The following is a 57671-nucleotide window of genomic DNA, read 5'->3' on the forward strand; positions in this document are numbered from 1 at the left end:
GTAGCCTGGGTAGCATTTACTCCTTGGTCTCTTAGAATCTCAGATAATTGACTTTGAGTTTTGACATCATTATTTTGAATAATATCTAATATTAATCTTTGTCTAGTGTATTTTTTCATAATATCCCCTAATAACTTCGTTTTGATAAATAATCTATAAGATAAGTTAAAAATTCGTTATGGCTAAAATTAGAAATAGCATCTCTTGCATCTTTGTTAATTGAATCAAGAAGATTAATGGCTTCTTCTTTAGTCATTATATTGAGTATATTTAGTTCATCATCATATGTATCTTCAAGTAAATCATCTTGTATTTGGAAAGCTAGGCCTAGGTTTTCAGCATATAATGAAAGAAGCTCTATTTGTCTATGGCTAGCCTTTGATGAAAGTGCAGCCCCAATGCATGCTGCCTTGAAAAGGTCTGAGGTTTTCTTGCTATAAACCTCCAATAAATAGGACTTATCTACCTTGATATCTTTCCTTAAATCCAAGATTTGGCCCTGAATCATTCCCCTTTTAGAGGCTCTTTCCATTATATACTTACTAGATTTAAGATATGTATTGTTAATAATAGCAACATCAAATAAAATAATAGCAGCTTCATTTAAAAGAGCATCTCCAGTTAATATAGCTAAGTCTTCACCATATTTTTTGTGAAGGCTCTCCATCCCCCTCCTATAGTCATCATTATCCATGGCAGGTAAGTCATCATGGACCAAAGAATAGGCATGAATTAATTCAATAGCCAAGGCCATTTTATAATCTTCCTCACTAAGGGAGCTTGAAAACATTTTCTTACTTTCTAGATACAAGCTGGCCCTTATTCTTTTGCCGCCATCTGCTGCATAGGTCATTGTTTCATTAATAAGACCTTTTTGGGGAAAGTAAGATCTTACTCTTTCATCTATGTCCTTCTTATTATTATTTAATATTTTAATAAATTCTTCTTTATTCATCACTATCAATTATTTCTACCTTAGCCCTATAGTCATCTAAACTTGCTTCTAACTTCTTATAGAGTTCTTTAGCTTCTTTATAAAGTTTTACACTCTTATCTAAGTTATCTTTGTTATTTTCTATTTCTTCTAATAGGCTTTCTATTTTCTTATAATTTTCTTCAAATGATTTATCCATCAATAATCCTTGCTATTACTTCTCCATCACTAAATACAAGTTTTACAAGATCATCAGCTTTAAGTGAATGCTTAGAAAAAACCAATATATTATCATGTTCAATTTGTATATGTTTTTTTGAATATTCAATAATTTTTTCTACTGCCTTTAAATTAAAGGAAAGGCTTTTAAGCTTATGATCATTGTAAACAAAATTATCCCTAATTGTTTTCTCAATTCTTACGCCTAAACTAGAAATCTCTTTGGATTTAGCGTCTAAGATTAGCTTAGGATTGCTAATATCGATTCGTTTTTTTAGAAATTTTAATTTTAATTCATAATTTTCTAATATATTTTCTATGTCTTTAGTTCTTTGTTTGAATAAATTTTCTAAATTTTTGTGGTAGTCTTCATAGAAGCTTATTAGGTAAGAACCTGCTTCTGTCGGTGTTTGAAGGCTTAAATCACTTGCTAAATCCGATAGAGTTCTATCAATATTATGGCCGATTGCTGAAATAATAGGTGTCTTCGCTTTATTTATGGCCTCTATAACTTCTTTATGATTGAAGCTTGAAAGGTCTTCATTTGACCCTCCACCTCTTGTTAAGACAATAACATCAAGATCTAGTAAATCTAATTTATTAATTCCTTGTGCTATTAAGCCCGGAGACATATCTCCTTGAACCTTTACAGGATTTAAAAATATTTTTATGTCATTAGGTCTTGAATTAATCATTGATATAAAATCTACAATTGCAGCCCCATCTTTTGATGTTATTAGGCCTATTTTTTTGACTAATTTATCTATTGGCTTTTTATTTTTTGGGTCGAAATAGCCTTTTTTTATAAATTCTTCTTTTATTTTTAAAAATTCAAGATAGGTCTTGGAAAGCCCTTCATCTTCAACTTCGCTAGCAATTATAATTAGTCTTGAAGAGAAATTATTATAGGATAAGCTACCTCTAACAAGAACGTTCTTTCCTGGTTCAAAGTCAAAGGTTATATCCTTATCCTCATAATAATATATTACACAGTCTATTAAATCTGAGTCTTCCTTTAGAGAGAAGTACAAGTGTTGGTTATTGATTCTAACATTTGAAAGCTCTCCACTTATAAAAATTCTTCTAAAAATAGGATCGTGTTTAATATTTGATTTTATATACTCATTAAATTGCTTAACTGTTAGAGGTTTTTTCATTTTTTATCTTTTCTAACGATGTCACCTAGTACTTTATTAATAATCTTATACTCATCATTTGATGTATATTTTTTCGCAAGATCAACAGCTTCATTAATTGAGACTGAGACTGGTATATCTAAAAAATATATTTCATTTATTGAAAGAAATATTATAGACTTTGCTACCTTGCTTATGTTAGAGTATCTAGCAGATAGGCTATCTTCAAGCTTTGCTACAATCTCATCATAATGTTTTTTATATGAATCTATAGATTTAATTATATAAGTTTCATTCTCACTTAGGTCATGATTTTGAAATAAATCATTATTCTCTTTTATATCGTTAATTGAATCTTGGAAGATAAGCTTAAAAACCCACTCCCTCTGTTGTCTTCTGTTCATCAAATTTCTAATCTATTAACGTTAATATTAACCCTACTAACTCCAATGCCTGTCATTGTTTCTATTACATCTTTGACATTTTTTTGGACTTTTTTTACGGTCTTTCTAACGTTTATATTTTTGTCTAGGGATAAATCTATGTCTATTACAAGATTACCAGCTATTTTTCTGATATTTGTCTTGGTAGCCTTGTTTTGTAGTGAATGCATAAATCCTTCTTCGGAGGTATCTTCATATACTCCATAGACTTCCTCAGCAGCTGTGGTTGCAATTTGATCTAGAATTTCATCAGCAATTTTAACTGAACCATCTTTAAAATTATTAGTCATCTAATACTCCTATACTCTAGATAGATACTCTCCACTTCTTGTATCTATTTTGATCACATCACCTTCGTTTACAAATATTGGCACGTTTATAACTGCGCCAGATTCAACTGTTGCAGGTTTTGTTACATTTGTAGCTGTATCACCTTTTACACCTGGTTCTGTTTCTACTACCTTAAGCTCTACAAAGTTTGGTGGATCAATTGAAAATGGTTTGCCTTCATAAAATTTAATAAGTACACTGTCATTTTCTTTTACATAAATTATTGCTTCTTTAACTGCTTCTTCTTCTATACCGATTTGTTCAAAGCTTTCTGGGTCCATAAAATAATATAGTTGACCATCATTGTATAAATATTGCATTTCTTTTGTAGAAATTACGGCATTTTCAAATTTTTCATTAGGATTAAATGTTACATCCTTTGCTCCACCATTCATTACTGATCTTATTTTGGTTCTAACAAATGCTGCACCCTTACCTGGTTTTACGTGTTGGAAATCTACAACTTGATATACATCTCCATCATATACAAATGTTACACCTTTTCTTAAATCGTTAGCTGATATCATAATTCCTCCTTGGCTATATTCTTACATTATTATACCATATATAAGAGCTAATTGAAAATTTTATTCATCTGCTTTTATCATTTTACATATAAGAATGATGTATTAAATCAAGCTTATAAGTATAATGAATAAAAAGAGGTGCATATGAAAAAACTTGCTATAATCTCAGAGTTTAATCCTTTCCACAATGGTCATAAATATTTGCTTGATAAAGCTAAAGAAAACTTGGCATGTGACTTAGCCATATCTTTTATGAGTGGTGATTTTGTTCAAAGAGGTGAAGCGGCTATCGTTGATAAATTTACACGAGCAAAAACTGCTGTTGAAAATGGTTTTGATCTAGTAATTGAAATGCCTAATTTCATTAGTTTACAAGCCGCAGAATTTTTCGCCTTAAAATCTTTAGAAATTCTAGATAAAATGGAAATTGATTACCTATGTTTTGGGATTGAAAGACTAGATGAAAGAGATTTTTTAGATAAAGCTAAAATCGTAATAAATAATGATAACTTTATTAATCAAGAGCTTAAAAAGTACCTTGCAAATGGTATATCCTATACAAAAGCCCTTAACAGTGCTATTTCTAAGCTTGTAGGCGATGATTTTATTTCAGCCAACAATATTTTAGCTCTCGAATATATGAAGGCAATTGATAAATTAAAGTCTAAAATTATCCCATACCCAATTTGTAGAGTTGGAAGCCTTAATAAGGATAAAACGATTAATGATAAATTTTATGCCTCATCTACTGCTATTAGAAATAATATTTCCGGCGATATAAGTAAGCTTATGCCTAGAACATCTTTTAAGAATTTTTCTGATTTTTTTAAAAATTATGATAGAATTAACGATGATTTTTTCTATAAAATTTTTACCTATAAGCTAATTGTTGAGAAAAAAGCTATGACAGATATTATCGGTTATGAAGAGGGGATTGAAAACCATCTAATAAAACTTGTAGATAGAAACAGGACTTTTGATGATTTTATTAATGAGGCCACAAGTCTTAGGTATACTAAATCAAGAGTAAGAAGGCTTATCCTTAATTATATTCTTGATAATAGCTTTAGACTTAATTATATAGATATTCATTTTATAAGAATATTGGCCTACAATAAAAAGGCAACCAAAATATTTAATAATTTCAACGATAAGGTTGATATAGTTATAAATAAGGCTGATTCAAAAATATTGGATCACAATAATTTTAAAATTTATGAAAAAATGATAAATTCTTCCAATCTCTATAATCTAGCTATTGGAAGAGAGATAAATTATGATTATATTCATAATAATAAACCTTTTAAGTAAAAAACGTCCAAGCAACATAATTATTATGTCTTGGACGTCTTTAATTACTTATTTTCTAATAAATTATTTCTAATTTTTTCTAATTGTTGAACAAGGCCGCTAAAGTTATCTATAGAACCTGAGAATAGTTTATCTACATACTCATATGATTGAGCCTTGATATGTTTAGCTTCAGCAGCTGCTTCTTGTAAGATTCTATCAGCTTCAGCCCTAGCTTGTTGAGTGATTTCATGTTCACTAACCATTCTTTGGAATTGGCTTTTTGCTTGTTCCTTGAAATTTTTAATTTCACCTTCAGCTTGATTTAATCTACTATCAGCTTCGTTGCTTGCTTCGGATAAAATTCTTTCTTTTTCGTCTGTTACCCACTGAGCTTGTTTGATTTCTTCTGGTAAAGAATCTTTCATCTCATTAAGTACATCATAAATTTCATCAGGATCTACTGCTACCTTTTTTGAAAATGGTACAGAGCTTGCTTCTTCCATTATGTCTTCCATCTCGTAGATAAGATCAGTTATTTTGTTTGCCATACTTCCTCCTAATAATTATATTTATCTTTAATTCTCTTTTCGACACTCGTACTTACAAAGGCTGATACATCGCCCTTAAAGGCAGCTATCTCACGCACACCACTAGATGATACAAAGGAATATTTAGGATTACTTAGTAGAAATATAGTTTCAAGCCCTTCATATAAGGTTGAATTTACTCTAGCTATATTCTTTTCATACTCATAATCTGTGACAGCCCTGAGTCCTCTAGCTATAAGTTTAACATCTTCTTTTTTAGCAAAATTAACTAGTAAGCCATCAAAGGATTTTATGCTTACATTTACTAATTTTTCTTCTTTTATAGCCTCTCTTATTATCTCTTCTCTTTCTTTTAGAGAAAATAGAGAGTTTTTGTTTTCATTTCTAATAACTGCAACTATGACATGGTCAAAGTGAATTGATAATCTCTTAATCATATCCATATGGCCATTTGTTAGTGGGTCAAAGCTGCCTGGATAAATTATTTTCATATTGTATATATTTTAATATATTTCCTTCCATAGGACTTATCTTTTAATATATGTAGGTCATATTTTTCTGAAAAATCTAAGTCCATGCTCGATTCAGTTATAATTATACCATCTTCACTGGATAAGTCATATTCTTTAATATAAAATAGAGCTTTATCTAAAAAATCACTTTCATAAGGTGGATCTAGAAATATATAGTCAAACTTAAGATTCTTTTGCCCTAAGTTTTTAAGAGTTTTAACAAAATCGTTTTTAATTAATACGGCTCTGTCTGATCCTATTTTTTCTATATTTTGTTTTAATATTGAAAAATTAGAATAATTCTTTTCATTAAAATATACTTCAGCCCCTCCCCTTGAGAGAAATTCTATTCCCATTTGTCCTGTACCTGCAAACAAATCTAGAGCGAGAAAATTATCTTTAAAAGGATATAGCATATCAAATACTGCTTCCTTTACCTTGTTATCTGTAGGTCTAGATGTTTTTGATTTTGGACTAGCTAGATTAAAGCCTTTGTATTTCCCTGCTACTACTTTCATTAGTTTAAAATAATATCCTTATCTTCATCAAAAAATTTCTTTATGAAATCTATATTAACACCCTTAAAATCAATCGATTTTAAGTAGTCAAAAATCTCAAAGCTTCTGTCAGTTTCTTCTTGGGTCATGTTTAGGTATTCTATCTCTGAGAGATTTTTACCGTGTTGGATAAGAGATAGAATCTTTCCTCCTCCTCTTAACTCATAATCTTTTTGTGCAATTTCAAAGCCGTCATTTGTTTTCTCTAAAATATTAAGTTTAAGATTAGCATCAGCATTCTTATTTACAAGATAACAATATGACTTATATTGACCTCTTCCTACCCTGCCTCTTAATTGATGCAGCTGAGATAGGCCAAAGTTATTTGCATTATAAATTACAATTACATTCGCATTAGCTACATCTATACCAACTTCTATTACAGTTGTTGATATTAAAATATTTATATTACCACTTGAAAAATCACTAAGTATACTTTCTTTAATTTCAGAATTAAGTTTGCCATGAAGGATTTCTACCCTATAGCTTTTGAATTGTTTTTTGTATCTCTTATAAAGATTTTCTACTGAATTATCATCATCAGAATCTATATTATTACTTACAACATAGATTTGTCTACCATCTTCTAAATTTTTAGAGATTTGTTCAAAAAGGATTTTTTCTCTATCCTGCACTATTATATGGGTATCAATTATTTCCCTACCCATAGGCAGTTCATTTATAACACTTAAATCAAGCATCTGATTTATCTTTAAAGATAGGGTTCTTGGGATAGGAGTGGCTGTCATTGTTAAATAGTTTACAGCTTGTCCTTTTTTAGCAAGAGCTTGTCTTTGTTTAACACCAAAACGATGTTGTTCGTCGTTTATAACCAGTCTTAAATCATTAAATAATACATCAGCTTGTATTAAGGCATGGGTTCCTATTACTATATCTATATCGCCATTTAATAACTTAGCTTTTATTTCATCTTTATCTTTGCTAGAACCTGTTAAAAGTGCAACATTTAGAGAAAAAGACTCAATTAAATCATTATATTTTTCATATTGTTGGATTGCCAAAACCTCTGTTGGAACCATCATAGCTGATTGATATGAGCTTAAGCCAAATACAATCATGGCTATAATACCAACTATTGTTTTACCAGAGCCTACATCCCCAACCAAGAGCCTATTCATAGCATATTTACCTGAACAATCAGTAAGTATTTCATTAAGTGATCTTAGCTGTGGTTTTGTTAAAGCAAAATCAAGCCTTCCTAAAATATTATCTAATTTATAGCTAAGGTTGATATCTTGCTTTATCTTTGCATTTTTGCCTATATGATACAAAAATATCAATTCTTTAAGAAGATCTAGTATTTTTATATCAGACTTTGCCCTCAATAAATTATTCACATTATCAGGAAAATGAACAATATTTAAGGCTTCTTGTCTAGATAAAAGATTACATTGATCCCTACTGGCTGGATTTAATAGCTCTTCGTCTTGATTATAGAAAGATAAAGCTTCCTTAATAAAAGACCTTATGTTTTTCTGGCTCAGACCACTTGTTAATGGATAGATAGAATAAATTCCACCTATCTCATTTCCCCCAAGTCCCTCAAAAATAGGGTTTATAGCTTCATAAAATCCTTTTTTTAAGGACACTTTGGTATAGAATTTATATTTTTTATTAAGTTCGATACTTCTAATGGAAAACCTATCGTTAAACCAAATAACCCTAATTTTATTCCCAAGTTCATCTTCAAAATACATATAAGATAAGGAGACATTTTTAAGTTTTTTAAAATATGGTTTTGACACAGATTTCCATACAAAGTAATAGGCTCTATCTTCTCTAGCTTGACTAGCTAGGATTTTTTTGCTCCTATCTTCATAAGCTCTGGGATAAAAATTATATAAGTCACTAACAGTGTATATATCAAGCTTGCTAAGAGTCTTGGCCTTTTTGGGGCCAATACCTCTTAGGTCTGTTAATTCCTTATTCAAGGGTTGCTTGGTAATAATATACTGGCTGTCCGCCGTAGATTAGTTCAACATCTATATCCTTATGGTTCTTAGAGAGCTTTTTAACAAGTTCTTTGGCTTTTTTCTTATCAGCTTCTTCACCATAATATAGGGTAATTAATGATATATCTTGATCTTCTTCAATAGCTTTTTCTAAGGCAAGTCTTAATGTTTCCTCGATATTATCAGTACTTACCACGATTTTTCCATCAAGAATTCCGATAAAATCATCTTTTTTGATTTCTACATTATTTACGCTTGTATCTCTAATGGATATAGAAACTTCTGCTGTATGCATATCACTAATTACATCAGCCATGTTTTCTATGTTTTCTTCTATTGATTCTGATTCATCAAATTCTAGCATAGCTGTGAAAGATTCTGGTATTGATCTTGTTTCAACAACCATTGCATTTTTATCTGTTAGATCACAAGCTTGCTTAGCAGACATAATTATATTTTTATTATTAGGGAAAATAATAATATTTTCTGCATTTATTTCTTCTATATTTTTATAGATATCCTCTGTAGAAGGATTCATTGTTTGGCCGCCTGAAATTATCTTATCAATATTCATTGACTTAAGAATATCGTCGTATCCATCACCCCTAGATACTGCTATAAAGCCATATTTTTTAAGCTTAACTTCTTTTTCTTCTTTAGCGATTTCCGGTTTAGTGTTTTCAATTTCAACCTTTAACAAAACTCCGTCTAGTAATAATATAGATATAACTTGATGAGGATGATCAGTCTGTAAGCTTGCCTCAATTACATTATTATTAAATTCTGAATCGAGGTGACTTGAAAGATTTGTAATGGAATCAATTATTTTTTCATAGTCAGATTCCTTACATGAAAGACTAAACGATAGCTTATAAGTCTTTTCTTCTTCGCTTTCATCTGATAAGTCTATATCCCTATCGATATCATTATTTAGTGCATTTAATGCTCCCCTTAGTAAGAATAGCAAGCCTTGACCACCTGAGTCAACTACACCTGCTTCTTTTAAAACCGGCAGTTGTTTTGGTGTATTATCTAAAGCCTTCTGTCCTTCACCAATAATATCTATAAGATAATCATCTAAATTTATATCTTCTGAGTAGGACTCTTCTGCTCTTTCAGCCATCTTTCTTGCTACTGTTAGAATTGTTCCTTCTGTTGGTTGCATAACTGCTCTATAAGCTGTTTTAGAAGCATTTACAAAGATTTCTTTTATATCACTTGCTTCTATCACTTCTTTATCTTTTAGAGCTTTTGACATACCTCTTACAAGTTGAGATAAGATTACTCCAGAGTTTCCTCTAGCTCCCATAAGAGTGCCTTGGCTTAGGGCCTTTGAAATTTCGTATACATTTGATAAAGCAGATGTATTAACCTTATCAACACCAGATTTCATTGTCATGGTCATGTTTGTTCCTGTATCTCCATCTGGAACCGGAAATACGTTTAGCTCATCAACTAATGATTTGTTTTCTTCTAAATATTTAAAGGCTCCAATGACCATTTGTTGGAGCTTATTTGCATCAATAACTTTCATATTTCTCCTATCTATTGATTCCTTGGACATAGATATTTACTTCAGAAACATTTACATTCAAAGAGTTTTCTATATTATATTTAACATTTTCGATTATATTTTGACATACTACCGGTATTCTAATACCATATTCTAAAAATAGAGATATAAATATTGCTACTGTACCATTGTCCCTTCTTATAACCTTAACTCCTCTTTGCATGTTATTTACCCCTAAGAGTTTATATATACCATCCTTTGCTGATCTACTTGCAAGGCCAACAACACCATAAGATTGCATAACGCTTGCTACTGCAATATTAGCAATAACGGAATCATCGATTGTTATTTTTCCTAAATTATTTACATATCTAATTGTCATAATACCTCCACATAAATATAAGTATTAACGATTGTACTTAAAAGATTGAATTGATATTTATAAAAATATCTATAAAACTAAACCTACTGTCAAAGATAAGGGTAAATTAATTTTATCAAAGCTTTGTAAGTATTCCTTTAATTCATTATACCATAAATTCCTACTACTGATAAGAATATACCTATAATTATATATATTATATATTTATAAATTATAGGAATTATGTATTTAGGCAAGAAAAAATCGCCTAAAAGGCGATTTTCTCTTGCTTATATTATTTTTTATTTGCCAGCTAATTTCTTGTAAGATTCATATCTTTCTTTAGCAGCTTTTTCTGCTTGTTGATATAGTTCATCAGCTGTTTCAGGGAATGATCTCTTAAGTGATGAGTATCTTACTTCACCTTGAATGAATTCTTGGAATGATTCTGTAGGTTCTTTAGAGTCTAATTGGAATGGATTTTTGCCCTCTTCAGCAAGTCTTGGGTCAAATCTCCATAGATGCCAATAACCAGCTGCTACAGCTTGTTTTTCTCTAAATTGTGATTTACCCATACCAATTCTAATACCATGGTTGATACATGGAGCGTAAGCGATGATTAGAGATGGTCCATCATAAGATTCTGCTTCTCTAATAGCTTTTAGAGTTTGGTTTTGGTTAGCACCCATAGCTACTTGAGCTACGTATACATATCCATAAGATGTCATCATTAGACCAAGGTCTTTCTTTCTAACCTTTTTACCTGCTGCAGCAAATTGTGCTACTGCTGATAGAGGTGTAGCTTTAGAAGATTGTCCACCTGTATTTGAATAAACTTCTGTATCGAATACGAAGATGTTGATATTTTCACCACTTGCAAGTACGTGATCTACACCACCAAATCCGATATCATAGCTCCAACCGTCTCCACCAAAAATCCATACAGATTTTTTGATTAGGTAGTCTTGAAGTTTTAGTATATTGTTTAGGTATTTCTTAGCATCTTCATTTGCTAAATCTTCATTTGCTAAATCTTCTTTTACATTTAGGATAGCTGCTGTTGCTTCTTTTGAAGCTTTAACATCATCTTTTCCTTCTAGCCAAGCTTTGAATGCTTCGTTGTATGCTGAATCAAGTCCTAGTTCTAAGAATTTGTTCATGTTATCTTCTAGGATATGTGTATTTGCTTCTGTAGCAAGTTTCATACCATAACCATATTCAGCAGCATCTTCGAATAGTGAGTTACCCCAAGCTGGACCTTTACCTGTTGCAAGGTTTTTAGTATATGACATTGCTGGTGCACTAGCTCCCCAAATTGAAGAACATCCTGTAGCGTTTGCTATATACATTCTGTCTCCGAATAATTGAGTAATTAGCTTAGCATATGGTGTTTCACCACAACCTGCACAAGCACCTGAGAATTCGAATAATGGTTGTTTGAATTGGCTGCCTTTAAGTGTCATAGGATCCATAACATCTTCTTTGTAGCCAATTACATTATGTGCATATTCCCAGTGTTCTTTTTCTTTTTCTACTTCTTCTTCGAAAGGTTTCATTAGTAGAGCTTTCTTTGGAGCTGGACATACGTCTGCACAGTTACCACAGCCTGTACAATCTAGTGGAGATACTTGGATTCTAAATTCATATCCTTCCATACCTTTACCGATTGCTTTTTTAGTATCAAAACCTTCTGGTAGATTTGCTTTTTCATCTTCTGTAACTAGGAATGGTCTTATTACTGCGTGTGGGCATACATAAGAACATTGGTTACATTGGATACAATTATCTATTTGCCATTCTGGTACGTTAAGAGCGATTCCTCTCTTTTCGTAAGCAGTTGTACCTGATTCGAATTCACCATTTTCGATTCCTACGAAAGCAGATACTGGTATATCGTCTTCTTTTTGTTCAAGCATTGGTTTAACGATGTTTTTAATGAATTCTGGAAGTTCTTTTTCTTCTTTAACTTCATCAACTGCATCTTTCCATTCAGCTGGAACTTCTACTTTGATTGGTGCTTCAAGTCCTTGATCTACAGCGTTGTAGTTCATGTTAACTATATCTTCACCCTTGTGACCGTATGATTTAACGATAGATTCTTTTAGGAATCTTACAGCATCTTCTACTGGTATAACTTTTGTGAGGTTGAAGAATGCTGATTGCATGATCATGTTTGTTCTTCCACCAAGACCGATATTTTGTGCTATATGGCTTGCGTCTAAGATATAGAAATCAATGTTCTTTTCAGCAAGAACTCTCTTCATCTTAGCTGGAAGATGATTTTCAAGATCTTCAACTGACCAAACAGTGTTTAGTAAGAAAGTACCACCTTCTTTAATACCTGCTAGTAGGTCATATTGGTTAACGTAAGCTTGTTTTGAACAAGAAATAAAGTCAGCTTCATCTAATAGATATGTTGAAAGAATAGGTTCTTTACCAAATCTTAAGTGAGATACTGTTAGACCACCTGATTTTTTAGAGTCATAGTCAAAGTATCCTTGAGCATACATGTCTGTATTGTCACCTATAATCTTGATAGCTTGTTTGTTAGCACCTACAGTACCATCTGAACCGAAGCCCCAGAATTTACATCTGCTTGTTCCTTCGTGTCTAACTTTGAAGTCATCTCTTGGAAGTGATTTATTTGTAACATCATCTGTAATTGATAGTGTAAAGTCATGTTTTGGTTCATCTTGAGCAAGGTTATCATAAACAGCTTTAACATCTGCAGGAATTGTATCTTTTGATGATAGGCCGTAGATACCACCGATTATAAGTGGTCTTTCGTCACAGTCATAATAGCTTGCTTTAACATCTAGGTATAGTGGTGAACCGATTGCACCTTTTTCTTTTGTTCTATCAAGAACAGCTATTTTCTTAACTGATTTTGGTATAACTTTTAGTAAGTGTTCTGCAGACCATGGTCTGTAAAGATGAACTTCTACAAGACCTACCTTTCTGCCTTCTTTTAGTAAAACGTCGATTGTTTCTCTAGCTGTTTGGCATACAGAACCCATAGCGATAATGATATCTTCTGCATCATCAGCACCATAGTAATTAAATAGACCATAGTTTGTACCAAGTTTTTCGTTGATTTGGTTCATGTAGTCTTCTACAATACCAACTATATCTACATAAGCATTGTTACTTGCTTCTGTTCTTTGGAAGAAGATATTTTTCTCAGCTGTACCCATGTGTTTTGGTCTTTCAGGGTTAAGTGAGTGGTTTTTGAATTCTTCTACTGCTTCATAGTCAAGCATTGGAGCAAGATCTTTGTAATCCCATACTTCAACTTTTTGAATTTCGTGGCTTGTTCTAAATCCATCAAAGAAGTTGATAAATGGTACTCTACCTTTAATAGCTGCTAAGTGAGCAACTGGTGAAATATCCATAACTTCTTGTACTGAGTTTGAAACTAGCATTGCACAACCTGTTTGTCTTGCTGCCATTACGTCTGAATGGTCACCATAAATAGATAGTGCGTGTGTTGCAAGGGTTCTTGCTGATACGTGGAATACACCTGGTAATCTTTCTCCAGCAATCTTATACATGTTAGGAATCATTAATAATAGACCCTGACTTGCTGTATATGTAGTAGTAAGTGCTCCTGCTGCAAGTGATCCATGCATAGCTCCTGCTGCACCAGCTTCTGATTGCATCTCTTTAACTTTTACCTCTTGACCAAATAGGTTTTTACGTCCGTTTGCTGCCCAAACGTCTACGCTTTCTGGCATTGGTGAAGAAGGTGTAATTGGATATATAGTAGCTACATCAGTAAACGCATATGATACGTGAGCTGCTGCAGTATTACCATCCATTGTCTTCATTGCTCTAGTAATTGTCATCTAGACCTCCTAAAATAATTATAAGCAATTATCGTTAACACTAATATAATTATAAATATTTTTTCATTAATTGTCAAGAGAAAAAGAAAAGATTTTCTTATACCTTTCAGTATTTTTCAATTGATAATGATTATCATAACATATTTTCTCTAATATAATCTATGTAAAATATTCATTTTAAGCCCTATTAAACCATATATTTATGAATAAATATGCTATTTGCCTAAAGTGAATAATACTATGCACATAAAACAAGAGGACAGACCTAAGTCTGCCCCTCTAATTTGCAATTATTTTCCCGCTAGTCTCTTATAGGTATTGTACCTAGCTTTTGCTGCGTTTTCTGCTTGTTCATATAATTCATCTGCACTTTCTGGGAATGATATTTTTAGTGATGAATATCTTACCTCTCCTTGGATAAATTCTTGGAATGATTCACTTGGCTCTTTTGAATCTAATTGGAATGGATTCTTACCTTCATCTTCTAGTCTTGGATCATATCTCCATAAGTGCCAGTAGCCTGCATCTACCGCTTGTTTTTCTCTTCTTTGACTCTTGCCCATGCCTATCCTTATACCGTGGTTTATACATGGTGCATAAGCTATGATAATTGATGGGCCATCATAGGATTCTGCTTCTCTTATTGCTTTTAGGCATTGATTTTGATTTGCTCCCATTGCCACTTGAGCTACGTAGACATAGCCATAATTTGTTAGCATTAATCCAAGGTCTTTCTTTCTTACCTTTTTACCTGAAGCAGCAAATTGTGCAACAGCTGCAAGTGGTGTTGCCTTTGAACTTTGGCCACCTGTATTTGAGTAAACTTCTGTATCAAATACTAAGATATTGATATTCTCTCCTGATGCTAGGACGTGGTCTACTCCACCATAACCAATATCATAAGCCCAACCATCACCACCAAAAATCCAAACTGATTTTTTGATTAGGTAATCTTTTAGGTCATAGATATCTTCGAGTATGGAATTTGCTCTTTCATCCTCTATCTTTTCTTCTCTTAAGTTTAGAATTTTTGCTGTTGCTTCTTTTGAGCCTCTTACATCATCTTTATTTTCTATCCATTCTTTAAAGGCTTCATTTAAGTCTGTATCGATATTTAAATCTAAAAATTCTTTCATATAGGTTTCTAGTAAATACTTATTAGAATCGGTAGCAAGTTTCATACCATATCCATATTCAGCATTATCTTCAAATAAAGAGTTTGCCCAAGACGGTCCCTTGCCTTCACTATTTTTAGCATAACAAACTGATGGTGCACTTGCTCCCCATACAGATGAACATCCTGAAGCATTGGCTATTAGCATCCTGTCTCCATATAATTGGGTTACAAGTCTTGCATAAGGAGTCTCACCACATCCTGCACATGCACCGGAGAATTCTAGGAGTGGTTGTCTAAATTGACTACCCTTTACTGTTGTAGGCTCCATCAATTCTTCCTTATAACCAATTTCTTCGTGAGCATAGGTCCAATTATCTTTTTCTTTTTCTACTTGTTCTTCAAAAGGCTTCATGATTAAGGCTTTATTTGGTGCTGGACAAACATCTGCACAGTTTCCACATCCTGTACAGTCAAGTGGTGATATTTGTATCCTAAATTCATATCCTTCAAGTCCTTTGCCTATGGCTTTTTTAGTTTCAAAACCTGCTGGAATATTTTCCTTTTCTTCTTCTGTAACCAGGAATGGCCTTATTACAGCATGTGGACAAACAAATGAGCATTGGTTACATTGGATACAATTGTCAATTTGCCATTCTGGAACATTTAAGGCTACACCACGTTTTTCATATTGAGTTGTTCCTGTATCCCAAGCACCATTATCTAGATCTTTAAATAATGAAACAGGAAGTTCGTCTTCTTTTTGTTCTTCCATTGGCTTTACAATGTTTTGTATAAAGTCAGGAAGTTTTACTTCTTCTTTTTCTTCATCTTTTGCATCTAGCCAAGATTCAGGTACTTCTATCTTTTCATAAGCACTTGCTCCCTTATCAACCGCTTCATAGTTCATAGCGACTATATCTTCACCCTTATGACCATAAGCTTTAACTATAGAATCTTTTAGATATTTAATGGCATCATCTACATCTATTACTTCTGTAAGATTAAAAAAGGCTGATTGCATAATCATATTTGTCCTTGAACCAAGACCAATGTTTTCTGCTATATGGCTTGCATCTATTATATAGAAATTGATTTTATGTTTTGCTAGGTAATTTTTCATTGAGGCTGGAAGATGGTCATCTAGTTCATCCTTTGACCAGATAGTATTTAATAAGAAAGTTCCTCCTTCTTTTAAACCTTCTAGCAAGTCATACTTATAAACATAAGCTTGTTTAGAGACAGAAATAAAATCAGCTTCATCTAATAGATAGGTTGAAAGTATAGGCTCTTTACCAAATCTTAAGTGAGAAACGGTAAGGCCTCCTGATTTTTTAGAATCATAGTCAAAGTAAGCTTGGACATACATATCGGTATTATCTCCGATAATTTTAATTGCTTCTTTATTAGCGCCAACAGTACCATCAGATCCAAAGCCCCAGAATTTACATCTTGATTCACCCTCATGTCTAATTCTAAGGTCTGTTCTAGGAAGTGACTTGTTTGTTAGATCATCTGTGATTGATAGGGTAAAATCTTTAACCATGTCCTTATTTAGGTTGTCAAAGGCCGCCTCAAAATCAGCTGGTATTGTATCTTTAGAACTTAATCCAAATCGACCACCTATAATTTCAGGTTTATCCTCGACATCAAAGAAGGCTGTTACTACATCTTTGTATAATGGTTCACCCTCTGCGCCTTTTTCTTTTGTCCTATCTAAAACACCAATCCTCTTAACAGACTTTGGTATTACTTTGAGAAGGTGGTCTTTAGAAAATGGTCTGTATAGATGTACTTCAACAAGACCTACTTTTTGTCCATTAGCATTTAGATAGTCAACAGTTTCTCTTATAGCCTGGCATCCAGAACCCATCGCAACTAAAGCTCTATCAGCTTCTGGATGTCCGTAATAATTAAATAATTTATAATCAGAACCAATTAAATCGTTTATTTTATTCATATAATCTTCAACTATGTAAGGAAGCCTATCATAGATTGGATTTGATGCTTCTGCTGCTTGGAAGAAAATATTCTTTTGAACAGTACCCATAGTTTTAGGTCTTTCTGGGTTTAATGAAGTGTTTTTAAATTCTTTTACAGATGCGTAGTCAACTAGTGGAGCTAGGTCCTTATAGTCCCAAATATCTATTTTTTGAATTTCATGGCTTGTCCTAAATCCATCAAAGAAGTGTAGGAAAGGTACCCTTGCCTCAATTGCTGATAAGTGAGCCACAGCTGCAAGATCCATTACCTCTTGTACAGAGTTTGATGCTAGCATTGCAACTCCAGTTTGTCTTACAGCCATAACATCTGAATGGTCTCCATAGATTGAAAGTGCATGGGTTGCAACTGTTCTTGCTGCTATATGGAAAACACCTGGCAAACGCTCTCCTGCAATCTTATATAAATTTGGAATCATTAATAGTAAGCCCTGGCTTGATGAATATGTAGTAGTAAGGGCTCCTGCTCCAAGAGAACCGTGCATAGCTCCTGCTGCACCACCTTCTGATTGCATTTCTTTTACTATAACTTCTTTACCAAATATGTTTTTTCTCCCGTTTGCTGCCCAAACGTCTATGTATTCTGGCATTGGTGAAGATGGAGTTATAGGAAAGATTGTAGCAACCTCTGTAAATGCGTATGAAACATGAGCTGCTGCTGTATTACCGTCCATAGTTTTTTTGACTCTAGTTATTGTCATAATAAATCCTTTCTCGTCATATTTTGAAATAAATTGACATAAATATTTTATATCTACTAATATTATATACAAAAATCGTTTTTATAACAATAGGAAATTTATATTTTTTCAAAAAAAGAACCCCTTTTGGGGTCCATAATTTGCATATTTTTAATTATTATATTTGGTCATCATGAATTCTTTCAGGATGGAAAATGTTATCAGTCATTACTTTTGCAGCATTATAACCATAATTCTTCTCTCTTTGGTTCATTGCTGCTACCTCAATTATTAGAGCAAGGTTTCTACCAGCCCTAACAGGAACAACTAAATGAGGAACACTTACATCAAGAAGCTCTATGTGGTGTTGGTCAATTCCAAGCCTATCGTATTCAAAATCATCCTTCCATTGCTCTAGTTCAACTACTAAATCAATATTTGTATCAAACTTAACCGAACCTGTACCATATAATCTTCTAACGTTGATTATTCCAAGGCCCCTAATTTCCATAAAGTGTCTAATATTTTCAGGAGCTCGTCCAATTAGTTTATTATCTATTGCTGATATGTCAACCATGTCATCAGCTACTAGCCTATGGCCCCTATTTACTAGTTCAAGGGCTGTTTCAGACTTACCAACAGATGACTTACCCATGATAAGTATTCCCACACCAAATACTTCCAAAAGCTCTCCGTGAACATTTGTTGATGGAGCAAGTTGGTATTCTAGTTGGTCGGAGATGTCTGATATTAACTTAGTAGTCTTAACTGGTGACCTAAGTAGAGTTACATCATAATATCTTGCAAGGTCAATTATGTCTTTATTTATTTCACGGTTAGATGAAAATATTACTGCAGGTATCTTGTAGGACAAAATCCCCCTAAATCTTTCATATTGCATCTTACTATCTAGACTTGTTAGGTAGGTGTATTCTACTTTGCCTATTACTTGGAGTCTCTTATAAGGAAATTCTTCCATATAGCCAGTAAGCTGTAAGCCAGGCCTGTTTACATCAGCATTTTCCAGATCAATTTCAAGATAGTCTGTCGATTGGCTTATTATTTCAAGGCCTAAATTCTCAACAACAGTATGAAGCTTGATGGTCTTCTTGGCTTCACCCTTGCTAACCTCTTCTTCAATGTGTTCACTTTTATCGTCAATATTTTGTACTTCAGTCATTTACTATCCTTTCAGCTTTAAATATTTATAGATTTCAAGGGCCGCTTGCTTGCCTACTAGAGGAACTTCCATTAGTTCTTCTACACTCGCCTTTTTCATGTTGGCAATAGTCTTAAAGTGAGCATATAAATTGGCTTTTGTTTTCTCACCTACACCCTTTATATTGTCAAGCTCAGATTTTTTCATAGTTTTTCTCATAAGTGACCTATGATAATTTATAGCAAATCTGTGAGCTTCTTCTTGGATTTCATAGATTAACTTATAAACTGGATCACGTCTTTTAATTGGAATCTCTTCATTATTATAAATAATAGCCCTTGTGGTATGCTTGTCATCTTTCACAAGACCAGCTACTTTTATATTCATATCAAGATTATTAAGGACTTTATTTGCAATAGATACCTGACCCTTGCCACCATCCATCAAGATAAGATCAGGAAGTCTGCCAAATCCGGTATGGGTATTGCCATTAGCTATATCCTTTTTAGCATTATTAACCCTTCTAGTTAAGACTTCTTCAAGTGAAGCATAGTCGTTTGGTCCTTCTACTGTTTTTATCTTAAATTTCCTATATTCCTTTGGAGCCTGAACACCATTTTCAAAAACGACCATAGAACCAACTGATTGGACCCCAGAAGTATTAGATATATCATAGGCTTCAATCCTATTAATCTTGTTAATATTTAGTATTTCTTTTAGTTGGCTAAGGCCGCTAGATTTATTACGTTCTTTTTGATCAAGGCGTTTCTCATATTTAACCCTCATATCATGGGCATTTCTAGCTGCCATATTTATTAGTTCAAATTTCCTGCCGAGTTTTGGCTGAGAAATAGCTACCTTTGAGCCTTTTTTCTGATTTAAGTATTCATTTATTGATTCCAATTCATTAGGTAGGCATCCGACTAAAATTTCCTTAGGTATATAAAGGATATCTAAGTAAAATTGCTTTAGGAATGAAGACATAATTTCTGCCTCACTATCAGCAAATTCATTTTTAATTACAAAATGTTCTCTATCAACAATCTGACCCTTTCTCATGAAAAATACCTGCATGATGATTGTTGAAATGCCCTTAGACATAGCAATTATATCTATATCTTCGCCTGTTGTCTCTGTTACAAACTGCTTTTCAGAAATTATAGAAAGAGCCCTATACCAATCCCTATATTTAGCTGCCATCTCAAAGTTTAGTTTTGAACTTTCCTCATTCATTAAGGAAAGCACCTTATCAGGTATCGTCCTATCCTTATGGTCTAAAAAACGCCTCACATCATCCATAGCTTGAAGGTATCTAGTCTCATCTTCCTTGTCTATACATGGCCCCTTGCATCTTTTTATAAAATAATTAAGGCATGGTCTATCTAGTCTTTGACCCTTGTCAAAGTTAAGATTGCAAGTCCTAAAAGGATAATATAGATTAAATAAATCTATAGCATCATTTACAGCATAGGCATCTGGATAGGGACCGAAATAATCTGCCCCATCCTTTTTAACCTGTCTTACCTTTTGAATTCTGGGAAATTTTTCTCTAGTAATCTTGATATATGGATACTGCTTGTCATCTCTTAGGACAATATTATATTTAGGTCTATTTTTCTTTATTAAGTTAGATTCAAGAACTAGGGCTTCGACTTCATTTTGAACAATGATATATTCGAAGTCCTGGATATGGCTAACCATAGCAAGAACCTTAGCGCCCTTGTTCTTGTTATTATCAAAGTATTGCCTAACCCTTCTTTTTAGAGAAATAGCCTTGCCGACATAAATTATATCACCATCTACATTTCTCATTATATATACACCGGGTTTGTCAGGTAATTCCTTGAGTTTTTCTCTTAATCTTTTGCTTGTCAAATTTCCTTACATCTCTCCTTCAAATATTCTAGGTCATCGCCATCAAGATATGGACTTAAAAGGTCATAACACTTTTTATTATAAGCATTTAACCAATCAATCTCTTCACTTGTTAGCATAGAAATCTTTACTGGTCTGGTATCAATTGGAACAATGGTTAGACTTTCAAATTCTAAAAATGATCCAAATTCATTTTCAAAAGCTTTTTTAACATAGGCTTCATTTTCAATCCTGATACCGTGAGAATCTTCTATATAAAGACCTGGCTCAATTGATGTGGTCATATTTTCTACAAATTCCACCCTATTTTTCTCTGAAATAGCTTGTGGCCCTTCGTGAACTGTAAGGACATAACCTACTCCATGACCTGTTCCATGGAAGAAGTCCTTGCCAGCTTTCCATAGAGGATATTTTGCTAAAGCGTCAAGCCTATCACCCTTGGTTTTATTTTTAAACTTGGCTAAAAATAAGGTCAAGAATGATTTTAAAACAAGTGTATAGTCGATTTTCTCATCTTCTTTTAAGTTTCCTAATGCTACTGTTCTTGTAATATCTGTAGTACCCTCTTTATAGTGGCCACCCGAATCAACTAAGATCATGCCAAGGCTTTCTATTGTCTTTGAACCTGTAACAGATGGAGCATAGTGAACTATCGCAGCATTTTCCTTATAGCCTGCAATGGTTTCAAAAGAATCTTCGATAAAGGATTCATTTTCAGCTCTTAGATCATGGAGTTTTTTGCTAGCCACAAGCTCGTTAAGACTGCCTGTCTTAGCACCAATTTCAAGCCAATTAAAGAATTTAACAAGACTTACCCCATCGTAGATATAGGCTTTTTTAATATTTTCTATTTCCTTATCTGTCTTTATGGCCTTCATATATGTTGTAAAGTTAGTTCCTTGGCCAATCTTTACATTTGCATTTATTGAATCATAAATGGAGACATTTGTTCTATTTGGATCTAAGTAAATCCTATTTTTTCCTTCAATATTTTTAAGAAGTTGGTAAATATATCCATATGAATAAATTGTGATTCCATTTTCTTCCAAGTAAGATTTAACATCACTATCTAGCTTATCTTCATCAATACATAGATAGGCCTTCTCTTCAGAAATTAGCATATAAGATAAAACTACTGGGTTGTAATCTACATCATTGCCCCTGATATTTAATAAGTAGCAAATATCTTCTGGACTGCCGATAAAGGTGTAATTATAACCTTGATTTTTTATTTTTTCTCTCAAGATGCTTAATTTTTCAGAAAGGCTTTGGCCTGAATATTTTTCCTCATGAATCCAAACCTTATCCTTTGGTAAAGTAGGCCTATCTTGCCAGATTTTTGATATATAGTCAAGGTCTGATACCAATATCCTAGCTCCCATATTTTCTGAAAGCTCCTTATAACCTGTTACAGAATAACACTGGCCATCAAAGCCTATTTTGCCAAATTCTGGAATATTATCATCCAAATATTCTAATAGACTTGGATATCCCTCTACCCCCATTTTCATTAGCTCAAATTCAGAGTTGGCTAGCTCTTTATTTGCTTGCAAGAAATATCTTGAATCTGTCCATAATTTCGCTTCTTTAAGGGTAACAACAGCAGTTCCAGCAGAGCCAGTAAAGCCTGAGATAAATTCTCTAGTCTTGTAATGATCAGCTAAATACTCTGATTGGTGAGGATCTGATGTTGGAATGATATAGGCATCAATTTTCCTATCTTGCATCATTTTTCTTAATTTTTCTATTCTACTATTTATATTCATAAAATCTCCTTATGATTAAATACATTTGCTTATAATAATACTTTATCCTTATTTATGATAATTGCTATTTGTATTGTAATAGAGATAACAGATAATAAGAGCTTAATACAATTGATTTTTTCTTTAAATCCATTATAATATTATCGTTATAGAAATAAGAGTAAAGAGAGTGTGAATAAGATGAAACTTGGAATAGTCGGCCTACCTAATGTTGGTAAATCAACATTATTTAATGCCATTACAAAAGCAGGTGCCCTAGTAGCAAATTATCCTTTCGCTACAATAGATCCAAATGTGGGACTTGTAAATGTACCTGATGAAAGATTAGAAGCCTTATCAAAAATTTCTAATTCAAAAAGAATCCTACCAGCTGTTGTAGAATTCTACGATATAGCTGGCCTTGTAAAAGGTGCAAGTAAGGGTGAAGGTTTGGGTAACAAATTTTTATCAAATATCAGGGAAACTGATGCAATAGTAGAAGTTTTAAGATGCTTTGATGACCCAAATGTAACCCACGTTGATGGGTCAGTAGATCCCTTACGTGATATAGAAACAATCAACCTCGAGCTAATATTAGCTGACCTTGAACTCGTAGATAAGGTTCTTGAAAAGAAAAGAAAAGTAGCTAGGGCTGATAAGTCAGCCAGAGCTGAGGTTGAAGTTTTAGAAAAAATCGTCGAAGTCCTTGAAGCAGGAAAGTCCGCAAGGATCCTAGAACTCAACGATGAGGAGAAAAAACTTCTAAGAAGCTACCAACTCCTATCAACCAAGCCAATAATTTATGTATGTAATGTCAATGAAGATGATGCAGCAAATGATGGAGAAGGAAATCCATATGTTGAAAAGGTTAGAGAATTTGCTAAGACAGAAAATGCTGAAGTATCAGTAGTATCTGCAAAAATTGAGCAAGAAATCTCAGAACTTGATACAGAAGAAGAAAGAGAAGAATTCCTTGCGATGATTGGTCTTGAAGAATCTGGTACAGATAAAGTTATAAAAGATTCCTACAAAACCCTAAATCTAATTTCCTTCCTTACAACAGGCGAAATGGAGACCCGTGCTTGGACAATTACAAAGGGTACAAAAGCTGTAGATGCAGCTGGTAAAATCCATACAGATATTTCAAGAGGCTTCATCATGGCAGATATAATTTCTTTCGAAGACCTAGTAGAAGCTGGCTCAGTCAACCACGCCAAGGAAATGGGCAAGCTCCGCATGGAAGGTAAGGAATATATCATGCAAGATGGCGATGTAGTAAACTTTAAATTTAACGTATAATGTATAGAAATATGAAAAAACAAGGAAAATTGATAGTTCATACAGGCTCAATGTTTTCAGGTAAAACTACCTCCCTTTGGAGGGAGCTTTATAGGATGAACATAGCAAATTACAAGGTTGTCGCTTTTAAACCATCAATAGATGATAGAGATGGAGACAAGCAAATAGTAACTCACGATAACTTAAGTCTTGATGCTATAAAAGTTGAAGATTTAAATGAAATCCTAAACTATGCCAGAGACCATGAGATAGATGCTATAGGTATTGACGAATTGCAATTTTTCCCAAATGATCCTAGCGAAGTAGTGGATATATTTAATAAGCTAATGGCTATGAATATCACAATTGTAGTATCAGGCCTTGATATGGACTATAAGACTAGACCATTTGAGATTATAAAAGAGATTATGCCCCTAGCTGATGAACTTATAAAACACCATGCCATTTGTGCATCATGTGGAGAAGATGCTTGGGCATCTTATAGGAAATCAAGCGATGATTCAAGAATCCAAATAGGAGCCCAAAACCTGTATGAACCCCTTTGCAGATCATGTTATAATGACAAAATGAAAGAAAGAGAAAAAACTAAAAATCAAATAAAACTTAATTTAGAAAAATAAAAAATCTACCCTCGCAGTGACCTGAACCCCAAAATCCGGAATACGGATGGAGGGGTTTTAGTATGCCAAAATACACAAAAGAATTTAAAATAAAACTAGTAACGGAATATTTATCAGGAGAATCTGGAGGCAGCCCGATGGTTGCTAAAAAATATGGTATACCCGAAAGTTCATTACAAAACTGGATAATCAAATATCAATCAGGTGGATTTGATAACTTATCAAAAAAGCAAAATCAGGATAAATTCACTAGTGAATTTAAGCTATCTGTAATACAATATAGGCAAATCAATAATACTTCGCTTAGAGAGACTGCAGAACATTTCAATCTTGTAAATAGATCTATGGTGTACAGATGGGAGAAAGCTTATAAAGAACGTGGTCTATCTGGGATAGAAGATAATAGAGGAAGGCCTAAAAAAGACATGACCAAATCAAATAAAAAGTCTAAACTTAATACTCCAATAAACGAAACTGAAAGAGAAGAATTAATAAGATTAAGAGAAGAAAATAGACTTCTCAAAATGAAGATAATCTACGAAAAAAAGCTACAAGCCTTGCTCCTGGAAGAGGAAGTAGAAGCAAGGAAAAGACAAAGATAATCCTCAACTTAATAAAAGAATATCCACAAAGTAAAATAAGCGAATGGTTAAGCATAGCAAAATTACCAAAATCATCATACTATGAATGGAAGATGAAATTAGCTAAACCAATAGATAAAGATAAAGAAATTAGAAAAGAAATAACAACCATAATAGAAGCATCAAAAGGTAGATATGGCTATAGAAGAGTAACTATGGTATTAAAAAATAAAGGCTTTAATATTAATCATAAAAAAGTCTTAAGAATAATGAGAGAAGAATCCTTGCTATGCTCTAAATTTAAAACCAGATCAAGAAAATACTCATCATACAAGGGACAAATAGGTAAAGTAGCAGATAATGTTGTAAAAAGACAGTTTAAAGCTACTAAACCAAATCAATTATGGCTAACAGATGTAACAGAATTTAGAATTAAAGGACAAGAAAAGAAACTATACTTATCACCAATATTAGACCTATACAACAGTGAAATAATCAGCTATACACTAAGTAATCACCCAACAATAGAATTAACTAATACAATGCTAGAAAAAGCATTAGAAGAAAATAAAGACATTAAAGATTTAATTATACACTCAGACCAAGGATTTCATTACCAACATAGTACTTGGACTAAAAAACTAGAAAAGATGAATATAAGGCAAAGTATGTCAAGAAAAGGGAATTGTCTAGACAATTCTCCAATGGAGAACTTCTTTGGAATATTGAAACAGGAAATGTATTATGGAGAAGATTTTAAAAGTTATGATCATTTAAGAAATGAGATTGAAAAATATATAAAATGGTACAATGAGGATAGGATTAAAACAAAATTAAACGGAATGTCACCTGTTATGTACAGATTACATTCCGCTTAAAATATTATTAAATTATTCCGTGTTTACGGATTCAGGTCACAGGTAGATTTTTTATTTAAAATTTATAATTTTCAATAAACTCTAGGTCGCTCTCATCTAAAGAGTATTTGCTTTGGTCAGTTATAATTTCTGGGCCATCTTCATGGATTATTAATTGGTGTTCAAATTGGCTTACCTTTGAACCATCAACTGTTCTTGCAGTCCAGCCATTATCATCAAGCTTCATATGCCAATCACCGATAGCGATCATTGGTTCAATTGTAAACACCATACCCGCTTGAATCCTTGGACCACGTCCAGCTATTCCGTAGTGAGGAACTTGTGGGTCTTCGTGCATTTCCTTGCCAATTCCATGGCCTATAAAATCTCTTATTACAGAAAATCCATTTTCACCCTCTACATATGCTTGGATGGCAGCTCCAATATCACCTATCCTGTTTCCAGGTACAGCTACTTTAATAGCCCTATTTAGGGATTCGAGATTCACATCTACTAGCTTTTGATCTTCCTCACTCATCTTACCGATTGTATAAGTCCAGCAAGAGTCAGCAAGCCCTCCATCAAGGTTTACAACATTATCTATTGATAAGATATCTCCCTCTTTTAAAGGCCTATCTGTAGGATAGCCATGGCAGATTTCATCATTTACAGATGTACAAAGGGTAAAAGGAAATCCGCTATAACCAAGCTGAGCAGGGATAGCCTTGCAGTGGTCTATGATAAATTTATTGGCAAATTTATCTAATTCTAGGGTTGTTCTGCCCTCTTTTATAACTTTTCTGAGAGCTAGGTGGGTTTTACACAAAATTTCTGCAGCAGCCCTCATTTTTTCAAATTGTTTTTCATTGTATATTCTAATCAATATATCACTCTCCTTAAAAAAGGACGCCAAAGCGCCCTTATCTTATAGTCTTTTGCTAGCTATATAGACGTATTCGTCATTATTTATCTTAGGTTCTATTTCCCAATTTGAACCCATTGAGATAGATTCACCTAGCTTATCTAGATAATACATTATTATACCTGCATCAAGTAGGTTAACATCTCCCTTGTAGTCTTTGATGTATAGATTTATTAAATCATCTACAACTACAAATCTCCAAGGTTGAGCATTGTAAGCTGATGGTGCAAATCTAGCATAAGCAAATACATCTTCTAAACCTCTTTGTTCTAAGTCTTCGTTTGTAGCAGGATTTCCAAGTCTATCCATGTAAACAAATTCACCGATTCCAAGTCTATCATCAAATTGGTGTTCTCTAACACTTTCATCTACTGGATATCCAACTGCTAGTAATAGATTTAAGTGGCCACCATCATAGTTAAAGATAGATTTTTTCACATCAGGGTCTACATCACTTACTGTAATCCAGCAAGTGCCAAGCCCTAAAGCATTTAGCTTTGTGATTAATTCTTCTACTCCATAAGCTCCCTTTACAAGTGAAGCTGGATTGTCATTTAGAGTATTTAGGGCAAGATAGGCTGGTGCCTTGATCATTACTCCCCTATAGCCAGCTAGACCATCAAGCGCCTTATAAACGCTTTCTCCATCACTTTGTACTATAAAGGCTAGGTCATCCTTACCTAACTTTACTATTTCCTCATCTACCATTTTGTAAACTTTTTCTAATGTTCCTTCATCAAGTTTAGTGTCTTTGAAATCTCTTGTTGAAGTTCTTGATTTTAAAAATTGTGTTGTAAGCATATTTTCCCCCATATTATTATTCTACTTCTATTGTATCACATTTTAAAAAAATTAAATATGGTAAAATAATAATATGAACTTAACTAGCATACAAAAAAAGGCAGCAGAATTTAAGGATGGACCTTGTCTAGTCCTTGCAGTGCCTGGCGCAGGCAAGACTACTATGCTTTTAGAAAGGATTAAAATTTTATCAAAAAATGTTGATCCACAAAAAATTTTAACCCTAACTTTTTCAAAAACCCAATCACAAGATATGAAAAATCGATTTGGGACAAGCGATAGTAATTTCATGACAATCCACGCCTTTTGCTACCTAATTATAAGAAATTACCTAAAAAAATATAATAGAGAATTAAGACTCATCGAAGCAAGTGATTCCTATAACAAATACCACCTAGTAAGAGACATATATAAGAGCATTAACAATAAAAAACTTTCAAGGGAAGATGTAGAAACTTTTTTTACAGAAACATCTTACATGAAAAACGCTCTGCTTGATTTGTCATACCTAGATAAGGTAAGGATAAAAAATATCAAAGAAATATTTAATGAGTACGAAAGGTTTAAGAAGGAAAATCATTTTATCGATTTTGATGATATGCAATCAATAGCACTAAGGCTCCTTGAAGAAAATCCTAGACTCTTAAGGTCAATACAAAGAAAATACCAATATTTTCAGCTTGATGAAGGCCAAGATAGCTCAATTTTGCAATTTAAAATTCTTAATATGATAGTGTCTAAAAATAATAACTTGATGGTTGTAGCCGATGATGACCAGTCTATCTATTCCTTCAGGGCAGCTGAGCCTGAATATCTTTTAAATTTTAAAAAATACTACCCTGATTCTCAGATAATAATTATGAATGAAAATCACAGGTCAAGCGCAAATATTTCTTGTCTTGCCAATCAATTTATAAAACTTAATAAAAATAGGTATCAAAAAGATATTATATCTAATAAAGAAAATGGAGAAAAGATTGTAATCAAATATCTTAAAGACTTTAAGGATGAATATGATTTTATTTTAAAAAATCTTGATCCAAATAATACTAATGCCATTATTTTTAGAAATAATATTTCAGCTATTAACCTTATTTCATTTTTGTTAGAAGATGACATAAACTTTACTATTAGCGAAGATTTCCTTAAATTTTTTGAATCTCAAATTATTGAAGATATCTTTGATGTGATTAGATTTTCAGAAGATTTTAATGATGTTGAAGCTTTTACAAATATCTACTACAAGATATCAACCTATCTTAAAAAATCCGAGATAGAAGCTCTTGCGAGTAAACCATCTAGGCTTGATGTATTTTCTTATTTTTATGATATTCTTGACTATGATAGAAGAGAAAATCTCTATCAGATTGAAAAAAAGTTGAAGCACATAAGGAAATTACCCCTAGATAGGAAAATATCATATATTTATAACTACCTATCTTACAAATCTTATGCATCGCTAAGGTCAAATAAATTTGCTGAAGAAAATGTAAATAAAGATATATACATAGAGTCTCTAATCAACTTTTCTAGAGGCCTAAAAAATATAAATGACTTTTATGATAAGATTGGTCTAGTAAAAGACAAAATAAAATTTTCTTTGGGAAATCCATTAATATTAACGACAATCCATAAGTCCAAAGGTCTTGAATATGATAGGGTTTTTATAATTGATATGATTAAAAACGAATTTCCTATGATAAATTATGATGAAAATCCAGATGCGGCTATGGAAGAAGAAAGAAGAATATTTTATGTTGCTATGACCAGAGCCAGACAAGCCCTATTTATACTTACAATTAAAAGAAGAAATGGTAAAAAGGCTCAGCCTTCGGAGTTTTTTACCCATGTTTATCAAATAAATAAAACTGCTAGATGACAAAATTTGCCACTAGCAGTTTTATATTCATATAATCTTTAGTTATTTCACTTATCTGCCTTGTTTATAGTAAGAATCTTACCTACAAGATATAAGGACCCACACCAAACTATAAGGTCATCTTCTCCTGCAGAAGATTTAGTATAAGCATAGGCATCTTCGATTTTTTCAAGTATTTCAATATCCTTTACAAATTCTTCTGCTTCCTTTCTTATGGACTCAGTATCGAGAGCTCTTGGATTGTCATCTATAAAGGTAATTACAAGCTTATCTGCTAATTTTCCGATTTTTTCTATGATATACTTGTGGTCCTTATCTCCCAAAACTGAAAAACCGATTATTAATTTATCATAGGAAAACTGGCTAAGACTTTCTATCAGTGCATCTATAGATTCCTTGTTGTGGCTGCCATCTACGAGGATTCTTGGATTCTCATTTATAAGCTCAAGCCTACCAGGATTATAGGCTTCAAATATCCCTTCTTCTATATCTTTTTGGCTTAGCTTAAATTGATCCTTCAGGCCATCTAGGGCAAGTAAGGCTAAAGAGGCATTTAGAATTTGATGCCTGCCCCTTAGGCTGGTCTTAATATGGTGGTCTTTATAAATAAATTCATTGCCAGATGAATCAGATTTTATAATTTTTATCTCATCTTCATTAAGAACACTAAGCTTGGCATTTTTAATCTTTGCCACATCCCTTATCACATTCATTGCCTCATCTTTTTGAGGATAAACATAGACTGGCACACCTTCCTTAATAATTCCTGCCTTATTTGAGGCAATCTCTCCTAAGGTATCTCCCAAAATATTTGTATGATCCATAGATATAGATGTGATTAGACAAGAAAGTGGTTTTTTTATTACATTTGTAGAATCAAATATGCCGCCAAGGCCAACCTCGATAACTGCTACATCTACGCCCTCTTCATAAAAATATAAAAACATGATAGCCGTGATAAATTCAAAATAGGTCACATGGTGGCCTTCTTCATCTAATCTATCAACGTAGACTTTTATCCTGTCTGTATATGCCATGAAGTCTTTTTTTGTTATATCTATACCATTTATAGATATCTCTTCAGTGATTTCTTCCATATAAGGAGAGGTAAATATGCCACACTTATATTTTTTTGCCAAAACGCTTGCGAGCATTTTTGCTGTTGATCCCTTGCCATTAGTACCTGCTATATGGATAGTTTGTATCTTATCTTGTGGATTGTCTAGTAGATCCAAAAGCATCCTAATCTTATCAAGGCCTGGCTTACCATTAGACCCTCCCCTCCCATACAAATAATCTAAATAATCATCAAAAGTTTTCATTTTTCCTCCAAAATTTCTTATAAGTTTATTCTACCTTATGTTATAATTAAGACAGGAGTTTTTATGAAAAGAATACACATTATCGACAGCCTTAGGGGCTTTACCATCATTTCAATGGTTTTATTCCATTTATTTTATAATATAAATTATTACTGGAGACTAGAATTTTATGACGGAACAATATTTAATAAAATCTGGCAATTATCAATTGCTGTCTCATTTTTCCTAATTTCAGGCATCACTTCAAATTTTCTATCTAAAAAGAAAAATATAACAAGAGGCATCAAAACCAGTATTTTAGGTTTTGCTATAAGCCTTATTACTTATGTTTTTGCTAAGGAACAGCTAATAATCTGGGGAGTTTTAAACGGGCTTGGTTTATGTATGATAATAGGAGGGCTTTTAAAAGACAAGCTTAGTCAAAAATTGTGGCCAATTTTTATCTTGCTCTTTACCTTTTCCTACAAGATACCAAGTGCAAGTCTTTATAAGATTGGCTTTTTCAAGGCTCTTTATGATAGGAATTTATTTTTCCTAGGCTTTCCATCTTTAGAATTTTATTCAAATGACTACTTCCCTCTTCTTCCCTGGGTTTTCGCCTATTTAGCAGGTCTTTCATTGGGATCTTATCTAATAGATAAGAACTTTTTTTCCTATGTAGGAAGAGAAAATATTTTAGCAAAAATTGGTAAATACTCTATGCCAATTTATATTATCCATCAAATAATCCTTTATCCTTTGCTTACCCTTATATATAATTTGACCTTATAGTCTTTAGGGTGCTATGATATTAAAATACAACATAAATTGAACTTTTTATCATAAAACGTATACTTACTTTTAATGGAGGAAAATTATGGACTACATAAAAAATTATAAAAAATCTTATCCAACTTCTTACAAAATTCTTCGCGCTTTGCTACTTATCTTACTTTTCTATAAATTTGGATATGTAATTGGAAAGTTTGTTGCAAACATGGGATTTTAATTAAATGACTTATTAACTAATACACAATTAAAAAAGACGTTTAGAATAGTTGCCTATCCTAAGCGTCTTTATTTAGTTAAATTTAATTTCATAATCTTCTAGAAGTGGATTTATTTTTAAAATTTCTTCTATAGCTGTCTTTGTTTTTTCGTCAGCTTCTTCTAAGAACCCCTTTTCAATTAATTCTTTTTCTGTCTTTTTCATTTCATCTTTTCTAAAATCTGAAAAATCATTTAGTTTTAATTGGTTAAAAATAGATTCTCTTTCATCAAAGATTGTTAACGAATCTTCGTCTATGAAGTTATTTAAAATCTCAGCCTTAGGTATTTTTACAGTTATCTTTTCATTCTTTTTATCTACTTTAACATCAATCTCATCCAGATTTACACCAGCATTTACCTCCCCATCGTAAGAGATGATAAATTTCTTTTCAGTTAAAGGTATTTTCATACCGTAGAACTCTGTTTGATTTTCAAAAGCTCCTACATTTGTATATTTATATTTAAGTGTAGTAAGCTCTTTTACTGAAAGAATTTGGTTCTTTATAAGATCTGATGAAACCTTTGTTTCATTCTTGATATTTGACTTCATGCCAAAAAAATAGGCTGCAAAGACAAGGACTAGGACACCTAAAAATCCGTAAACTAGTCTATTGTTTTTAAATTTTCTTAATTTATTTTTTGAACTTGTCATCTAATCTCCTTAAATTATCCTTTTAAAAAATTATACCTTAAGTTTAAAAAAATCAAATTATTTAAAGCTAGCCTTAAGATAATAAATAGGCATGTTTTTATTTCTAAACTTCCTCTCGTATTCGCTGACTATGGATTTATTTTCAGCTAAATCCCTATCTGTTTCAATCACTTCCATTCCAAATTCCTCCATATAGGATATGGAATCATCAAAAAAGGCTTCATTATCAGTTTTAAGTTCAATTTCACCATTTTCCTTGCATATTTTCTTATATAGTTTTAAAAAATTGGAATGAGAGAGTCTCCTCTTATGGTGACGTGTTTTTGGCCAAGGTGTTGAAAAGTTTAGATAAATCTTTGCTAGTTCACCTTCTTCAAACATATCTAGTAAATTTTCCGCTTTGCCCACTATTCCATAAACATTGGTAAGCTCTTCATTTTCTATCTTTCTACATGCAACTACAAATGCATTTGTATTCATCTCAAGGGCTAGGTAATTATAGGCAGGATCAGCACTTGCCTTGCCAACAATAAAATCACCTCTGCCTGCTCCTATCTCGAGAGCTATTGGCTTGTCATCTCTAAAAAGTTCTTTCCACTTACCCTTATGGTTTTCTGGGTCAAATATTATGTATTTACTTTCCTGCATTCTTGGTATAGCATTTGCTTTATGTCTTAATCTCATATATCTCCTCAATAAAAAATTCTAGCAAAGACTTGCCCGCTAGAATTTATATTTCTTTCCTATCTCCCCAAAAACTTGCACCCAAGGTGCCAGGTCCTAGGTGAGATCCTATTGTTGTTCCAATTTCGTATATTTTTATATCATAGCCTTCAAATTTTTCACTTAAGGTCTCTCTTAACTCTTCCGCATCCTCATGCAAATGAGTATGAACTATGAAAATTTCCTTAGGTAAGGACGAGTCCTTCGCTATATGGTTTTCGATTTGCCCTATAAGTGCCTTGGTGGCCTTTTTCTTAGTTCTTATCTTATCCCTTACTAGTAGCTTTCCTTCAAGGTTTACTTCTATAAGTGGGCAAATATTTAATAAATTTCCAAAAGAACCCGCTGCCTTTGAAAGTCTACCACCCCTAACAAGGTAGGTTAAATCACTTGTAAAAAACCAGCCGTGCACATATTCTCTTTTTTCTTTGGCAAGCTCATAGACTTCTTCAATGGACAAACCAGATTTTCTAAGGTCATTTAAATATAAGACCAGAAGTCCTTGACAAGCTGTGGCAGTGAGAGAATCTACTACATAGATTTTCCTTTCAGGATACTTCTCCTTTAGCATATCAACAGCCATTAGGGACTGGTTATATTCGCCGGTAATACCAGAAGACAGGGTCAAATGAAGTATGTCCTTATCTTCTTTTAAAAGATTTTCAAAATATTCTATGTAAGATGAGTAGGTTATCTGACTGGTCTTTGTCATTGCACCATCCTTCATTGCTTCATAGAAGTCATTAAAGGAAATACTTTCGCCAAAGTCTTCCTTATAATTTTTACCATCTATTTCATAATTAAAGGCGATCCATCTGATATCTTCCCTATCTAAAATTTCTTTATTTATGTCAACAGTAGATGTCGCACTCAGTATAAAATCACTCATATAATTCCTCTCATAATATAAATAATATCATACTTTCAAATAATTTAAATTCAATTTCTTATATATTTTCTATCAATTAAATATGAAATTACAAAAGCAAAAAGAGATGGTATTATCCAAGCAAAACCTATTTTAAAACCTGGTAGAGTATTTTTCCCAAGTGTTAATATAGCATCTAGTAATCCTATATTTTTTATAGGATCAGGCAAAGCTTTTATAAAGTCAAGTAGGGCAAATAAGCTTGTTACACCTAAAGTAATTTGGTAAACTCTCTTTCTCTTACCCATATAAATTGATAAGATTGATAAGCTAATTAGGACAATTGATATAGGATAGATAAACATCAAGACTGGTACAGATAAGGATATTATCTGTTTTAAGCCAAGATTTGCTACCAAAAATGATAAGCCAGTAAAGATATAACAATACTGTTTATAAGAAATATTTATCTTAAACATATCTTCGAACATCTCAGAACAGGCTGATACAAGACCAATAGCTGTCTTTAGGCAAGCTATAAATACTATAACTGACAAAATCAAGTGACCAAGCCCTCCAAGATAATGGCTGGAAATTTTTGCTAAAATTACAGCTCCATTTTCAAAATCATCCATAATATTTGCACTTCCTGCCCCCATAAAGGCAAGGCCTGAGTATATTATAGACATAGCTATTAGACAAACTATGCCAGATTTAAAGGTTTCAAAGGCCATGGATTTCTTGTCACTTACTCCCAAGTTTTTTATATTTGAAATTATTATAATCGCAAAAGCAAGGCCTGCTGGTGCATCTAAGGTATTATAACCATCTACAAAACCTACAGCAAAAGGTGATACTAAGTACTTTGGAGCAGCTCCTTTAGCACCAATAGGGCCCATTGGTTTAAATATTGATAGGACCAATAAAAGGGACAATAATATTAAAAATATTGGAGTCATATACTTACCTATGGTATCGATTAGGCTTGCCTTTTTAATTGAAAAGAACAAGACTGCCAAGAAAAATACCACAGAAAATATAAAAAGACCGACAGGATTATAAAAACTCTTAAAGCCTTCAAATATTACCTCATAGGAGGTGGTTGCTGTTCTTGGTATAGCAAAGCCAGGACCTATGGCTAGGTATAAAAGAGTGGTAAAAAAATAAGCAAACTTCTTGCCCGCTCCCATTGATAGGTCAAACAAGCTTTCACTATCGCTTGCTGCTGTTGCTACTACTGCTAATATTGGCAAGCTTACAGCTGATGCCAAAAATCCAATTGTTACTGGAAATAAATTAGCTCCCGACCTCTGACCTATTTCTAGGGGGAAAATCAAGTTTCCCGCCCCAAAAAATAAGCCAAAAAGTAAGGAACCAATCAATAAATTTTCTGATAATTTTAATTTCTTTCTCATATTAATTCCTTTATTTTGTTAATATGATACATCAATTCACAAAATAATCAATCAATTTATAGGCTTTCTACATATTTTTTAACATCAGGACCAACTAAAATTTCTCCATCATCCTTAAAAAGAATTGGTCTTTTGACAAGCATGCCATCAGTTGCCAAAAGATCATATTTCTCATCAAGACTCATCTCTTTAAGCTTATCCTTTAGATTCATCTGCCTATAGATTTGGCCTGAAGTATTGAAAAATCTCTTGATATCATAGTCTGTAGCCTCATGCCACTTTTTAAGTTCATCCCTAGTCGGATTATCTTCTTTAATATCTCTTAAATCATATTCTACATTTTTCTCATCAAGCATCTTTAGTATGCCCTTGCATGTAGAACACCTATTATAACAAATTATTTTCATTTATTTCCTCCCAAATATTTCATAACAACACTTGCCATAAGGGTTGGCCCATAGATTATGGCATCTTCATTAAATTTGGCTTTGGCATTGTGAAGTGGATAAACTGTTTGATCATCTACCTTACAACCTACCATCATCATAACAGCTGGCACATTTTTTGCTACATTTGCAAAATCATCTGAAGCTGTAACTGCTTCAGCTTTGTCAGAATAATTAAAATCTGGATTTTCCTTTTTTATTTCCTTTAAGACTTCTACTATATCATCTACCATCCCTTCATCATTTATTATAGCAGGTACATCTGATAGTATTTCAAAACTTGCCTTACCCCTAAAGGCTTTTGCAATATGATCAGCAATTTCAGGAATCCTAGTCTTGATATGTTCCTTACTTTTTTGTGAATATGTTCTAGTTGTACCTTCTATTATAGCCTTATCTGGGATAATATTTGGAGCATTGCCCGCACTAATATGGCCTGTAGTAAGGACAGCGCCCTCCCTAAAGGATATTTCTCTAGATACCAAAACTTGAAGAGCATTTACAATTTGTGCTGCAATAAAGGCTGCGTCTACCCCTTTTTCAGGCATAGCTCCATGGGCTCCGTAGCCTTCTACCTCTATTCTAAAGTTGTTATTAGATGTAGCCATCTCACCTTTTTTGATATAAAGTCCAGGTGCAAGAGTTGTATCCATATGAACCATCATAGCCTTTTCTACTTTAGGATTTTCAAGTATGCCTGCATCTATCATCTTCTGACTGCCAGATAGAAGCTCTTCTGCTGGTTGGAACATTAGTTTAACTACTCCATTTATCTTGTCTTCATTTTCCTTAAGAAGCTTAGCTGTTCCTAAGAGCATAGCTGTATGGAAATCATGACCGCACAAGTGACCATTTTCATTTGTGCTCTTGCAAACTACATCAGCTTCTTCTTTAATAGGAAGGGCATCCATATCTGCCCTTAATAGTATACACCTATCTCCCTTGCCAATTGTTGCAAGGACTCCAGATTCTATTGGTTTTGAATATTTAATGCCCATCTTATCAAGTTCATCTGTTATAAGTTTGACAGTGTTAGTCACCTCAAATCCTATCTCAGGATTTTCATGAAGATTTCTTCTTATTTCTATTAAATAGTCTTTTATCTCTTGTGATTTTTTATAAAAATTCATATTTACTTCCTTATATAATGTATTTAGGTTGTTAAAGGTAACCTATAAGCCTTTTTCGACTAAGTATTATTCAGATTTACTGTATAATATTGTTATTAGATAGAGTGTACTCGTCACTTCCTTGAGATTTAATCTCGTACTTGAAAGAGTGAGTCCTCTAATCTTTTAACTGTTTACGAATAAGTTAGATGTTGACCCTTTCAGGGTACTTCGTATATACCATAAGGCAGTAACGTTATTAGATTTTGAGGTGTCTATCTAAAATACTTTTTTATGAGGTTTCAAATGTTCTATTTAGGTATCGATATTGGTAAAAATACTCATGTTGCTTCATTAGTTGATGACAAGAAAAAGGTTATTTTTAAGGCTTTTTCTTTTTCAAATTCCATTAATGGCGCTGAGAGTTTAGTCCTTAAACTAGAAGCTTTCAAAAATGAACTTGAAGTTGGTATGGAAGCTACAGGTCATTATTGGTTATCTCTATACTCATATCTTGCCCAAAAAAACTTTACTGTTCGTGTTATCAATCCAATCCAAACTGACGGTTGGCGACAAGGTGTAGAAATCAGAAAGAGAAAAACTGATATTATTGATTCTCTTTTAATAGCTGATCTTCTTAGATATGGAGATTTCGTTGAGACTTCACTTTCTAATGAAGATTATTTGTCTTTGAGGAATCTTTCCAGATTTAGGTCCTACCTCATTTCTTCAATTGGCGATCTTAAAAGAAAAACTATTGCACTTTTAGATCAAGTTTTTCCTGAATACGCCTCTTCTTTTAGTAATATTTTTGGGAAGACTTCTAAGGAAATTCTTTCAAATTTCTCTACTCCTTCTGATTTTGAGGATATTAATTCTGATGATTTGAATACTTTTCTTGAATCTGTTTCTAAGAAAAACTATGCTTCTAAGAAGATTGATGAGCTTTCTAAAAAGGCTTCTTCTTCTTTTGGTATTAATTTCTGCCTGGATTCTTTTAGTCTTCAAATCAAAATGCTTATTGAGCAAATTTCTTTTATTCAAACTCAGGTTTCTAATGTTGAGAATGAAATTGAGGTTTTACTTGAAAAACTTAATTCTCCAATTACTACTATTCCAGGTATCGGTTCTGTTAATGCAGCTACTATATTAGGTGAAATTGGTGATATTAAAAGATTTTCTAATCCTTCTAAACTTGTCGCTTATGCTGGTTTGGATGCTAGCATTTCTCAGTCTGGAGAATATGAATCTACTTACAATCATATGAGTAAAAGAGGTTCTCCATACCTTAGACGTGCTTTGTTTCAATCTGCTCTTAGAGCTGAATTTTGTGATCCTGTTTTCTCAGATTATTATCAAAAAAAGATTAGTGAAGGAAAACATCATTTAGTTGCTACTAATGCTGTTGCTAGAAAGCTTTGTCATACTATTTTTGCTGTTCTTACTAAGAATGAACCTTATCAAGTGCAGAGTTAGTTTTTGCTTAACTGTTTACAAATTTTTGATAAAGCTTCTGTAAATGGCGAGCGAAGCTAGGGTGTAGCCTTTACCTTTTACAGGTTTTTTTGAAAAAAATTACAATTTCATGAGCAAAAAACTTATGAACCCAATATTTAAAATCTATTAAATATTAGGTCTTTTTGTTGTGCCTATTTTTATTCATTTTTTATCTATATCAATCCCTATATTTTTTTATTTCACCTCTTGACTTTTAATAGTTAGTCTTTCTTTCACTTAAAATATACCCAAAAACTAGGCTAATCTTTCTATATTTTTCTCTAAAATTTCTATTGGATAAGTAGATTCGACCCTATTTATCAAATCATCAATAATTTTTCTAGCGACCTTATTTGAATTGCTTATAGTTACAAAGGCCAAATGGGCCTTGTTAAGGATATCTAGGTCAGAAATTTCTGCTGCAGAAATATTTAAATTCTTTCTAGCATAATCTAAAATTGACCTCACAGTCCTTCTCTTATCCTTAAGAGAAAAGGCGTCAAAGATTACAAATTTTATTTCAAGCAGGTATACATACATCTATATATCCTTATTGTGCTTCTTATCAGCCAGGAAGACTGCAAGTAGTGATGATAGAATCAGATTACCCTTGCCAAAGCAGGTGTACCTTGGCTCCCATAAGCTCGCATACTTTGATTTATAATTTCGAAGCCCTTTAAATGGATAGATGCTATCGGCGTGGCCATAAATAAAGGCTGCAACCCTCTCGCTCAAATAGGCTGACTTGTACTTGCCAACATTGGCTAGAGGTGCCATACCTAGGTTAAAATATTTCATTCCCTCTTCTTGGGCCTTTAAGAAAAGATTTAAAAATAGATAATCCATCATAGAATTGACATTCATATCTGTGTCATACCTCATAAGATCTATGGTCATTACATCCGGGTCATAGTTTGGCATAATATTAGTAAAGGCAGTAACATCACCATCCTTATCATAAACAAGACCAAGCCTTGACTCATTTAAATAATCCCTATCAAAAAATCCTAGGGAAAATCCCTTCTCTTCTCTTCCCTTAAGCCACTTATCTGAAATAATATCAAGCCTGTCAAGAAGCTTATCATCATAAGGAGGGTCTAAGATTTCAAATTTATAACCATCCTTTTCAAACCTATTTAATATGTTTCTAAGGGAAGATTTTTTCCTACCAGCTAGAGAAAATTCTCCTAAATCAATAAGGGCATTTTCACCAAATTTCATAAAATCAAACCCATAATCGTGCAAATTAAGAGTAAATTTCTCACCCACTTCATAAAAGACTGGATTTAGTGATTTGATATAGGATCTTTCTATAAAATCTGACAGAGCCTCATCCAAGTATGCCCTATCACCAAAGGGCTCACCCATGACAATAATCTTGTTATTTACTATTTGATATAAAAATGCCATGAGCTTTTCGTCATTTTCATTAGTGTAATAATATATATACTTATCATTCAAAAAGCCAAGACCAGCTGTAGTTGATCCTGTCGGAGTATTTTTTTGAACAAAGTCCCTAAATTCTCCTATGTCTGGCTCATCACTTATTAAAACATCCTTTTTCATATAGAGAAGAATAAGTTTTAGACATAATAAAACAGCACCTATCAATATTGAAAAAATCAAAATTTTATTTAAGAACGGATAATTTTCTAGAAGCTGATCTGAGGCTATATTTTTAAGGTATATAAAAGCCCAAAAGCCTGCAAAAATCGAATCTATGATTATCTCTTCTACACTAAATACAAAAGCATCCTTTATTAGGGCCTCTCTTGTTAGATAAGAAATAAAGCCTATCAAGAAAAGAGGAACCAAGGTAAAGACAGTATCCCCTATTAGAATTAGATAAAATCCAGTGAAAGCCAAAAGTGGATAAAGTATCTTTAAAAATTTCTTTTGTCTATCAAAGGCTAATCTTGCTAGGATTAAAAAGACAAAGCCTAATACAAATTCAAGCAGAGCCCTAACAAGGACAATTGTCATAAAAGAAAATTCATTAAAGGGAAAATAATTTAAATTATCACTCACATTCACACTCAAAAGAAAGCCGAGACCATAAAATCCAATAAAAATCGAATTAATTCTTTGTATGTATTCTCTAGCAAGCTTTAGGGCAAGTTCTCCATAATTATTTCTCAGTGAAATCAAAATATCCTTAAATCTTATAAAGACATAAATAATACCTACTAGCAAAAATATACCAAGAATGAGGCTCGTTTTAAAACCTGTAGCAGTCTTGGCTAAATAATATATAGCCATCAAGACAAGAAACAAAAATATAAAATGTATAAATTTTTCCCTATATTTTTTTATTAACTTCATCTAAGCTCCTTTCAAAAAATCTAAAACAAGCCTGTTAAAAATCTCAGGGGCCTTCCTTGCTAACCTGTGACCCTGGTTTTTTATAATATAAAGCTTGCAGTCTCTAATGTTTTGGGCAATACCTCTTATGTGAGATAACCTTATCAAATCATTAGACCCAACAATAATCATAGTTGGATTGTCAATATCTCTAAGGTCCGACTTTTCAAGCTTAAGATCTCCTAGCAGAAGTCTTGCTACCCTTTTATTCTTTTTAAAAAATGGCAAAATAGTCCAGACTATATTTTCTAAAATCATAAGGACCTTTGCAAAAGGCGTAATCCCATCAAATCTCGCATTTGGAGCATTAAGAATGAGTTTATCAATCATTTCTCCATACATCTTGTGAAATACAAGGGCAAGATTTGCCCCATCAGAAAAACCTAAGACGTGTGCCTTCTTAAGGCCCAAAGCCTGGTAGACTTCCTTTAGGTCATTTGCCATAATTTCAAAACTGAGCTTATCCTTATTATTATCAGAAAATCCATGATCCCTAAAATCTATCAAAATAAGATGAAAATACTTAGATAGAAATCCTATCTGATATTCAAAATAAGTCATATCCCCGTCATTGCCATGAAGGAGGAAAAGATTTTCACCCTGGCCATACTCCTTATAAAAAATATGGGTTCCGTCCCTTAATTTTATATAATCATCTTCAGTACTTTTCATAAAAGCTCCTTTAATTAATTATATCACTTTCTATTAATAAGTCTTTTATAGTGAAGATATTTTTATAATTAGTAAAATAAAAGCAAGGAGGATCTATGAACTTTAATTTTAATGATAAAAAAGAAAACAAAATCAATTTTATATTCGAAGAAGATAATAAGCATAATTTTTTTAAGGCTAAAAGTGGTGCAATATTGCCAGTAGAAGCTGAAGGGGAAATCCTACTAGGACTTGGCAAAAAAGAAGACTTTACTAAGGATGTCCTAAAAGAAGCTGTCGCTAAACTTATAAGATTTTTAGCTGATAAGGATATTTCTACTATTTCATTTTCAGCAAATAATACAGACCTTGATGATAAGGACTTTTGCCTTGCAATAGTAGAAGCCTCTATGGTGGCTTCATATAAGTTTGACCACTACAAGAGCGAAAAAGCTTGTCAAAAACTTTCTGAAATTAACTTTGATGAAAGCCTTTCACCATATAAAGCTGATCTAGAAGAGCTTTCAAATGTTTTAGAAGGTCAATTTTTAGCAAGAGACCTTGTGAATCTAAGGTCAAATGACATCTACCCAGAAACTTTAGCCCAAGCTGCCCATGATAATTTATCAGACCTTGGCGTTGATGTAAAAATCTATGGCAAGGATGAAATTCTTGATATGGGCCTTACTGCTTTTTATGAAGTAGCTAAGGGATCTGATAAGGAACCTAAATTTATAGTTATGGAATACCTAAAGGGAGACAATGAGCCTCTAGCCTTAGTTGGTAAGGGTCTAACCTATGATGCAGGAGGTTACTCTATTAAAACATCTGCTGGTATGAAGACTATGAACTCAGATATGGGTGGATCAGGTACAGCTATCGGTGCAATGAAGGCAATTGCTTCAAATAAGCTTAAAGTCAATGTTGTAGCTATTGTTGCAGCCTGCGAAAACCTAATATCAGGCAGAGCTTATAAGCCAGGTGACATAATCAAAGCAAGAAATGGCATGACAATAGATGTAGATAATACAGATGCTGAGGGAAGGATTACCCTTGCAGATGCTGTAAATTACGCAGCTACAGAATATAAACCAAGCCTATTAGTTGACCTTGCAACCCTTACAGGTGCAGTCCTAGTGGCTCTTGGTGAAACCTATACAGGTGCTGTTACAAATGATGATGCTGCCTTTGCTAAGGTTAAAAAAGCAAGCGAAGATTCTGATGAAAAAATTTGGCGACTTCCAAATGACCCATTCTTTAAGACCTACAACAAGAGCGAAAATGGCGATGTCAAAAACTCTGGTGGCAGAATGGCAGGATCTATAACAGCTGGCCAATTTATCGAAAACTTCATCGAAGAAGTCCCATGGGTACACCTTGATATAGCAGGAACTGCTTACCTATCAGCTCCACAAGGAATAAATGAAACAGGAGCAACAGGTGTCCATGTCAAGACCCTATACAATTTAGCTAAAAACTATTAATAAAAAATCCCAAGTAACTTAGGATTTTCCTAAAGTCTTGGGATTTTTTTATATACCTAGGTAGGCTGCCTTTACATCTGGATCTGCCTTTAGATCACTTGCCTTACCTTCTTTTACAATCTTGCCTGTCTCAAGAACATAGGCCCTGTCGGCTATATCTAGGGCAAGATTTGCATTTTGTTCTACAAGTAGGATTGTCCTGCCTTCTTCTTTTAAAATCCTAATCGTATCAAATATCTTATCTACAAATAGAGGCGAAAGACCCATTGAAGGCTCATCTAAAAGTAGCACCTTAGGATTAGTAAGTAGGGCCCTGCCCATAGCTAGCATTTGCTGCTCACCACCCGAAAGGGTACCTGCTTTTTGATTTTTTCTTTCCTCTAAAACTGGGAAAAGCTCGTAAATCTTTTTAAGCTCTTTTTGATTTTCTTCATCAGACCTATCCACAGCTATTGTTCCAAGTTTTAAATTATCCTCTACAGAAAGACCTGCAAATACACGTCTTCCTTCAGGTACTTGCGCAATGCCTTCTCTTGTAATTTGGAAAGATTTTTCCTTTTTGATTGACTTTTCATTAAAGAAAATATCACCCTCTTTGGCATCCAAAAGACCAGATATAGTCTGAAGGGTTGTAGTTTTGCCAGCACCGTTGGCACCAATTAAGGAAACTACTTCGCCTTCATCTACTTTAAGACTTATACCCTTAAGAGCCCTGATATTTCCATAATATACACTTAAATTTTCAACTCTTAATATACTCATATTTCCTCTTTCTAGTTGCCAAGATAGGCCCTTACTACTTCTTCATTTGAGATTACTTCTTTAGGATCACCTTGGGCAAGGATTTCTCCATAATTTAGAACAATAAGTCTTTCTGATATACCTAAAACTAGATTCATATCATGCTCTATCAATAGGATTGAAACTCCGGTTTTTTCTCTTATAATCCTTATAGAATCCATAAGATCTTGAGTTTCAGACTCATTCATACCAGCTGCCGGCTCATCTAGAAGAAGAAGTTTAGGTCTTGTTGCCATAGCTCTTGCTATTTCTAACTTTCTTTGGGCACCATATGGAAGACTTCCTGCAAAGGCCCTGAAATATTTTTCTAGGTTAAAGAGGCTTAAGATTTCCTTAGCTGTCTTTGTCGCTTCATTTTCTTCCTTCCAGAAGCTAGGAAATCTTAGCATACCACTAAGAACTCCATAGTCCATGTATTGGTTCATGGCAAGTTTAACATTATCTAGTACTGTTAGGTTATCAAATAGCCTTATATTTTGAAAAGTCCTTGCTACACCCATCTTTGAAAGCTTATCTGGAGAAATGCCATTGGTCATCTCCCCATCTAATAAAATCTCACCGCTTGTTGGAGTATAAACACCTGATAACATATTAAAAAGAGTGGTTTTACCAGCTCCGTTAGGGCCGATTAGGCCTAAGAGCTCTCCCTTTTTTAGGTTAAAAGTTACATCAGATACTGCCTTAAGTCCTCCAAAGGAAATGCTAAGGTCTTTTACTTCAAGCACATTATCATGTATTATTTCTTTACTATTCACCTTCTACATCTCCTTTCTTATACTTATCTATCTTTAATAGATTTCTTATTGAAAATTCTTTTCTTCCTAAAAGACCTTGAGGTCTATAAATCATAACAGCTATAAGGATTAGAGCATAGATTACCATTCTCCATTCAGCAAGTGGTCTTAATATTTCCGGAAGAATTGTTAGGCCAATTGATGAGAAGATTGCACCTGTCATAGATCCCATACCACCTAAAACTACCATTACTAGATAGTCAAATGACTTGTTGTAGTTAAATATATTTGCTGCCAATACCCCAAAGCTTTGAGCATAAAGGGCACCTGCTATACCTGCAAAGACTGCAGATAGGGCAAAGGCAAAGGTCTTATACTTTGTGATATTGATACCGCAAGCTTGGGCTGCTAATTCGTTATCTCTTATTGATAAGACAGCCCTACCATGACGGCAAGATGCATAGGTAAAGATCATAGCTACAAGGAAGGCTGCCACAAAATAAAATTTTCCGAAATCATTGGTCGTTGGGATACCAGCCAGGCCTTGGGCACCTCCTGTAAAGCCTAAGTTTTCTATAAGTACTCTTATGATTTCACCAAAGGCTAGGGTTACTATAGCTAGATAATCACCGGTTAACCTTAAAACAGGAAGTCCGATTAAAACACCAAATATAGCTGCAACCACTCCTGCTATTATAAGAGAAAGTATAAAGCCTAAAAATCCCCCTACTAGGCCGCTTTTAAGAAATAAAGCTGCTGAATAAGCACCGATTGCCATGAAGCCCGCGTGGCCTAGGTTAATTTGTCCTAAGACACCTACAGTTAGGTTAAGACTTGTGGCCATTATTATATTTATACAAATTAGTACAAGGATATTTTGCCAATATCTATTTAAAAGATTAAGTCCAATTAGACTTTGGATTATTACAAAAAATAATACTACTAATGCTGTTGTGATAAGATAAGTTTTCTTTCTATTCTTGGACATATCACACCTTTTCTTTCTCTAGTTTGCCAAATAAGCCATTTGGAGCTACTAGTAAAACTATAATCAATACTACAAATACTATAGCATCTGCATAAGCACTTGATAGGTAAGCTCTGGTCAAAACTTCTATTATACCTAGGATTAAACCGCCTATAACAGCCCCTGGTATACTTCCGATTCCTCCAAGGACTGCTGCTGTAAAGGCCTTAATACCAAGCATTGATCCCATAAAAGGTTGGATCTGTGGATAGCTTGCTACATATAAAACTGAAGCTACACCTGCAAGGGCTGATCCTATAGCAAAGGTCATTGTCATAACCTTATTTACATTTATACCAACAAGCTCTGCAGCACCGTAGTCTTCACTTACAGCTAGCATTGATTTACCATGTTTTGTTTTATTTACAAATAAGTTCAATAAATATGTTAGGATAATTGTTGATACGATTGTAACTATTGTAGCAAGTGATAGGTGAACTCCTCCAAAGTTTAGAGACTTTTGTGGGAAAAGCCCTGGTATAGGTTTTGCACTTGATGTAAATATCTTTACGAATAAGTTTTGTAAAAATAGGGACACACCTATGGTTGTTATAAGTAAGGAAATTCTTGAAGAATTCCTAAGTGGCTTATAGGCTACTCTTTCTATAACCACGCCAAGTATCGTACATACTAATATGGCAGGTACTATAGCAAGCCATAGTGGCAAGCCTGCCTTAAATATAGGTAATTGGATGGCAAGAAATACAGTATATCCACCTACCATTATGATATCGCCGTGGGCGAAGTTGATAAGTTTGGCTATACCATAAACCATCGTATACCCTAGGGCTACAAGGGCATATATAGAGCCTAGTTGTAGCCCGTTAAATAATTGGGTAATAAAATCCATTAATCTCTCCTCTTTCTATCTAGGGTTAACAATTGAATCAAACTTGTATTCCCCTTTTTCTATCTTCATAATTGATGCTGCCTTTTTAGGGTTGTTATTTTCATCAAAGGTGAAAGAACCTGTTATGCCTTTAAAATTTAAACCCTTTATTGCAGCGCATCTATCTGCGTTTGAATCAGACTGGGCTGCTTCAAAACCTTGTTTTATTATATAAACTGTGTCATAGCCTAGGGCTGAAAATGCAGTAGGATCTTCTCCATAAGTTTCCTTGTATTTACTTATAAATTCTTGAACCTTTGGATCAGTATCTTCAATACTAAAGTGATTGGTAAAGAAAGAATTTTCAATTACATCATAGCTTGATGGGTCCATTGTCTTTAAGATTCCATCCCAACCATCTCCACCCAAGAAAGCTGCATTGATATTTGCATTTCTTGCTTGTGGTGTAATAAGTGATAATTTCTCATAATATTCTGGCAATAACAATACGTCAGGATTTTTACCAGCTATAGTTGTAAGTTGGGCCTTAAAGTCTGTGTCATTTTCCCCATATGATTCATTGGCAACTATTTCAATACCTAGCTCTTCTGCCTTCTTTTCAAAGGCATCAGCTATACCTGTTGAATAATCACTTGCAGTATTTTCTAAGATTGCAGCTGTCTTTGCCTTTAAGCTATCTTTTGCATAAATTGCTAATAAATCACCTTGATAAGGGTTTGTAAAACATGTCCTAAAGACATTTGGTTTTCCTACGGTTATTGATTCTTCAGTACCTGTTGGGGTAATAACTGGTATGCCATCAGCTTGACTTGCTTCTGCTATCGCTTGTGATGGGCTTGAGGTATTTGTACCAATTACAGCTGACGCTCCATTTTCTACAAGCTTTCTATAACTAGTAACAGAATCTGTTAACTCTCCCTTATCGTCCAATGATTCTAGGCTAATCTTTTTACCATCTATTCCGCCATTGGCATTTATTTCTTCAACGGCCATCTTAATTCCATTTACAGTTGATACACCATAGTTGGAGTATTGACCTGTTAGCGGGAAAGTTGAGCCGATTTTTATAGTATTCTCATCAGCTACATTTTTATTATTTGTTCCGCTTCCACATCCTGTAAATATTGCTCCTGCTATAGCAATCATGGTTATAATTTTCTTGTTCATTTTTCCTCCTAATTATTTTTGGTAGAAAAAAACCTCCGTCTTTCCTACCCTATGGTAGAAGAGACGAAGGGTTGATTGTATAAATTTAACCTGCTCCGCGGTACCACTCTTCTTCATCAAACGATGCACTCTGATTATATAATGAATAACTCTGTAACGGGAGTTCCCGGCTACACCTACTAATCTTTCAATGCGCTGCTTCATGGCTAGTTCTAAGGCCCATCTTGATATTTCACACCAGCCAATATCTCTCTTTTAAGATAGGTTATCTTATAATATTCCATTTCTTAGCATTTATATTTACATATTATATATCCTAAAACCTACTTGTCAAATATTTTCTTAATAAAAATAGATTTATTTGGATATTTAATTATATGCTACCGCTGATTTCTATATTTTCCAGTCTCTTATTAATTATTTTCCAGCAAAAGCTAATATTCACTTTTTATTCTTGATGAATTTTTACAAATAATTATTTATTAGTACCTGCATCACTATCGAATTTGTACTCACCATTTTCTATTCTTATCATCTTAGCAGTTTTTACTGGGTTGTTGTTTTCATCATAGGTAAATGATCCTGTAACACCCTTAAATTCTACTTTCTTTAGGGCTTCTATTACCTTAGCCCATTCTGTAGTTCCTGCTGCTTCTACGGCTTGTTTATATAGGTAAACTGTGTCATAGCCTTCTGCTGCAAATGTTGATGGGTTTTCACCAAATTTTTCTTTATAGTTTTTTAAGAATGCTTGTACTTCTTCAGATGGGTCTTCTAGGGTAAATTGGTTTGAGAAGTATGAATTATCTAATGATGAAAAGCTTGATTCATCCATTACTGATAGGACTGTATCCCAGCCATCAGCGCCAACTAGAGTAGCTTCAATGCCAGCTTCCTTTACTTGAGGAGCTATTAAAGCTACCTTTTCATAATAATCAGGTATGAATAGGACATCTGGGTTTTGGCCTCTTACATTTGTAAGCTGAGCCTTAAAGTCTGTGTCGCTATCTCCATATGATTCATCTGCTACTACTTCCATGCCTAATTCTTTAGCCTTTTTCTCAAATACATCAGCAACTCCCATTGAGAAATCTGATGATTGATTACGTAGTATTGCAACCTTTTTAGCATTTAACTTTTCTTTTGAGAAGTTTGCTAGTACCTCACCTTGGAAAGGATCTGTAAAGCATGTCCTAAATACATTTGGCTTACCTTCTGTTATGTTTGCTTGAGTCGCTGTTGGAGTGATATATAACACTCCATCATTAACAGATGATTCTGCTATGGCTAAGGCTGGTTTAGATGGTACTCCACCAAAGATTGCATCTACCTTATCTTCCATGAGTTTGTTGTAGTTTGTAACAGCATCTGTTATCTCACCCTTATCATCATATTCTACCCAATCAACTTTTTTTCCGAGTATACCGCCATTTGCGTTTACTTCTTCTAGGGCAAGTTTTATACCATTATTAGTAGTTTGACCATAGATTGATAAAGGACCTGTTAAAGGGGCTGAGTTGCCAAGCTTTATAGTTTCGCTTGCTTCTTGCTTATTTGCTCCATCTGCCTTTTTGCTTTCGTTTCCACCTTCATTGCCGCAGGCTGATAAAAATAATCCTGCTAGTAACATTCCAACTGCAAATTTTTTTCTTAAATTCATAATTTCCTCCATTATTTTTGGAATAAAAAAACCTCCGTCTCTTTATCCCTACTGGTTAAAGAGACGAAGGGTAATAAACAAATTTTTACACTCCGCGGTACCACTCTTTTTCATCTAATGATGCACTTAGTTTCATTTAATGAATAGCTCTGTAACGGGAGCTCCCGCACTTACCTACTTTTCGGTAAGAAAACTCAGTGGTGATTTTCGTTAGTTTCATCTTGCTAGTTCGCACCAACCACTAGCTCTCTTGAAGATTATCCTAATTACTCTTCCACATCAACGCTTTTGTATTTGATAGTTCATATTATATAACCCCTTTTATTATTTGTCAAATAAATTTATCATATTTATTTATAATACTTAATTATTATAAGTTACCCCTCATCATAATGATTGAAATATCAATAATACAAATAAAAAACCGCATACTCATTAATAAGTATACGGTATTTATTTATAAACCCAAAAGCACTGATGCTACTTCAAAATAAATTAAAAGTACACCTGTATCTACGATTGTTGTTATTAGTGGTCCAGCCATTACGGTTGGATCTATTTTTAGCTTATCAGCAATTAATGGCAAGAGTCCACCAATTACATTTGATAGAACTATTGTTAAAAATAATGTTATTGATACTGTTAAATTTACTGCAAGGCTTACATTATCTACTATTAGTATCCTTATAAAGTTGATAGCCACAAGTACTAGGGATACAAGTGTTCCTACCCTAGCTTCCTTAAATATAACTTTTAAGAAGTCTTTAGCAGATAGCTCGCCACTATATAATTGAGTCATAATTGTGGTTGATGCCTGGCTTCCAGCGTTTCCACCGGAGTCCATCAACATTGGTATATAGGCTGTAAGGGCTACAGCTTTGGCAAGTATTGATTCATATCTTTGAATAATAAAGCCTGTCATTGTAGCAGTAATTAGACAAATTACTAGCCAAGTTGTCCTATTTTTTGCAATGGTCCTGCTTGGTTCGTCTAGGTATGTTTCTGACTGATCAGAAATACCTGTTACGTTAGCAAAGTCCTCTTGCATCTCTTCGTGAACGATGTCGATAACATCTTCTGCTGGTACGATACCGATTAGTCTTCCTTCAGAATCTGTAACTGGCACCTCTCCTAGGTCATATTTGATAGATAGCTTAGCTACTACCTCTTGGTCATCTGTTGGGCTTACTGATGCTGTTATAGGCTCTGTGATAGATTCGATAGTCGCCTTTTTATTTCTAATAAGATCGGCTATAAATACAAATCCTATTAGTACTAAAGAATCATCTGTAACCCAGATTTGCTCTAGCTTTTCAGCATCTAAATCAGAATTCATGACCTTTTCCATAGCCTTAGCTGGAGATTCACTAGATTTTACAGATAGGAAGTTAACTGTCATTATAGAACCAACAGATTCCTCTGGATAGCCTAATAGCTCGTTAATAATAGTTCTCCTGGAATCTTCGATATGGCTTGTCATTAGCTTTTGAACCATATTTGCAGGTAATTCCTGGAGGGTATCTACAAGCTCATCTTCATCCAGTTCCTTAACTAGATCTTTGATATTTTCTTCAGATAAGATTGATAAAATCCTATCCTTATTTTCTGGTCTTAATTCTGTAAAAGCATCTGCTAAGAGATCCTTATTTAAAAGTTTAATCCAAATCGCTACAGATTTTTCTGGCAAAATCTCTAGCTTATCGGCGATATCTACAGGGTTCATTTGGTTGATTTCTTCTTGTAAGTTTTTAAGATTATCAACATCATATCTTCTCTCTGCCATTTTTACCTCATTTCTCTTTTATGTATAATGGCAAAAAGAATCGCCACTATACTAGTATCCTATTGTCTTAAAATCCGGGTCGGGCACAGCCTTATCCATTATTCCTCCTTAAACAAATTTGCCTATACCTTAATAAAGATATAGGCCTAATCTCATTTCTTATCTGTTCAGATTATACAGTTTTTATCTTTAAAATTCAATTTATGCAAATATTTTATCAATCAATCCATCTACTTCTTTTAGAGACCTTATCTCATAGTCAATATCTAAATTCAATGTATTTTCCAAAGCATTTGGATTAAACCAAACAGTCTTAATCTTAGACCTAATACCTCCAAGCATATCTGATGTTAGAGAATCACCTATAATTACATAATCATCTAGATTTCTTGAACCTATATGGTCAAATACATAGTCAAAAAATCTCTCATCAGGCTTTTCGTATCCTACAAGTTCTGAAATAAAAGATTTGATAAAAATCTTATTCAGGCCAGATCCATCAAGCTTGCCTCTTTGAGCAGTTAGAGAACCATTTGTCACAGCATATTGGTCATACTTGCCATGGAGTTTTTCGATAATCTCCTTGCCATATGGATTAAAGACATAGGTTTTGCCAAGCTCTTCTTGATAAGTCTTATTAAAATCGCTTGCTATAGATTCATCTATCCCATACTCAGCAAAGAAATCCTCAAATCTTCCGACAAGGACCTGTTCTCTAGTTACCTCGCCTCTTTCAAGCCTTTCCCAATATGACTTATTTATAAGCTTATAGGTCTTAATCATTTCATCACTAGGCTTATCCAAACCATATATATCAAAACACTCAAAAATCGCTCTAGTTTCTGCCAGGTCAAAATTTAAAAGTGTACCATCTATATCCCATAAAATTTTCTTCATACAATCTCCTTACCTATTTATCTTACCACAATTTAAAGCTATAACTATTTACAAAATTCTTCATAAGTGATAAGCTTATTTTAAAAGAGAGGTGCTTATGAAAAAAACAATAAAAATATTACTTGGCCTTGTAGGTATCATCTTACTAGCCTTTATACTTCTTTTAGTTTATCTGATGATTACAGAATATAAACCAAAAGATGTAGAAGAAATAGCAGTAACTGGAAGCAAAGACCAAAAACTAGAACAAGACCACGATTACAAGCTACTAACATGGAACATAGGTTATGCTGGCCTAGATAAAGACACTGACTTCTTTATGGATGGGGGCAAGATGGTCTTTCCTATATCAAAAGATCATGTAGAAAAGGCCCTAACAGGCATAGCAGACTCCATAAACAAAATTGACCCAGACCTATGTCTGCTCCAAGAAGTAGATAGCGACTCCAAGAGGACCTATCACATAAATGAAGTCGAATTTTTCGACAATAAATTAGACGGTATTTCAACCTTCGCCTACAATTACAAGGTAAATTTCGTACCAATTCCCTTCCCTCCAATGGGCAAGGTAAATTCAGGAATCTATACAAATTCCAAATACCAAATCGAATCATCCTTTAGGTACCAACAACCAATCCCACATAAGTGGCCTGTAAGGCTCGCTAACCTAAAAAGAGGCTTCAACGCCTCCTACCTACCAATCGAGGGAACTGATAAGCAACTAGTTCTTGTCAATGCCCACCTAGACGCCTACGAATCAGGCTCAAATGGAAGGCTTGCCCAAACCAAACAAATTCTAGCCTTCATGGCAGAAGAATACAAAAAGGGCAACTACGTAATAGTAGGTGGAGACTTTAATCAAGAACTAAGAGAAGGTCACAAAACAGACACACCAGAAGACATGTGGCATCCATCACCATTCCCTTATGAATATATGTCAGATGATTTCAAAACAGTCTTTGATAAGAACACAAACTCCTCAAGACTAAACCACAAGACATACGACCCAAACGACTCCTACGAATGCATAATAGATGGCTTTATAGTCAGCAAAAATGTCATAGTAAATAAAGTCGAAGGCCAAAAACTAGGTTTCGTAAACAGCGACCACAACCCAGTCCTCTTGCAATTCAAACTAGAAAAAGAAAATAAGTAAGACAAAGGCCCAAAGCATGATGCTTTGGGCCTTTCTTATCTAAAAATCAAGCCTATAAAGTTCATTTCCGTACTCTTTAAATCCAAATTTACTAAATAAATTAAGACTAGGCTCATTAAAATCATAAATTTCAGCCTTTAAATATCTAAGCCCCTTATCTTTAGCATAATCAATCAAACTTTTTAAAACAAGAGAACCAAGACCCTTGCCCCTATAATCCTTATCAAGAACAAGGGCAACCATACTATCATCAAAAATAGCACAATCACCAATAAGCTTATCATCATATTCTATATAAAATAAGTCCCCGTGCTTAGATAAATAAGAGTACATCCTAATAAGATCATCCAACTCATAAGCTTTCTGGACTCCATCAACCATCTTCACAGTAAGGGGATCTTTATACCAGGCTAAACTTACATCATAAGCAGGGAAATAATCTATTATTTCGATCTCTTTCATAAGTTTTTAAACCCTATACCAATCATTATCCAGAAGCTTTTCTATATTTTTCTCATTGTTTACAAAAATCTTGCCCTTATATGGGATTTCGTATTGGTAGACTTTGCCTAGGTGGTTGATTTTAAGGATATTCTTATATGAATAGTCTATGCTTATATCCTCTATCTCATTCCAGGCCATGAAGAGGAAGTCTTTTTTTAGTGAATTAGACATTTCTGATTCATAGATTCCCTTTGGGCCAAAATGTAAGATAAAGGTCCTGGTGCTATCAAATACATAATATAAATTGCTTAAGAGTAATTTTATAAGGCCCTTAGCGGCAGAATTATGCTTAAAAGCTACAAGGTAGGCTCCCTCATCTCCAAAGGCTTCTTTTACTTTTTCTTCTATTTCTTCATTTGAATTAAATAATAAACCCATAACTTCTCCTATTTAAATATAAATACTTCCTTGATATCTTTATCAAAAACCTTGCAAATCTTATAGGCTGTCTCAAGGGTCGGGCTTATCGTATTATTTTCATAAGCCATAATCGACCTGCGCTTAAGACCTACCATTTTTGCCAGGGCATTTTGAGAAAGACCCAATTCCTTCCTAAATTCCTTGATCCTATTATCTATTTCTACTTCTATCATAGAAAGCCCTTCTTTTTTGTTACATTTATAGTACTACTTATGTTACTTTTATAGTACTATATCTATAAAATTTATACAAGTATAAATAAAAAATCTCTAAACATTTTCATGCAAGAGATTAAAAAATTATAAATCGAAATATTTTTTTATACCGGAAAATTATGTGTTCATAATTAGTATTAATAGCAAAACTTGCATCAAAATCATGAGAGGCAGACCCATTTTATAATAAGCCTTCTCGGTCTTATGCCTAAAAACCTTCATACCAATAAGACCGCCGATAGACCCTCCAATAAAAGATAGGCCTAGCAAGAAACCATTTTTAAGTCTCCGCTTATTTCTATTTGCCCTGTTTTTGTCAAAGCCAAAGGCTAAAAAGCTTATAAGATTGATAAGCCCTAAATAAATCAATAAGTAAGGCTTATCCTCAAAAAATCCGACAAAATCAAAAGAAAGACTCGCCATATCCTTTCTAAAAAGCAAGAACAAAACAAGCTCAATCACAAAGCTAGCAAAGGCAAAAACCTTCAGACTAAGCCCATCCTTAGCTGTATTCCTATCAAAGATTAAAATCGCAAGGATAAGTCCCAAGGACCCACCACAAATCCCTAGCAAATAAAGAATTAAGGTCAAAATATTTTTTAAAATTCCAGTCCCAAGATTCTTATAAAGAATATATAAAACAAGTCCTAGTATATTGATCAGACCAAGATAAACAAAAATTTTATCCATCAATCTTCTCTAATCTAAAAATATTAATCACATCAGCATCAGGACAAGCAAAACGCACATCCCCAGCCCTAGACTTAGGGAGCTTGCCCCCATAACGGAGAATATCCACCATAGGAAATAGAGTATGCATAGCAAGAGAACAAAACTCTCCCCTATCAGTATCAAAATCCCAAGTTTGTCCAATCTGATATCCCTTATGACAAGGGCAATCCCCCTTCTTATCAACTAAAGTAATTTTAATTTTTGGTCTCATAATCTTCTCCTAACCAATACCACCTACAAAAATTGAGCCATATAAAATGGTAGGTAGTATATGTCCTTTTCCTTCTTAAAATCTTTATTATGGATCACATACTTATTTACAATATTCTTGGAATATTTTTTGGAAAATTCATCCAGTGATGTGTGCTTCCTATAATTAGAAGATTTTACCTCTACAGGGCTAATCTTATTAGCCTCTGTTATCAAATAATCTATCTCATAAGTCCTCTTTGCAGTCTTGCCATAATAAGTATGGTAAAAGAGCTTATATCCTTTAGCTGCGAATGTTTGTCCGACAATATTTTCATAAAGCAGACCTAAATTAGATGACAATTTATTAGAAAGGATCTTCTTATATATGACATTATCTGTAAAATCCCTATCCTTAAACATAAGAGTAACCATTAGCCCAGTATCAGCTAAATAAATCTTAAACTTATCAAGGTTTAAATTTCTAGATAGGCCCGTGCTAGGATCATTGGCATTATAGGCTATCAGTACGGTTTTAGACGCTTTAAGCTCAGAAATCTCTTCTAACAAATCACTAGCCCTTGAATTTTTAATAACGCTTGACACTTGATACCTAGATGAAGCCCTAGCCAACTCAGCAGGTATCGAATCAAAAAGTGTAGATATTTTTCCACTTGGATCAATCTTATAAAAGTCCTGCTCATAAAGATTAATTATATCCCTTTTAATTTGGTCCACCATCCTAAAATTATTAGTATCAATATAAGCCTTGATAGCCTGAGGCATACCACCCACAAGCATATAAAGCCTAAAAAGCCTCATCATATTCCTATTAGCATCCTCACCAAGAGGCTTTTTGCTAGTGAAGAATTTTTCAAGCATATTATTAGTTACACCTTCACCAGTAGCCCATAAAAATTCCTCAAAGTCCATAGGAAACATCTCAATTTTCCTCTCTTCACTAGGAATTAAAATACCTACAACATTTTTCTTGATTGAAATTAGTGACCCAGTCTCAATATAATCATACCTACCATCGGCAACAAGCTTTTTTATAGATTGACGAGCAAGAGGATTAAATTGAACCTCATCAAAGATAATCAAAGACTCTCTCTCATGGAGATCTACACCATAGTTTAATTGCAGCTGTAAAAATAAATAGTCCAAATCATTAACATCTTTAAAAAGATCAATAATGTGGCCTGGTGCAAAAGCAAAATCAATCAAAATATAGGACTTATACTCAGCCTTAGCAAACTCTTCAGCAATAGTAGATTTCCCAACACGCCTAGCTCCTTCAATCAAGAGAGCTGTAGTCCCTTTGGAAGAATCCTTCCAATCTAGAAGGTCCTTATAAATCTTTCTTTTAAACATATAAACCACCTATCTTACAAATACGCATTATAATTTATATCATTATACCACAAATACGCAATAGAATAAATGCCATTTATCTACAGATACGCAATAGAAATAATACGATTTTACCGCAAATACGCATTAAAAATAAAAAAATATAATTATCACCTAAAATTCGGACAGAAGTTTTCGCAGAAAACCACCTTTCCCTTGCTTCGAGCGAAGACAAGCCCGTCGGCTCCAGGAGACAAGTCTATTAGAATTACTATGCTGTCATTATTTATTCAAATCAAAGAACAACTATATATACTCTTCGCAAAAGTAACATTTTGTTCGTAGTATTTCTAATAATTTAAGTGTTCGTAATAGTTTTCTCCACTCGCAAGCTCGGTCGAAACAAGGGAAAGGTAGAAAGCTCGGACGTCATCAACCTCCCTTCTCGAACGTAGTGAGAGAACTCATAGCTATTTACATATAGAGTTCTATATTTACATCGGCATTAGGTAAATATGAACAACACCCTATAACAAAAGAAGTTTTCGAAGAAAACTACCACTTCCATAATTCTTCTAAAACAACAGATTCCTCCACTACGGTCGAAATAAGGGAAAGAGAAGGTATCTATATGAGCGGAAGAAAATATGACGTGGCAAAGAAAAACAACAATCTCGGTTCTCATTATTTATTACATTCATCGCTCAAATAGTTTCTTGTTGAAGTCGACTAAAAAGGGGCTTAAATAGCCCCCAGCACTTATTTTCCATTAGCAACACTTACTATTGCATCAGTTAAAACCTTTGAAAAATTAATATTTAATTTATTTCCTAGATCGTTCGACCATTTAGGAATTGATAGGGTTTTTTTCACAAGTTCCTGGCTTGCAAAATAGTCCTTCAA

Annotated in this window: 55 protein-coding genes, 1 pseudogene and 2 other annotated features (2 of these 58 only partly in view); of the genes and pseudogenes, 11 read left to right on the plus strand and 45 right to left on the minus strand. The window is 33.5% G+C overall.

The window, feature by feature from the left end; genetic code table 11:
• The 7 genes in view from C8269_RS02785 to efp are tightly spaced (at most 9 nt apart) and all read right to left on the minus strand, a layout consistent with a single transcriptional unit that may run on beyond the window.
• Positions 1 to 119, minus strand: the 5' portion of a protein-coding gene (locus tag C8269_RS02785) for an arginine repressor (protein ID WP_106460333.1). It extends 334 nt beyond the left edge of the window; the window shows 119 of its 453 coding nt (coding positions 1-119); it begins with the start codon at positions 117 to 119; its stop codon lies off the left edge, out of view.
• Positions 120 to 127: 8 nt separating this feature from the next.
• Positions 128 to 955: a polyprenyl synthetase family protein gene (locus C8269_RS02790; protein WP_199792177.1), complete on the minus strand. Its 828-nt coding sequence runs from the start codon at positions 953 to 955 to the stop codon at positions 128 to 130.
• Positions 948 to 1133: an exodeoxyribonuclease VII small subunit gene (xseB, locus tag C8269_RS02795; protein ID WP_106460334.1), complete on the minus strand. Its 186-nt coding sequence runs from the start codon at positions 1131 to 1133 to the stop codon at positions 948 to 950. Before xseB ends, C8269_RS02790 begins: the two co-directional genes overlap by 8 nt.
• Positions 1126 to 2310: an exodeoxyribonuclease VII large subunit gene (gene xseA / locus C8269_RS02800; protein ID WP_106460335.1), complete on the minus strand. Its 1185-nt coding sequence runs from the start codon at positions 2308 to 2310 to the stop codon at positions 1126 to 1128. Before xseA ends, xseB begins: the two co-directional genes overlap by 8 nt.
• On the minus strand, positions 2307 to 2693 hold the full coding sequence (locus C8269_RS02805) for a transcription antitermination factor NusB (RefSeq protein WP_106460336.1): 387 nt from the start codon (positions 2691 to 2693) through the stop codon (positions 2307 to 2309). Before C8269_RS02805 ends, xseA begins: the two co-directional genes overlap by 4 nt.
• On the minus strand, positions 2693 to 3022 hold the full coding sequence (locus tag C8269_RS02810) for an Asp23/Gls24 family envelope stress response protein (RefSeq protein ID WP_106460337.1): 330 nt from the start codon (positions 3020 to 3022) through the stop codon (positions 2693 to 2695). The genes C8269_RS02805 and C8269_RS02810 overlap by 1 nt, the downstream gene beginning before the upstream one ends.
• A gap of 9 nt (positions 3023 to 3031) precedes the next feature.
• Entirely contained in the window at positions 3032 to 3589 is a 558-nt protein-coding gene (gene efp, locus C8269_RS02815; protein WP_106460338.1) for an elongation factor P, read from the minus strand.
• 144 nt (positions 3590 to 3733) lie between these two features.
• Here efp and C8269_RS02820 point away from each other — a divergent pair, with 144 nt between their 5' ends.
• Positions 3734 to 4900 (plus strand): tRNA(Met) cytidine acetate ligase, encoded by a 1167-nt coding sequence (locus tag C8269_RS02820; RefSeq protein WP_106460339.1) that lies wholly within the window; start codon positions 3734 to 3736, stop codon positions 4898 to 4900.
• Between the two features lie 44 nt (positions 4901 to 4944).
• Here the strand turns inward: C8269_RS02820 and C8269_RS02825 are convergent, their stop codons facing one another.
• From C8269_RS02825 to C8269_RS02875, 11 genes are all read right to left on the minus strand, one after another.
• The gene (locus C8269_RS02825; protein WP_106460340.1) at positions 4945 to 5430 is read right to left on the minus strand and encodes an ATPase; all 486 of its coding nucleotides are present in this window, start codon (positions 5428 to 5430) and stop codon (positions 4945 to 4947) included.
• 8 nt (positions 5431 to 5438) lie between these two features.
• The gene (gene coaD, locus C8269_RS02830) at positions 5439 to 5921 is read right to left on the minus strand and encodes a pantetheine-phosphate adenylyltransferase (protein WP_106460341.1); all 483 of its coding nucleotides are present in this window, start codon (positions 5919 to 5921) and stop codon (positions 5439 to 5441) included.
• Positions 5918 to 6460 (minus strand): 16S rRNA (guanine(966)-N(2))-methyltransferase RsmD, encoded by a 543-nt coding sequence (gene rsmD, locus C8269_RS02835; RefSeq protein WP_199792147.1) that lies wholly within the window; start codon positions 6458 to 6460, stop codon positions 5918 to 5920. The genes coaD and rsmD overlap by 4 nt, the downstream gene beginning before the upstream one ends.
• Positions 6460 to 8451 (minus strand): ATP-dependent DNA helicase RecG, encoded by a 1992-nt coding sequence (locus C8269_RS02840; protein WP_106460342.1) that lies wholly within the window; start codon positions 8449 to 8451, stop codon positions 6460 to 6462. Before C8269_RS02840 ends, rsmD begins: the two co-directional genes overlap by 1 nt.
• Positions 8444 to 10006 (minus strand): DAK2 domain-containing protein, encoded by a 1563-nt coding sequence (locus C8269_RS02845; protein WP_106460343.1) that lies wholly within the window; start codon positions 10004 to 10006, stop codon positions 8444 to 8446. The genes C8269_RS02840 and C8269_RS02845 overlap by 8 nt, the downstream gene beginning before the upstream one ends.
• Positions 10007 to 10013: 7 nt before the next feature.
• On the minus strand, positions 10014 to 10367 hold the full coding sequence (locus tag C8269_RS02850; RefSeq protein WP_106460344.1) for an Asp23/Gls24 family envelope stress response protein: 354 nt from the start codon (positions 10365 to 10367) through the stop codon (positions 10014 to 10016).
• Positions 10368 to 10648: 281 nt separating this feature from the next.
• The gene (gene nifJ / locus C8269_RS02855; protein ID WP_106460345.1) at positions 10649 to 14191 is read right to left on the minus strand and encodes a pyruvate:ferredoxin (flavodoxin) oxidoreductase; all 3543 of its coding nucleotides are present in this window, start codon (positions 14189 to 14191) and stop codon (positions 10649 to 10651) included.
• A 290-nt stretch (positions 14192 to 14481) separates the two neighbouring features.
• On the minus strand, positions 14482 to 18006 hold the full coding sequence (gene nifJ, locus C8269_RS02860; RefSeq protein ID WP_106460346.1) for a pyruvate:ferredoxin (flavodoxin) oxidoreductase: 3525 nt from the start codon (positions 18004 to 18006) through the stop codon (positions 14482 to 14484).
• Positions 18007 to 18163: 157 nt separating this feature from the next.
• Positions 18164 to 19165, minus strand: coding sequence for an HPr(Ser) kinase/phosphatase (gene hprK / locus C8269_RS02865; protein WP_106460347.1), 1002 nt, complete (start codon positions 19163 to 19165; stop codon positions 18164 to 18166).
• A gap of 3 nt (positions 19166 to 19168) precedes the next feature.
• Positions 19169 to 21019, minus strand: coding sequence for an excinuclease ABC subunit UvrC (uvrC, locus tag C8269_RS02870; protein WP_106460348.1), 1851 nt, complete (start codon positions 21017 to 21019; stop codon positions 19169 to 19171).
• The gene (locus tag C8269_RS02875; protein WP_106460349.1) at positions 21016 to 22785 is read right to left on the minus strand and encodes an aminopeptidase P family protein; all 1770 of its coding nucleotides are present in this window, start codon (positions 22783 to 22785) and stop codon (positions 21016 to 21018) included. Before C8269_RS02875 ends, uvrC begins: the two co-directional genes overlap by 4 nt.
• Positions 22786 to 22965: 180 nt before the next feature.
• On the opposite strand from C8269_RS02875, the gene ychF reads away from it, so the two are divergent.
• The 4 genes and pseudogenes from ychF to C8269_RS02895 form a co-directional block, all read left to right on the plus strand.
• Positions 22966 to 24063, plus strand: coding sequence for a redox-regulated ATPase YchF (ychF, locus tag C8269_RS02880; RefSeq protein ID WP_106460350.1), 1098 nt, complete (start codon positions 22966 to 22968; stop codon positions 24061 to 24063).
• Positions 24064 to 24074: 11 nt separating this feature from the next.
• The gene (locus C8269_RS02885; protein ID WP_106461118.1) at positions 24075 to 24683 is read left to right on the plus strand and encodes a thymidine kinase; all 609 of its coding nucleotides are present in this window, start codon (positions 24075 to 24077) and stop codon (positions 24681 to 24683) included.
• Positions 24684 to 24745: 62 nt separating this feature from the next.
• Positions 24746 to 25285, plus strand: coding sequence for a helix-turn-helix domain-containing protein (locus tag C8269_RS02890; RefSeq protein WP_106460351.1), 540 nt, complete (start codon positions 24746 to 24748; stop codon positions 25283 to 25285).
• A pseudogene (locus C8269_RS02895) lies at positions 25279 to 26142 on the plus strand (IS3 family transposase); the annotation flags it as partial. The gene C8269_RS02890 and the pseudogene C8269_RS02895, both read left to right, overlap by 7 nt.
• A 55-nt stretch (positions 26143 to 26197) precedes the next feature.
• Here C8269_RS02895 and map read toward each other — a convergent pair.
• Positions 26198 to 27004 carry a type I methionyl aminopeptidase gene (map, locus tag C8269_RS02900; RefSeq protein WP_106460353.1) on the minus strand — a complete coding sequence of 269 codons (807 nt, stop codon included), beginning with the start codon at positions 27002 to 27004 and terminating at the stop codon, positions 26198 to 26200.
• Between the two features lie 42 nt (positions 27005 to 27046).
• Entirely contained in the window at positions 27047 to 27844 is a 798-nt protein-coding gene (locus C8269_RS02905) for a nitroreductase family protein (protein ID WP_106460354.1), read from the minus strand.
• A gap of 73 nt (positions 27845 to 27917) precedes the next feature.
• On the opposite strand from C8269_RS02905, the gene C8269_RS02910 reads away from it, so the two are divergent.
• Positions 27918 to 29723, plus strand: coding sequence for an ATP-dependent helicase (locus C8269_RS02910; RefSeq protein WP_106460355.1), 1806 nt, complete (start codon positions 27918 to 27920; stop codon positions 29721 to 29723).
• Between the two features lie 47 nt (positions 29724 to 29770).
• Here C8269_RS02910 and C8269_RS02915 read toward each other — a convergent pair whose 3' ends face one another.
• Positions 29771 to 31045, minus strand: a complete 1275-nt coding sequence (locus C8269_RS02915; protein WP_106460356.1) for a bifunctional folylpolyglutamate synthase/dihydrofolate synthase — start codon at positions 31043 to 31045, stop codon at positions 29771 to 29773.
• 63 nt (positions 31046 to 31108) lie between these two features.
• On the opposite strand from C8269_RS02915, the gene C8269_RS02920 reads away from it, so the two are divergent.
• Both C8269_RS02920 and C8269_RS02925 read left to right on the plus strand, forming a co-directional pair.
• The gene (locus C8269_RS02920) at positions 31109 to 31816 is read left to right on the plus strand and encodes a heparan-alpha-glucosaminide N-acetyltransferase domain-containing protein (RefSeq protein WP_106460357.1); all 708 of its coding nucleotides are present in this window, start codon (positions 31109 to 31111) and stop codon (positions 31814 to 31816) included.
• 85 nt (positions 31817 to 31901) lie between these two features.
• Positions 31902 to 32033, plus strand: a complete 132-nt coding sequence (locus tag C8269_RS02925) for a glycerol-3-phosphate transporter (protein WP_106460358.1) — start codon at positions 31902 to 31904, stop codon at positions 32031 to 32033.
• Between the two features lie 72 nt (positions 32034 to 32105).
• Here the strand turns inward: C8269_RS02925 and C8269_RS02930 are convergent, their stop codons facing one another.
• The 6 genes from C8269_RS02930 to C8269_RS02955 are packed head-to-tail and all read right to left on the minus strand — an operon-like array spanning position 32106 to position 37308.
• On the minus strand, positions 32106 to 32726 hold the full coding sequence (locus C8269_RS02930; RefSeq protein ID WP_106460359.1) for a DUF4230 domain-containing protein: 621 nt from the start codon (positions 32724 to 32726) through the stop codon (positions 32106 to 32108).
• Between the two features lie 57 nt (positions 32727 to 32783).
• Complete coding sequence (gene trmB, locus C8269_RS02935) at positions 32784 to 33410, minus strand: tRNA (guanosine(46)-N7)-methyltransferase TrmB (protein WP_106460360.1); 627 nt, start codon at positions 33408 to 33410, stop codon at positions 32784 to 32786.
• A gap of 46 nt (positions 33411 to 33456) precedes the next feature.
• Positions 33457 to 34338, minus strand: coding sequence for a DegV family protein (locus C8269_RS02940; RefSeq protein ID WP_106460361.1), 882 nt, complete (start codon positions 34336 to 34338; stop codon positions 33457 to 33459).
• A gap of 50 nt (positions 34339 to 34388) precedes the next feature.
• A complete protein-coding gene (gene brnQ / locus C8269_RS02945; RefSeq protein WP_106460362.1) occupies positions 34389 to 35732 on the minus strand; it encodes a branched-chain amino acid transport system II carrier protein in 1344 nt (447 codons plus the stop codon).
• A gap of 56 nt (positions 35733 to 35788) precedes the next feature.
• A complete protein-coding gene (locus C8269_RS02950) occupies positions 35789 to 36139 on the minus strand; it encodes a Spx/MgsR family RNA polymerase-binding regulatory protein (RefSeq protein ID WP_106460363.1) in 351 nt (116 codons plus the stop codon).
• Entirely contained in the window at positions 36136 to 37308 is a 1173-nt protein-coding gene (locus C8269_RS02955) for a M20 metallopeptidase family protein (RefSeq protein ID WP_106460364.1), read from the minus strand. The genes C8269_RS02950 and C8269_RS02955 overlap by 4 nt, the downstream gene beginning before the upstream one ends.
• Positions 37309 to 37593: 285 nt before the next feature.
• Between C8269_RS02955 and C8269_RS02960 the strand changes: the two genes are divergently transcribed.
• Positions 37594 to 38763, plus strand: coding sequence for an IS110 family transposase (locus C8269_RS02960; RefSeq protein WP_106460365.1), 1170 nt, complete (start codon positions 37594 to 37596; stop codon positions 38761 to 38763).
• Between the two features lie 276 nt (positions 38764 to 39039).
• Here the strand turns inward: C8269_RS02960 and C8269_RS02965 are convergent, their stop codons facing one another.
• From C8269_RS02965 to C8269_RS02975, 3 genes are read right to left on the minus strand one after another with little or no spacing between them, the layout of a single operon-like run.
• The gene (locus tag C8269_RS02965) at positions 39040 to 39324 is read right to left on the minus strand and encodes a DUF503 domain-containing protein (RefSeq protein ID WP_106460366.1); all 285 of its coding nucleotides are present in this window, start codon (positions 39322 to 39324) and stop codon (positions 39040 to 39042) included.
• A complete protein-coding gene (locus tag C8269_RS02970) occupies positions 39325 to 41106 on the minus strand; it encodes a phosphatidylglycerol lysyltransferase domain-containing protein (RefSeq protein WP_106460367.1) in 1782 nt (593 codons plus the stop codon).
• Positions 41107 to 41817 (minus strand): alpha/beta fold hydrolase, encoded by a 711-nt coding sequence (locus tag C8269_RS02975; RefSeq protein WP_106460368.1) that lies wholly within the window; start codon positions 41815 to 41817, stop codon positions 41107 to 41109.
• Between the two features lie 95 nt (positions 41818 to 41912).
• Here C8269_RS02975 and C8269_RS02980 point away from each other — a divergent pair, with 95 nt between their 5' ends.
• Positions 41913 to 43280, plus strand: coding sequence for a leucyl aminopeptidase (locus tag C8269_RS02980; RefSeq protein WP_106460369.1), 1368 nt, complete (start codon positions 41913 to 41915; stop codon positions 43278 to 43280).
• Positions 43281 to 43328: 48 nt separating this feature from the next.
• Here the strand turns inward: C8269_RS02980 and C8269_RS02985 are convergent, their stop codons facing one another.
• The 8 genes from C8269_RS02985 to C8269_RS03020 form a co-directional block, all read right to left on the minus strand.
• Complete coding sequence (locus C8269_RS02985; RefSeq protein ID WP_106460370.1) at positions 43329 to 44042, minus strand: ABC transporter ATP-binding protein; 714 nt, start codon at positions 44040 to 44042, stop codon at positions 43329 to 43331.
• 11 nt (positions 44043 to 44053) lie between these two features.
• A complete protein-coding gene (locus C8269_RS02990; protein WP_234025822.1) occupies positions 44054 to 44836 on the minus strand; it encodes an ABC transporter ATP-binding protein in 783 nt (260 codons plus the stop codon).
• Entirely contained in the window at positions 44829 to 45803 is a 975-nt protein-coding gene (locus tag C8269_RS02995; RefSeq protein WP_106460371.1) for a branched-chain amino acid ABC transporter permease, read from the minus strand. Before C8269_RS02995 ends, C8269_RS02990 begins: the two co-directional genes overlap by 8 nt.
• A 1-nt stretch (position 45804) precedes the next feature.
• Entirely contained in the window at positions 45805 to 46692 is an 888-nt protein-coding gene (locus C8269_RS03000) for a branched-chain amino acid ABC transporter permease (protein ID WP_106460372.1), read from the minus strand.
• A 15-nt stretch (positions 46693 to 46707) separates the two neighbouring features.
• Positions 46708 to 47859 carry an ABC transporter substrate-binding protein gene (locus C8269_RS03005; protein WP_106460373.1) on the minus strand — a complete coding sequence of 384 codons (1152 nt, stop codon included), beginning with the start codon at positions 47857 to 47859 and terminating at the stop codon, positions 46708 to 46710.
• Positions 47860 to 47915: 56 nt separating this feature from the next.
• Positions 47916 to 48157 (minus strand) — a binding site (T-box leader).
• Positions 48158 to 48334: 177 nt separating this feature from the next.
• The gene (locus tag C8269_RS03010; protein WP_106460374.1) at positions 48335 to 49519 is read right to left on the minus strand and encodes an ABC transporter substrate-binding protein; all 1185 of its coding nucleotides are present in this window, start codon (positions 49517 to 49519) and stop codon (positions 48335 to 48337) included.
• A gap of 56 nt (positions 49520 to 49575) precedes the next feature.
• Positions 49576 to 49811: a binding site (T-box leader), on the minus strand.
• A gap of 165 nt (positions 49812 to 49976) precedes the next feature.
• Entirely contained in the window at positions 49977 to 51302 is a 1326-nt protein-coding gene (gene mgtE, locus C8269_RS03015) for a magnesium transporter (protein WP_106460375.1), read from the minus strand.
• 201 nt (positions 51303 to 51503) lie between these two features.
• On the minus strand, positions 51504 to 52199 hold the full coding sequence (locus C8269_RS03020; RefSeq protein ID WP_106460376.1) for a YjjG family noncanonical pyrimidine nucleotidase: 696 nt from the start codon (positions 52197 to 52199) through the stop codon (positions 51504 to 51506).
• Between the two features lie 97 nt (positions 52200 to 52296).
• Here C8269_RS03020 and C8269_RS03025 point away from each other — a divergent pair, with 97 nt between their 5' ends.
• Complete coding sequence (locus C8269_RS03025) at positions 52297 to 53355, plus strand: endonuclease/exonuclease/phosphatase family protein (RefSeq protein ID WP_106460377.1); 1059 nt, start codon at positions 52297 to 52299, stop codon at positions 53353 to 53355.
• Positions 53356 to 53394: 39 nt separating this feature from the next.
• On the opposite strand, the gene C8269_RS03030 is transcribed toward C8269_RS03025, so the two are convergent.
• The 7 genes from C8269_RS03030 to C8269_RS03060 form a co-directional block, all read right to left on the minus strand.
• Positions 53395 to 53817, minus strand: coding sequence for a GNAT family N-acetyltransferase (locus tag C8269_RS03030; protein WP_106460378.1), 423 nt, complete (start codon positions 53815 to 53817; stop codon positions 53395 to 53397).
• Between the two features lie 6 nt (positions 53818 to 53823).
• Positions 53824 to 54237, minus strand: coding sequence for a histidine kinase (locus C8269_RS03035; protein ID WP_106460379.1), 414 nt, complete (start codon positions 54235 to 54237; stop codon positions 53824 to 53826).
• Between the two features lie 8 nt (positions 54238 to 54245).
• Positions 54246 to 54449 (minus strand): helix-turn-helix transcriptional regulator, encoded by a 204-nt coding sequence (locus tag C8269_RS03040; protein ID WP_106461120.1) that lies wholly within the window; start codon positions 54447 to 54449, stop codon positions 54246 to 54248.
• A gap of 162 nt (positions 54450 to 54611) precedes the next feature.
• Positions 54612 to 55184 (minus strand): DUF1294 domain-containing protein, encoded by a 573-nt coding sequence (locus C8269_RS10855; protein ID WP_199792148.1) that lies wholly within the window; start codon positions 55182 to 55184, stop codon positions 54612 to 54614.
• Positions 55177 to 55437 carry a TIGR04076 family protein gene (locus tag C8269_RS03050; RefSeq protein WP_106460380.1) on the minus strand — a complete coding sequence of 87 codons (261 nt, stop codon included), beginning with the start codon at positions 55435 to 55437 and terminating at the stop codon, positions 55177 to 55179. The genes C8269_RS10855 and C8269_RS03050 overlap by 8 nt, the downstream gene beginning before the upstream one ends.
• 23 nt (positions 55438 to 55460) lie before the next feature.
• Positions 55461 to 56789: an ATP-binding protein gene (locus tag C8269_RS03055; RefSeq protein WP_106460381.1), complete on the minus strand. Its 1329-nt coding sequence runs from the start codon at positions 56787 to 56789 to the stop codon at positions 55461 to 55463.
• A 738-nt stretch (positions 56790 to 57527) separates the two neighbouring features.
• Positions 57528 to 57671 carry the 3' end of a type II toxin-antitoxin system HicB family antitoxin gene (locus C8269_RS03060; RefSeq protein WP_106460382.1) on the minus strand. 300 nt of this gene lie beyond the right edge of the window, so the window shows 144 of its 444 coding nt (coding positions 301-444); its start codon lies beyond the right edge, outside the window; the stop codon is at positions 57528 to 57530.

The organism is Anaerococcus sp. Marseille-P3915, from assembly GCF_900258475.1.
Taxonomy (GTDB): domain Bacteria; phylum Bacillota; class Clostridia; order Tissierellales; family Peptoniphilaceae; genus Anaerococcus; species Anaerococcus kampingae.

Coding starts and splice junctions, on each gene's coding strand:
- C8269_RS02790 (WP_199792177.1), bottom strand. CDS start 955: ATGAATAAAGAAGAATTTATTAAAATATTAAATAATAATAAGAAGGAC.
- xseB (WP_106460334.1), bottom strand. CDS start 1,133: ATGGATAAATCATTTGAAGAAAATTATAAGAAAATAGAAAGCCTATTA.
- xseA (WP_106460335.1), bottom strand. CDS start 2,310: ATGAAAAAACCTCTAACAGTTAAGCAATTTAATGAGTATATAAAATCA.
- C8269_RS02805 (WP_106460336.1), bottom strand. CDS start 2,693: ATGAACAGAAGACAACAGAGGGAGTGGGTTTTTAAGCTTATCTTCCAA.
- C8269_RS02810 (WP_106460337.1), bottom strand. CDS start 3,022: ATGACTAATAATTTTAAAGATGGTTCAGTTAAAATTGCTGATGAAATT.
- efp (WP_106460338.1), bottom strand. CDS start 3,589: ATGATATCAGCTAACGATTTAAGAAAAGGTGTAACATTTGTATATGAT.
- C8269_RS02820 (WP_106460339.1), top strand. CDS start 3,734: ATGAAAAAACTTGCTATAATCTCAGAGTTTAATCCTTTCCACAATGGT.
- C8269_RS02825 (WP_106460340.1), bottom strand. CDS start 5,430: ATGGCAAACAAAATAACTGATCTTATCTACGAGATGGAAGACATAATG.
- coaD (WP_106460341.1), bottom strand. CDS start 5,921: ATGAAAATAATTTATCCAGGCAGCTTTGACCCACTAACAAATGGCCAT.
- rsmD (WP_199792147.1), bottom strand. CDS start 6,460: ATGAAAGTAGTAGCAGGGAAATACAAAGGCTTTAATCTAGCTAGTCCA.
- C8269_RS02845 (WP_106460343.1), bottom strand. CDS start 10,006: ATGAAAGTTATTGATGCAAATAAGCTCCAACAAATGGTCATTGGAGCC.
- C8269_RS02850 (WP_106460344.1), bottom strand. CDS start 10,367: ATGACAATTAGATATGTAAATAATTTAGGAAAAATAACAATCGATGAT.
- nifJ (WP_106460345.1), bottom strand. CDS start 14,191: ATGACAATTACTAGAGCAATGAAGACAATGGATGGTAATACTGCAGCA.
- nifJ (WP_106460346.1), bottom strand. CDS start 18,006: ATGACAATAACTAGAGTCAAAAAAACTATGGACGGTAATACAGCAGCA.
- hprK (WP_106460347.1), bottom strand. CDS start 19,165: ATGACTGAAGTACAAAATATTGACGATAAAAGTGAACACATTGAAGAA.
- C8269_RS02875 (WP_106460349.1), bottom strand. CDS start 22,785: ATGAATATAAATAGTAGAATAGAAAAATTAAGAAAAATGATGCAAGAT.
- ychF (WP_106460350.1), top strand. CDS start 22,966: ATGAAACTTGGAATAGTCGGCCTACCTAATGTTGGTAAATCAACATTA.
- C8269_RS02885 (WP_106461118.1), top strand. CDS start 24,075: ATGAAAAAACAAGGAAAATTGATAGTTCATACAGGCTCAATGTTTTCA.
- C8269_RS02890 (WP_106460351.1), top strand. CDS start 24,746: ATGCCAAAATACACAAAAGAATTTAAAATAAAACTAGTAACGGAATAT.
- C8269_RS02905 (WP_106460354.1), bottom strand. CDS start 27,844: ATGCTTACAACACAATTTTTAAAATCAAGAACTTCAACAAGAGATTTC.
- C8269_RS02910 (WP_106460355.1), top strand. CDS start 27,918: ATGAACTTAACTAGCATACAAAAAAAGGCAGCAGAATTTAAGGATGGA.
- C8269_RS02915 (WP_106460356.1), bottom strand. CDS start 31,045: ATGAAAACTTTTGATGATTATTTAGATTATTTGTATGGGAGGGGAGGG.
- C8269_RS02920 (WP_106460357.1), top strand. CDS start 31,109: ATGAAAAGAATACACATTATCGACAGCCTTAGGGGCTTTACCATCATT.
- C8269_RS02925 (WP_106460358.1), top strand. CDS start 31,902: ATGGACTACATAAAAAATTATAAAAAATCTTATCCAACTTCTTACAAA.
- C8269_RS02930 (WP_106460359.1), bottom strand. CDS start 32,726: ATGACAAGTTCAAAAAATAAATTAAGAAAATTTAAAAACAATAGACTA.
- trmB (WP_106460360.1), bottom strand. CDS start 33,410: ATGAGATTAAGACATAAAGCAAATGCTATACCAAGAATGCAGGAAAGT.
- C8269_RS02940 (WP_106460361.1), bottom strand. CDS start 34,338: ATGAGTGATTTTATACTGAGTGCGACATCTACTGTTGACATAAATAAA.
- brnQ (WP_106460362.1), bottom strand. CDS start 35,732: ATGAGAAAGAAATTAAAATTATCAGAAAATTTATTGATTGGTTCCTTA.
- C8269_RS02950 (WP_106460363.1), bottom strand. CDS start 36,139: ATGAAAATAATTTGTTATAATAGGTGTTCTACATGCAAGGGCATACTA.
- C8269_RS02955 (WP_106460364.1), bottom strand. CDS start 37,308: ATGAATTTTTATAAAAAATCACAAGAGATAAAAGACTATTTAATAGAA.
- C8269_RS02960 (WP_106460365.1), top strand. CDS start 37,594: ATGTTCTATTTAGGTATCGATATTGGTAAAAATACTCATGTTGCTTCA.
- C8269_RS02965 (WP_106460366.1), bottom strand. CDS start 39,324: ATGTATGTATACCTGCTTGAAATAAAATTTGTAATCTTTGACGCCTTT.
- C8269_RS02970 (WP_106460367.1), bottom strand. CDS start 41,106: ATGAAGTTAATAAAAAAATATAGGGAAAAATTTATACATTTTATATTT.
- C8269_RS02975 (WP_106460368.1), bottom strand. CDS start 41,817: ATGAAAAGTACTGAAGATGATTATATAAAATTAAGGGACGGAACCCAT.
- C8269_RS02980 (WP_106460369.1), top strand. CDS start 41,913: ATGAACTTTAATTTTAATGATAAAAAAGAAAACAAAATCAATTTTATA.
- C8269_RS02985 (WP_106460370.1), bottom strand. CDS start 44,042: ATGAGTATATTAAGAGTTGAAAATTTAAGTGTATATTATGGAAATATC.
- C8269_RS02995 (WP_106460371.1), bottom strand. CDS start 45,803: ATGTCCAAGAATAGAAAGAAAACTTATCTTATCACAACAGCATTAGTA.
- C8269_RS03000 (WP_106460372.1), bottom strand. CDS start 46,692: ATGGATTTTATTACCCAATTATTTAACGGGCTACAACTAGGCTCTATA.
- C8269_RS03005 (WP_106460373.1), bottom strand. CDS start 47,859: ATGAACAAGAAAATTATAACCATGATTGCTATAGCAGGAGCAATATTT.
- C8269_RS03010 (WP_106460374.1), bottom strand. CDS start 49,519: ATGAATTTAAGAAAAAAATTTGCAGTTGGAATGTTACTAGCAGGATTA.
- mgtE (WP_106460375.1), bottom strand. CDS start 51,302: ATGGCAGAGAGAAGATATGATGTTGATAATCTTAAAAACTTACAAGAA.
- C8269_RS03020 (WP_106460376.1), bottom strand. CDS start 52,199: ATGAAGAAAATTTTATGGGATATAGATGGTACACTTTTAAATTTTGAC.
- C8269_RS03025 (WP_106460377.1), top strand. CDS start 52,297: ATGAAAAAAACAATAAAAATATTACTTGGCCTTGTAGGTATCATCTTA.
- C8269_RS03030 (WP_106460378.1), bottom strand. CDS start 53,817: ATGAAAGAGATCGAAATAATAGATTATTTCCCTGCTTATGATGTAAGT.
- C8269_RS03035 (WP_106460379.1), bottom strand. CDS start 54,237: ATGGGTTTATTATTTAATTCAAATGAAGAAATAGAAGAAAAAGTAAAA.
- C8269_RS10855 (WP_199792148.1), bottom strand. CDS start 55,184: ATGGATAAAATTTTTGTTTATCTTGGTCTGATCAATATACTAGGACTT.
- C8269_RS03050 (WP_106460380.1), bottom strand. CDS start 55,437: ATGAGACCAAAAATTAAAATTACTTTAGTTGATAAGAAGGGGGATTGC.
- C8269_RS03055 (WP_106460381.1), bottom strand. CDS start 56,789: ATGTTTAAAAGAAAGATTTATAAGGACCTTCTAGATTGGAAGGATTCT.